The organism is Prochlorococcus marinus XMU1402 (genome assembly GCF_017696205.1).
Classification (GTDB): domain Bacteria; phylum Cyanobacteriota; class Cyanobacteriia; order PCC-6307; family Cyanobiaceae; genus Prochlorococcus_A; species Prochlorococcus_A marinus_AC.
On record NZ_JAAORD010000002.1, the window covers coordinates 1 to 52932 of the forward strand.

Genomic DNA, 52932 nt, shown 5'->3' on the forward strand with positions numbered 1-52932 from the left:
TTTAAAGCGATTCCGAAATCATAACCTGTTGTAAGGTTGTCATCGCGATCGTTACCACCGTCGTCGTCATAGAACATACCAGCGTAGAAGTTAGCGCTGAATGTTGCAGTTGTAGTTTCAGAAAAACTACCTGCTTCGATATTGTTCATTCTTGCTTCTAATCCGTCTACACGGCTGTTAGTAATAGCAAGTTGTTCAGCAGGCGTGAAGTCACTAATAGTAACTTCGTTAGCTGTAGCAGACATAGGAGCTAGAAGACCTAATGTCGCAGGAGCTACAAGTAAGCTTTTAAATAGCTTCATAAATTTCCTCACACGAAATTTAGAGTACACCTTAAGATAGTGCATTTAAGCAAGAAAAATCAAGTATTAAGTAGTACAGTTTTAGATAAATGTGACACTTTTTTAACCTAAACATTACTTTTTATTGGTAATTTCAAATATCTTGACTCAATAAATTAATAATTAATTTGAAAATTTAATTAGATTTTTTAGATATCTTAAATGCGACTTCCTTAGTTTTATAGTTTTTTTTCTTGTTAGATCCCACTGAATCAACGTACCAACCGGAGGCAAGTCTAGTATCTATTTCTTCGTATGAACCAGCAAGGTTCATTTTTTTAATAGACTTTTTTTTATAATCCATAACCTAATACTAATTAACCCTAATAAATATAGCATTAAAAAAAATTTTAACTTTTAAGATATTTGAGTTAGGAAGACTAAAAAAAGATTATGTCTTTAAGAATTACTTATGCCCAATTCTTTAGAAAAAAGAAAAAAAAGATGATTTTTACCTCAACAAAAAAAATATTTAGTTATATTTTTTAAAACTTAAATACCTGAGGAGCACAAGGTTAAATGACTCAAATTAACTTTCTTGTAAATTCACTGCCTAGAGACTTAACTGAATTTGCCTTTTTCTTAATAGTTGGTTTCACTGCCGGATCTATTGGTTTAATTTAAACTAAACAATTTTTTTAATACGAAGTCAAAATTTAGTTTTTGATTAATTTTTGGAATCTAACTACATAAAATATTTAAAATCCTTCCAAACTATATCGTTATTATGAATTTTCACATTTTTAATAATGATTCAATAGGAAAATTAAATTTCGATCTTCCTCCCAAATTTATCAATTCAATTACTGTTAAAAATCCTTTAATTTGTTTATCATTTTTTGATAGTAGACTTGCAACACACCCAACCGTTCCTCCAGTAGCAAGAATATCATCAATAATTGCGAAATTATTGAATTTATCTAGAGAACTTTTTTGAATCGAAAGAGAATCCTCTCCATATTCTAAATTGTAGTTTTGTTTTACTATTTCTCCTGGAAGTTTTCCAGGTTTTCTAGCGACAATCATTGGTTTTGAAGATATTAGAGAAACTGCAGAACCAAAAATAAAACCTCTAGCATCAATAGAAATTATTGCTTCAGAATTTTGAATAATTTTACTTGCACTCATACTCATAATTATTTCATTGAAAACTTTAGGCTCATGAAGAATTCCAAGAACATCTTTAAAATCGATTCCTTTTTCAGGAAAATCTTTATAGGTATTAATTAAATCTTCGAATTTTTTCATTCTTTAAATCTAATGATGAAGGTTAAAAATTAATTGCTTAAAGTAATAATATTATGAAAAAACTACATAAATTTATTATTTTCAAAATAAAGATGTTTTATTTTATTTTCAAATGATCTTTTTTGTAAAAAGATAGATTTAATAAATGTGAGGAAATAAGATTTTTATAAAAATTTGAAGTGTTAAAGAATGGTTCAGTCTCTCCTCGAGACAAATCAATGAATTCATTAAGAAGATGAAAGATAGGACAAAAGACAAAAATCAAAAAAATCGAGCTCTTTAAAAAAATATCAATCCTTAGATAATTAAATCTTTAATATGTTTCTGGAATAATTTATAAAAAAAGTTTTTTAGCTGCAAAAGTTAGCGGCGGTTAGCAAAACTAAATAAGATAATTAATCATTCATAATATTTTATAAAAGGTCTTTTATAAAAGCTGCTTATGAATTAATATCTTATGAGCGGGGCGTGGCGCAGCTTGGTAGCGCGGGTGCTTTGGGAGCACTAGGTCGCAGGTTCGAATCCTGTCGCCCCGACTCTTAGAATCCAAGTTATAGACAGGTTTCCCAGCCTGTCTTTTTTATTGGCTAAATTATGTCCGCAGAAAAAACGGACAAATAGCGGACAAAAACCCTTTAAAGCGCATAAAAGATTAGATATTAATATCTTTTTTATTAGAAATGAGTTTACTTTTTGAGTTATTTTTAAAACCTTTATTAGGTTTTTAATCAATAAAAGTATGATTATTTCTATCATTAAAAGAATCATTATCATTAACTTCTTTCTGAAAATCATCTGAATCAGCTAAATCAAATATCTGTTCTTCAATTTCACCGGATTCAGATTTCAAGGACATTTGCTCTTCTACCTCTTGAGCAATTTCTCTAAGAGACTCCTCGTTAATATAATTAGCTCTATCTTCCGCAGCATCTACAGCATTTTGATAAGCGTCTTCATCAGAAATATCAAAATAATTATTTTCTTTATCGTCTACTTCATCAATAGGAGAAAAAGGATTTTCATAATATTTCTTACTTAAATCATATTTGTTGTTTTCATCTTCAAATTCGATTTGTTGTATATCTAATTCATTCTTAGACGCTTGATCAAATTCAGGTATTTCAAGACTTCCCTCAGAAATATTCTCAGATTCTTCCAACCATTTTTTATGTTTAATGAGACTTTTATAATCTTCAAAAGATTCATCAGATTCAATTGTCAAAGCTTTATTCATAGATTTAACAATTACTTTCAAGCAACATTTAATATCCAAGTCTTTCCAAAAAGATTTTGCATCTTTGTATTCATAAGTTTTTGATCCTGAAGTCCCAAAAATCTCATTAAGATTGCTAAAAGATGATTCATATTCTTCAAATGCTTTCTGATATTCTTCTTTATTTATTGAATCACTTAAATAGTTTCTTAATAGTAATTCGCTTTCAATTTTTCTATAAAAATCTAAGATATGATTTAAGTGAGGTTTTTTATTATCAAAATTAAGAAGAGGATCAACTTCAAAGCTGATTTTCTTTAATACATATTGTGTCGCTGGAGAATTATCAGATTCATAAGAAAAATTTCTCAAGAAATTAGAAAAAGCAATTTCAGATTTCAATTTCATAACTGATCAACAATCTTTATTTACTATTAAAAAGATAAAAAAATCTTAATTTATCCTACCTCAATAAAAAAATTTGTTTTTAATTACGGACAAATTGCGGACAAATATATCAAACTTTATCTGGAGAAACAACGCAACATCACGCAAGAAATAAGTTATAGCTTAAAAACCTAGTGATGCTAATGGGGTGTGCGGTGCTTTGGGAGCACTAGGTCGCAGGTTCGAATCCTGTCGCCCCGATTGACTTCTCACGATTCTTAAATAGTCCTTGGGCGATCCCTGGGCGATCATTTGCTATACCTTGCATAGCTTTGCATACTGCAACGCCCGCTAAAACAACTAAATAAGCAATATTAAACAGACCATTGCTCCAATACTAAAAATTAAGATCTACCCTTGCGAGTTAATAGTCTTTCAAAATAATCATTTTTTCATTTTAAATAGGTTTTTATTTATTAAATTTAAAACCCGAACCACAAGAACTTTTTGTCGCGCCTTTTGGAGTACTAATCAAGAATCCTCCTCCGGATAAATCCTGATAATGATCAAGTGATAGTTCATCTAGTAAACTTTTTTGAGATTCTGGAGCGTAGACAGTTAAGCCATCAGTTCTTGCAATCGGAATTCCTGATTTTTCCCAGATATTAACTCTCAGAAACATCCATCCATCATCAAGAATATCAGGTTGCAAATATAGGAATATTTCTCCAGGTGTACCACGATAAATTGATTGCCTGAGCAATTCATTTGAAGCAGCCTTGGTAATAGTTAAAGAACTCAATTTTTAAATACACTTAGTACATAGATTAATTATTTTTTAATTCAATAACAAGCATTCCATAATGTTCTCACTTTATTAGCTGCGTAATTTCTCTGAATTTTTTTATTTCCTCTCATAAGAAATATCTAAAAACACAAACAAAAATGATTTTCATTTTCATTTTGGTGTAAATTTTATACATCAGGTAGTTTTTTATGAGTCAAACTTGGATAATATCAGGGCCTCCAGGATGCGGTAAGACAAGTTGGATACTAAATACTTTTAAGAATCACTCTGGAAATTGTGGTTATGTACGTCTTGGCGGATATTCAGAAATTAATTTAGAGCAAGCAATAAATTCAAAAATTGATTTTGCTTTTTTGAAAGATCAAATTCCTAATTTATTAGATTTGTCAAGTTCAAAATTGCCCTTAGAGGTAGAGAAAGAGAATATTTTGATTATTATTGAATTTCCTCAATTTTTCATACCTAAATTTCAGGGTATTAGTGGTATTGATTTGAGAGTTATAAAAGAGCTTGAAATAAATAATCTTCAACCAAATAAATATTTGCATTTTGGCAGAGATCTAGAATTACCAATAAAGGATACTTTAGATTTTAAAGCAATTGAATCATGTAGTATTGACCTCAAAAAAAATATTTGGGATCCTGCAAGTTTAAATACTTTTTGGTTCGAATTAGTGAACGGTGCTTATGGAGACGTATATAGAGCAAAAGCATTAATGAACTTACCAGATGGTCGTTATATCTTGTTTAACTGGATATTGACTCAGAAAGGTTCTCAATATCAAACCTTAAATCAAGTTGCTCCTCTTAATGGAAGACCAGAAAGACACTCTGAAATTGTCATACAGGGGAAAAACTTAAACTTCCAATTAATAAAATCAACTATCAATAATTGCCTTCTTAGTGATGCTGTTCTAGAGCATCATCAAGCCACACTTAGAAATTCACAATTACAAACTTCTCGAAATTAATTAAAAATGAATCAAGCTGTTATTTCATGTTTACATGCAAATCTACCTGCAGTAGAAGCCGTATTAAAAGATATTGAATTACAAGGGATTACGAATATTACCTGCCTTGGAGATTTAGTAGGTTATGGTCCTCAACCTAATGAGGTTATTGAGTTAATCAAAGAGAAAAAAATTGCCACTTGTCAGGGTTGTTGGGACGAAGATGTAGTTGATGGATTAGATGCCTGCGATTGTAGTTACCCTTCTCAGATCGCTGAAAGGAGAGGTCATTTCGCTCATCAATGGACTACGGAAAAATTAACAAAAGAAAATAAGGATTTTTTAGCTAATTTACCCTACTCAATTCGTAAAGATAAATGTCTTTTTGTTCATGGTAGTCCTAATAGTCAACATGAATATCTGCTGCCCGATATGGATGCATTCGCAGCTCTTGAGAGAGTTGAAAATGCCAAAGCCGAGATTCTATTTTGTGGACATACTCATCAACCTTATATACGTGAACTAGCAAATGGTTCAATTGCCGTAAAGGTCAAAAACAGTGGTTCGAAAGATATTCAAAAGAAAGAAATGAATTTGCCGATGCGAAGAATAGTAAATGCAGGTTCAGTGGGAGAGCCACGGCATGGAGGAACTAAAGCTACTTATGTGGTTTATAACGACATCACTAATGACGTAAAAATTAGAGAAGTTGAATATGATATCGAACTTACCTGCAAAGCAATAATAAATGCTGGTCTTCCTCCGATTTTTGCATGGCGTTTAAAAAACGGATTTGAATTTGCCGAACGAGCTGAAGATGCTTCTCATGTTTGTGAAAGATGATAGAACGCTGGGCACTTATAAGTGGGTTAAAAGGGGATCTAGATACTTATGAACTTATTCAAAAAGATTTAAAAAAAACTCCTGGGAACATAACCCTCTTTGTTTTGGGGGATATGATAGGCCCTGAAAAAAACTGTAATAAACTTCTACACAGATTAATTAATCCAAAAAGTAATGATTTACAACCATGGTGCATATATGGTTGGTGGGAAGAACAAATCCTCTTAGAAAGTGGTTACCGTGGCAATCAAAGAGCTGAAGCTTTGAGAATAAATAAAGGTGAAGAAGTGGTCAAATCTCTAATAAATGCTGTTGATAAATCATTTCTTGATTGGATAGCAGCACTTCAATTTGGATTTGTTGAACTTGATTGTGGTTTAATTCACGGGAGCTCAAAAGATGTTGGCGACGATTTAACATTAGATACCCCGCCATTAACACTCCTGGATAGACTTACACGTCTTCAAGTAAACAGATTATTTACTGCGAGAAGTACACAACAATTTCATTTGGAATTAACAGAGGGGATTCTTAATTCGGAAGTACACGATTTAACCGGAAATCATAAGAAGGAGCAGAAGGTTCCTCAAAAAGCTGTCATTGGTGTTGGAGCAGGCAAAAATTATACTCTCTATGATGTAGGGACTGATAATACTCAATTCGTAAGGGCTGGATATCAATCAGTAAAGAAAAAAAATGGATTTGGATTACATTTTTAAACACTAGGTCGCAAGCGGGCGATCCTCGGGCGATCAAATGCTTAACTTTGCAACACTTTGCTGCATATAAGACAATTCTTGAGACTCATTTTGATAACAAATATTTCAAACTAAAGTCATAGCCTCACTTCGTTCTCATGGGTGCTGTCGCATTTTGCTGATCGAGTGCTTTGGGAGCACTAGGTCGCAGGTTCGAATCCTGTCGCCCCGACTCTTAAAAACCAAGTCATCCTAGCGAGTTACCCAGACTCGCTTTTTTATTGGAAATTATGTCGGTTACTTCAGCCGACAAAAAGCCGACAAATGCCTGATTTTTCTTAGTTATTCATAGATATTCTGAGTTATTCAATACGACAATTACGAAATTAGAAAAACATTTTGAAGTTTTGGTGCAGATTTATCCTCTTTTTTTATCTATTAATCTTTTGATCTAGTGCCAATTATTAATTGCACAAATAGATTTGAGGTGCTTCTTAGTTCTCCAAAGACAGTGAACCAATCTGCCACTTGGATTTTGGTATGGTTTTAGTCCTTGGTGCAGTCCATTTTCAATTCGTTCTAAATAAAAAGATGATCTTTCTTTTTGGTAAGGATAAACAGTAAGACTTTTGACGAATCCTTTATTACGAGGATCTATTTCTACATCACATGCTCCTAAAATTTCCCACTTAATACCCTCTCCAAGTCCACCTACTGCATATTGATTTGATGTCATTTGAAGACATGTAGTTTCTATAGGTTTTGAGAAATCAAATGGGTGAGCAACAACTGGTACTAAAAATTGAGAAATGATATGGCTAAGAAATAAGAAGCGTTTCATTTAATACTTAAATCTTTTTTTAATTTTGGTTGCACTTGGATCTTTAATTTTGTAAAAATCTGAATATTTATAAATAATAGGTTTTATATTTATGTATTCAAATCCAAGAACTTGACTTGTTTCTTCCTCTTTACGACAATATCTAAATTTAAAGCTACTATTGCCTATTGCATAATTAGGAACTTTATTAGACCATTCATTGCAAGCCTCTTTTGCTTCGTAATAAGATCCATATTTACAGCCTGTTAGCATTATCAGGGAAAGAGGTAATAAATAAAATCTTTTCATAAAAAAAGAGGGTTTTATCCCTCTAAGTTTAGATCGACTGTCAATCAATTAAATATTACATGGAATCGTTCCGAATATATAAATTGCCGACAAATTGCCGACAAATAATGCCCAATTTTTCAGGAGAAAATACGCAATACCCCGCAACTATTTAGACATGGTCTGTAGACATAGTGCCCAACTGGGCTTGTTAAGTGCTTTGGGAGCACTAGGTCGCAGGTTCGAATCCTGTCGCCCCGACTCTCTAAAACCAAGTCATAGAAAGCATTCTTAAGCTGTCTTTTTTATTTTGTAAGTAGTCTCATATTTAGATTTGCCCCTCTAGTAGCCCCTCCTGAGCTATAGCTTGCTATTACTTGCACCTATTGGTGCTCCTTTTGCCCCTCTAGTCATATACTTTTTCCTGGTCTAATATCTCCCTCTTATAACCCTCAGCAAGCTCATCATTATATCTGCACTCTTCAATTATTTTTACTATCTCGGAGATAGCTATAGTTTTTCGATCTTGCATGTTAAAAACTTCTCTATATATATAGAAACGAATTTCGAATAAAAATCAAATATCATTTATAGAATTAAAGAGAAGAAAAATAATCTTTGATATTTAATGTTGCGACTTCTTCCTTTACCGATTTTTATTTGCATTTATCTATTCTCTTGGTGGAGATGTAAAAAAAATATTATCGCTAGTGATAAGCAACTAAAACCTTGCATTGATTGGGCATATATAAAAAATTTACCTCTTCCTCCCAAACCTTCATTCGTAGAGTTTTATATTGTTTATGTTTCTTCTTTTTTAAAATTTCCCTTTGGGATAATTATTCAAGCACTACCTTTCGCAAAGAAGGTAAGATACTACGAAAGAGAAATGAAATTAATATTTGATAAATGGAATTTAGAAAAAATTAAAAAAATAATCAACTGAATATCTATCAGCCCTCTAATAATTACTCCTTATTTCCAGAGTCTATATTTTAAATAAATGTAGATAGGAAAAACCACTAAGCTAACTGTAGTGACAAAAGCAAGAATATCCTGCAACATATAAATAGACCCCCAATAAGGAAAATCATCACGGAAAAGCCTAAAAGGTAGGTATTGAACCTGGAAGAAATAAAACCTCATCAATATAAAATTAAAAACTTCCTCAAACAGGTTCTGAACAATAGGAAAAATAAAAGCTCCACCCATTATTAATAAAAAGCTCTTAAATACTTTTTTATCTTTATTCATTTCGAAATTATTCCTTATATATAGTATTAATAGCTCCACTGGTTAGCTTCTGCCCTGGCTTTCATATAGCACTCGTGAAGTTGAAGAGCCCCTCCTGACTAATATCATTTAATGTCATGCAATAGCAGTTTGCAATACTCTGTCTCAAATTGGTTACTATAACTACTATTTATTCAAGCCATAACAAAAGTCTCAAGAATATTAGAGAAATAGTCACGAGTGCTTTGGGAGCACTAGGTCGCAGGTTCGAATCCTGTCGCTTATACTCTTAAAAACAAAGTCATACTAGCGAGTCTCCCAACTCGCTTTTTTATTTCTTACTGTCTCATCTTGCGAAAGGGGCACTCTAGGGGGCACTCGTTTGAAGTACTTTGATCTAAAATGTGCCTACTAATAACTAGAAATAACTCCTGAAGATACTTGTTTTCTTCCATCCCTCATCCAGTAGTTGTTTATATTCCTTCCTAGCTGCTTCGATAGTTTCAACTCTGCTTCCCTTCATAACTGGTTTACTACTCCTTTTATATACGCATCCATAACTAATCATCATTGCATCAATACTGGGACTAGGCTTCGATACATCCTCAAATGGTTCAAATACTTTTATCCTATTTCTTTCATTATTTATAAGAATAAATCTCTCCATTACTTGCCTTTAGATAAAAGATAATTTAAAAAAATACCTCCCGAAACTAATAAACATCCCATAGCAACAAATCCAAGTAAATCTATTAATGATTTATCAGTATTTATTTTTAGAAAAGTTAAAGCAAAAGCTATTGGAGGGAATAATAATATTGTTTTTGGAATTAGCGCCTGATTCCATTTCTTTATATTTGTATCTTCTTCGTTTAACTCTTGATACATCTTTTCCAGTTTTTTTCTTTCTTCTTCCATTAGATAAGCAATAAGCAAATAATTGCTCCCATACTAAAAATTAAGCTCCACCCTTGCGAGTTAATTTTCATTGATAAATATCGAGTAATTTTATATAAATTCCTAACAATACTAATGTTGCTAAACCTCCTCCAATAAATATATTTGGTTGATTATTCCAAAGATTAGTTAAATATTCCATAAAAAAATTACTCATTGTAGATTTGTTTATTTTTTCCATTTTAATTACGTATCTATCATTAATAGATCAATAAAATCTTCCCAAAAAATTTTTTAAAAAAAAAGGGATTTATAAAAGAATACTAAACATCTTTTCTTTTTTTAACTTTTTAAAAAAAGTTATTTTTCCAATGAATCGTAGAAATCCTTAGTAGAAAGATTGCCAGGCCAATCAAATATTTTACGGTCAGCAGAATCTAAAAGTATGAAATATAGATCACAGCCTTTTAGTTTATCGATTAGTTCTATAATCTCTTCTGCAGCCTCTTTCAATGAAGTTTTCAGAACTTTTCTCCTTATAGCTATTTCATTTAGATATTCTAGTTTAAAACCATAGGCTTCTAACTCATTCCTTTTCTCATATAGAAATGATTTTTGGTTGGGTATGTTTCTAATATCAATTCTAAAAAGATTTGGAATAACTTTTCTTTTGTATGGAAATTTAGCCCATTTTTCTGTTGGAATTATTTTTTCATCTTTAATAAATTCAGAAATAGAATTATCTTTTTCAGACAAAAAAATCAGTTTTTCCTTCGCTCGAGAACAGGCAACATAAAAAAGTTTCCTTTCATCTTCAATTAGAACTTCAGGATAATCACCAAATATTCTCATAAATTGAGAACTTGGATGAATTTTACCAAAATTGTGAGGATTGATAATTATTACAGTGTCAGCTTCACCGCCTTTAGCACTATGTGCAGTTGATGCCTTTACTGCATAAGAATAAAGATGTTTTTGATAAACCTTAGCTAGAAACTCTTCAAGAAGTTTTATACCATTATCTTTTTTCTCTTCTATAAATTTTAGATTATTATCATCTCTCCTTAACCTTAGCGATAGATTTTTAACACGTGATAAGACATAAGAGAATTTAATTTTTTCTTCTATACGTTTTTCAACTTGACTTCTAAATCTTGATTCAAAATTTGTAATTTTGATTAGGAAAGGTATAACTCTTAACAATGAGGAGATGATAATGTCGGAATTAAATAAGAAACTTTCAGATTCAACCATCTCTAATTCATTTAATTTAAAGTTAAAAATCTCACCCTTTAATTTATGGTTTGAATCACTATATTTTGAAATTACCCCATTATTTTCCATTATTGAATTACAAAAATCTACTATGGGCTTTGCGCTTCTGAAGTTTGTCGTTAAAAAAAGTTCTTTTGGGTTTTTAAAATAATTTGCGAAATTATTAAAATATTTCAAATCTGAACCCATAAACCTATAAATCATTTGCCAATCATCACCTACAGCATTTATTAATAAGTTATTTGAAACTTTTAGGATAGTTTTTATCAATTCCTGATAAATGAAAGAAAAGTCTTGAAATTCATCAATAAAAAGGAATTTTAATTTTTTGAAATTTACTTTAATATTCCCCTTTTCAGTTTCAAAATTTGTTTCCCCACTTTCTATCTTTGAAATACAATTCCACATAATTTCAGGGAAATTAGTCATTTTTTGTTCTTTCAAATAGTGTTTATATTTTTTATAAATGCTTGGTAAAAGATCAATAAAGTCTTTTTCTTCATCAGTAATAGGTTCGTAGTTAAATATAAAGTCATCAATTTCATTTAGATCATTCGAAATTGTATTTAATCTATTTACAGATTGTTCAACAAGTTCTTCAAAAGCTAATTCTATTTTTCTCCTAATTTTTTCAATAATTTCTTCATCAGATAGTCTCTTAATTTTAAGATTTAAATTATTTTCTTCGCAAATATTCTTGAGCTTCTTCGTGAGCATAAAGTAATCCTCTTCTCGTCCTTCCATGAAATCAGCTCCAAAAGTTTGGAAGTCTTCTTTTGTAAGCTCAAGTATCAAATATTTATTTCTTCCGTAAAATTCTTGTTTATATTCAACTTCCTCTTCATACTCTTTATTTCCTAATAGTCCATAATATTCAATTATTAATTTCTCTTTAGGCAGATAAAAATCAGGATAAATTTTCTTTCCTTTAAAACTAAAAGGTCTCTCATAGATAAAATCTATATCATGTTCAAATAAGAAATCGCCAATTCTTTTCTCTCCCCTTGATTTAATAACAACTCCATTAATCGTTTCATTTTTTAATTTATACCTGAGTTGATTTAACTCTTTTTGAGTATATTTTTCAGTGGCATTAATCCATTTCTCCCAATCTGATCTAAATGATTTTAATAATAAACTTTTTAACTTTGAAGAATTTACATTTTCTTTATTAAGAAATTCCTTAACGATCCTTTTTATTATTTGATTTTGCTCAAGATCCCTAGCTATTTTTTTATCCCTTTTAGAAAATGAATTTGATAATCTGTCAAAATTCATAATTGGGAAATATTGTTTATTTTTTAATTCAGCCTTATTTATAAGTTTTAAAACTCTATTTTTTAAATCTTCCCTAGCTGAAACATTGAATGTTAATGCAAGTAATTCATCATGAGAATACCCAAGATAGTAAATTAAGAAAATAATTTTTGTTGCTACCATTTCGGTTTTACCACTACCCGCTCTTGCGGTCATTCTTATAGAAGAATCAGTATCAATAATGAATTTAATTTGTTCTTCAGTTGGCGCTCTTAATCCAATTTCTTTAATCCATTCAGTAGCTATTTCTTTTTTGATCTCAATCAAGTCGCTTAATTCCAAATTCTGACCAATTTCTTCTGCAATTTTTTTGATATTCAAGTTCCAATTTATCCTTATCCCATTTCTAGTTGTATTTAAAATTTTCCTTATTTTTAATTTTGCTTCTTTCTCTTTTTCTATCTTTATCTGTCTTTCTCGTTTCTCTCTTAACTCTTTTTCTTCTTTTTCTTTAAGAAGTTTTTGATTAGCCTTTTCATAAATAACACTCAATATTTGTGTTAATTGAAACCCAGTAATTTCTGAACCTTTAAGTTTTATTGATTTGAGAGCCTCTGGATTAAGTCTTCTTTGAGAGATGTCATTTAATAATTGAATGAAATGTTTAAGAGCAGAATTTCCTACGAGATTAATTTGGCCATTTTTATATTGATTATGTAACTCATAAACCAATTCTTTGTATGCTAATTGGGCCTCTTCAAATTTTTGATTAAATATACAAAGAATTGTCTTATTAAAAAGAACTATTGAATTTGATGAGAGACTATTTAAACCTATATTATTTGCTTTTTTATATAAATATTTAGAAAGGTTATTTTTCATACATTTTTAGCTTCAGTACTAAAAGTATTTTCTTATCTAAGACTATTATGAACTTACAGCAGTTCTTTGGAAACTTAATTATGTTTTGGAGGGGGAGCTAGAGGGTAAATACATGTAATAACAAGTATGAATAATGAGACTGATTACATATCAAAATTACCAAAATTATTGTTTTTATTAAAGCTATAAGTAAAGTCTCAGTACTTTCTTAAAAATAACGCCCAGTGCTTTGGGAGCACTAGGTCGCAAGTTCGAATCCTGTCGCTCCGACTCTTAAAAACCAAGTCATACTAGAGAGTTTCCCAGACTCTCTTTCTTATCGGAAAAATACGACGGCAGCTAGAGCCGTCAAATTACCGTCAAAACAATTTTTTATTAGAACTATTTTTAAGAAAGGTGGAAAACATATGACAATCACATTATTATTTAGCAACGATGCTTTTGTTAATGCGTTTAAAAAAATCAATAATCTCAATAATTTCTTTTGGGAGCTTCTTTGGTCTATCCACCTTCTCCTCTTTATCAGAAAGTTCAATTGCAGCGAAAATTAATTGTGAATCTCCAGTTCACAGAGGTAAACATAAGGATTGTGTTGATAAAGATGGCCGACCTAAGAGAAAAGAACTAATTGATCCTGATACTGGCCTTTCTGTTGTTGAAATGGAAAGTGACATATTGTGGAACAGAATCCCAAGAAGAAATAAAGTTCCTTATGAGCAGATAGTTAAATCCACATCTAGTTTTGATGGGAGTACTGAGTATGTTGTTTATGATCGGAATTATAAATTTAGTTATCCATATGAATCCACCGTTTTTACAAAGTGGTCATCAGATTATGTAAGAGGCATTTGGACTTTAAAAGCAGGTTGCGGTCTTATAGCTTGCACTGCAGGATATGAAACAGATGGTGGAGATTTACCTTCCCCTCTAGAAGTAAAATTCGCTGGGAGAACTTATTCTTTGTACGGAGATGATGGCAAATTTATGCTTCCTAATAGATTTGTAAACGATATCAAAAACGCAAAAACCTATGATGGATTATCAATAAGAGTACGACGTACTGTAGTTCCTATAGGAGAAAAAACTGTTGAAAAACTATCTCTTCTTTATAAAAAATCAATTAAAAAATGGGATTTACCAAAGATTGCTATAAACATAAAAAACATAAAAAAGAATCCCTCAATTAAAGAAATTGCAGGAAGCTCACTTCCCAGTGTAGTTACTGTAAGAGCTGGAAGTGGGCAAGGGACTGGTTTTTTTATTACTGACGGAGGTACTATACTTACCAATAGGCATGTTGTTAGTGGAGCATCCAATAAAGAAATCCTTATTGATACTGTTTCCGGAAGACAATATAAAGGTAAAGTTACTTTTATAAGTAGAGAAGATGATTTTGCAATCATTGATGTAAAGGGCACTGATCTTCCAAAAGCATTGCCTATCTGCTATTCAAATTATCCAATGGCAGGAGAAGATGTGGTTGCATTAGGCTCTCCTCTTGGTTTGTCAAACACAGTTACTAGGGGGATTGTAAGCGCTTTGAGAAGATCAGGAAGTGACTTTGATTCAATTGTTATGAGTGGCTCTTCATTAATTCAAACTGATGCTGCAATAAATCCCGGTAATAGTGGAGGGCCTCTTTTAAACGAGAATGGAGAAGTTATTGGAGTAAATACATTTGGTAAAACCTCCAGCGAAGGTTTGAATTTTGCTGTTTCAATAGTTGATATAATGCAACAACTTAAAGTGAGAAGACCTGGTGGGCTAGAAGCCTTAGAAATGAAGTTAAACTCTTGTGGCAACAAGTTCAATTAACAAATTCAAATGGCCGTCAATATGCCGTCAAATATATGCAAGTTTGTCATGTCAAATTAAGCAAACCCCGCATCTATTTAGTCATTGCGTGTAGACAAAGTGTCCTAATAGATTTGTTAAATGCTTTAGGAGCACTAGGTTGCAGGATCTAATCCTATTGCTCCGACTCTATCAAATCAAGTTCATACTAGCGAGTTACCCAGACCTGCTTTTTTATTGCTTTTACTTGTTGGCTCATCGCTACCAACAAATAGCCAACAAATTTAATAATTTCAAGAATTTCAAGGATATTCTTTTCTTGCTTTCGCAACAGCTAATTTCCCGCCACTTTTTTTAGATTGCGCAGTAACTGTCCACTCATAGGTATGTGTTCCGCTTGGTGGGCAAGGAGATTTGTATATAAATGCACCTGGCTCTATTACATTTTCTCCAAAGTATTCAATTTTTCCTCCGCCATGATTAAAACTTGGAGCATTCTTGTCTTTCATTTTAAATTTGATAAATTTTGTGCCTTTAGGTACATTATTGAGAGTAAAAATTGGATTTGATACTTTGTTTGGATAACCAGTTGTACATTTTTTTATATCTCCCCATTCAAAAGAAATGGAAAATTCTTCTGCCAAGCATGATACTGGAGTAGCCAAAATGGTACCAAAAATCAAAAATGATTTTATGTTCATTAAATTTCAAGTAAGTATTTATTTTAAATTTAGCATTTTCAAAGTTTTTTTTTCCTTTAAAACTTTTTTCGAAATAAGTAATCAAATATTCGCCAACAAATAACCAACAAATTGTGTTTATTAACTTAATTAATAACTTTAGTTAATTCTTCAAAGAATAGGAATGATCTGTAGAATAAGTGCTCTATTTTCCTATTAAGTGCTTTGGGAGCACTAGGTCGAAGGTTAAAATCCTGCAGCCCCCGACTATAATAATCCAATTCTTAGAGAGTTTTTCCAGTCTGTCTTTTTAATTTCTTATATTCTGTCCTCAATGATTGCGGACAAAATATGCTTAATTGAAAGGGAAAGTATTCTTAGTAGGAGATATAAAAAGTACTTCAAAAACAATTCCAGTCAAACCAATAGGCAATACCCAAATACCAATAAATCTATGATCAAAAAATCTTAAATGATCTTCACCCCTGAAAACACTTCGTAAAGAAGTAAATAGAGTTTCAGGTTGTTTATAAGATGGCCCATTTACAGAAGGAGAATATGGCTTGACAAAGGCTGAAGAAGCAGAAAACTTTGCGATTTTTCTTAAAAAATAAATAGGTAAAACCCATATAGCAACGAATCTTCCACCAAGCCACTGTCTCGCATTAGGGAGAGCATACTCTTTAATAGATTTATTCTCTGGCATTCCAGATTCCAAATTCTTATAAATTTTTTCTAATGTAGACTCATTACTTGATTTATTGATCATTTGATTTTCAGAAAAAATTACTTTAAAAGGTGTAATAAATAAAAATATTCCTAACTACTAAAATAACTAAAACGTAGTTAGGAATATTTTCGTTGGCTAGGTTCATAGAGACGGAATCTATACCGTTGCAGATTCGCCAAATATCTACATATTCTTTATAAAGAAAAAACTCTTTTTTAAAAAGTAAATAATATACATAAGAAGGAATAATATTTAATAATTTAGAGTTTTAATTAAGAATTTAATTTAATATTCATGACTATTAAAAAATATTTAAACCTCATTTTCTAAGATTGCGAAAAAGAAAATGAGGTCAAAGGGAGGTTCTCATTACGAACCGCTTTATCAAAGCTAGCGGTTAGTAGATTGCCCTAATATCTACTTATATATTTATATAATGAGTTTTAAAATACAGGAAGATTAATTTTATACAAGTAAGTGTTTAATATTTTATGTGATTATTGCTTAGGAAAAACTAATTAATGTACTTACTATAGTTATTGAAAGATAAAAAAATGCATAAAGAGAAACTGCAAAAAACAAATACTGTTCTATTGGAATCATGAGAATGTATTAATTAAAAGGGTAAGTAAATTTGATTAATTTTTTGTTAAAAAGATATTCTCAAAAATATAACTTTCTTCTATTGATTCATTTTTAATAGAAATATTTTTTGGCAAATTATTATTCGCAGAATTAAAAGCACCCCATTTTTTTAGCCAAAACAAGGTATAAAAAAATGCGATTAAAAATGGTGCTCCAACAATTAAAAATCTAATGTCCATCAAATTTTTATTAATAAGTTTTAAACTGCATTGCCAATATTGCTCCAAGGAAGAAAACAGTTGGAATCCCTAGTGCATTGACTGCTGCGGTTCTTACAGTAAATACTGGATAACCTTCTGCTGGTCTACCAGTGTCAGGAATTAATGCTGAATCTTTCCATACTTGATAATTTTTAAAAGGAGCTACTCCCTTCTTTGGTAATCCTAGTGGTGTTAATCTAAATACATCCCACCTACCTAACCAAAAGACTGTGAATATCCATGAGAATATTATTGGAGTAATAACAAGTAAAATCCTAAAATCCATTTCTAAAAAGTAATAATAAATGTGATTATTATTTTGTCTTTTTTAGTAAAATAAATTATTCGATCATTAACTTATATTTAAAGAAAAACTTTTAATAACATAGTCTCTAATCATTAGTAACATCATGAAATGATTAATTGATTTATTTAAAGTATATTTTTTTTGATTGCGATATTTAGATATTTTTTTTGATGTAGATTTTAGTTAATTAAAGAACAAATATGGAAACCTTTAGATTCTTACTTTTTGGTTTAGCAGGAGTTAGTGTAGTTTTTTGGGTGGCAATAATAGCTTTATGGCATGCATATATGTTTCCAAGATTTTTCAATGAAGATAAAGGTTTAAATGCTGTTGTCAATCAAGAAATAAAAGTTTCAACAGATCCAATATTAGGCAGTTTGGTTAACAGCAATAATTTCAAAAATAGAGACAAATATTCAATGAAAAATTTTGTTATTGCAGACTTTTCATCAGCAAGTAATAATTTCAAACTAAACAAACTCTACACAACAGTAATGATTGGAGTTACTTTTGCAAGTTTTATTTTTCTCACTTATGGATTCAGCAGTTCAATAACAAAGATAAGTTAAATGGAATCTATATATGTAATTGTTTTTATTACTTGCTTTGTTTATATAATTTTTGACTCCTTAAAAAATATAAATATAAAATAGATTGCTAATGTTTTTTGCCAGCTAATAAAATCTTTCTTCTTATATAGAAAAATACCAATGAAGTTATTAGCATAACAGGTGGATGAAATGAAATTGAATTTAGATATTCGAAGTAATCAAATGATTCCAAAATTTTTGTTCTTAATTTCCTAAAACTATATTTCATCTCTAAAATTTTTATTGATTTAAATAATTCAATATCTTGTATAAAAAGCTAGCTAAATTTTTCTTAACTAATATTTTCATGAAAAATATTACTTTATTTGTCACAAAAATCCTCACAGAACTCAACAAAAGATCAGATATAGTTTGAAAACCTAGTGCTGAACTATGGCTGTTGAGTGCTTTGGGAGCACTAGGTCGCATGTTCTAATCCTGTCGCCCCGACTCTTTAAAATCAATTCATAACAGTTGGTCCTTATTATTTGTATTTTCAAAAAACCTTTTTACCCTTGATCTATTTGAGTTAACCAACCATAAAGACTTAGCCATCTTAATCTTTAAAAGTAATTTTTAATATTTTTGCTATAAATTAATTGAGGCCAAACCTCGTCAGCACACTTTACGTTTGCTGCAAGACATAAATTGACTTTATATAGTTGCGAGTCGATTTAATAACCCTTTCAGTAGTTGGAATTTCTGGGAGGGTTTCTTGTTACTGATATTTATTAAGTAATCGATTATAGATTACCAACAATACTATTACCCCAACTATTCCATAAATAGCATGGGAAGGGTCGTGATGATTCTGCCAAAGCTCTTTTAAAAAATCCTTCAATACTTAATAGCCATTGCCCAATGAGGATAACATCCATAAGATTTTTCTCTAATTTATTGTAATTTTCTGCTATTTATTTTTAATCTTTAGGCCATTGCATTTGCATAATTTCTTTCCTCTGTTAATTTTAGTGGAATTGAATAAGTTCAAATGCAAGATCAAAGAATTGAGAACATATCGGCTGTTGCGATAAATATAACTAAGGTGCTTGTAATAATTTATCTAGGCTTCGAAGAAGTATTTAAAATAGGCAAATCACTTAGAGAGAAATTAGATTTTGAACTTGATATTTCTCGAAAATGGGCTACACAAACTTATTCGATTCTAAAAAAACGACTAGCGGAAGAAAAAGTAGCGGGTGGTTAGAAAATTAGTTATTAATCTTTAGGCCATTTATGAGAAACTAGCACTTCTAATCCAGCTTTGCCCCTCTTTTTTTTTGTTCAGTGAATAGTCTTTATCTATGTAAAAGTTCTTGATCTGTATGGGTAATATTGTAATTAATTTCGAAATATTGGCCGCCAAGTTTTTTTATATCTTCTGAATCTTTCTTAGAGGGAATGAATTGAAGCTTTAATTGCTTAAGCTACTTTTGCTCATATTATTTTTTGGTGGAAACTTTTATAAACAAATTCTGAGATTAATGCAAATTAAATTTCAATCCATTCATTATTATCCAGTTTATAGCTCTTCGTTTTTTGTTCTAAGTCACTTATCCATAGGGATCCTAGTTCTAAAGTTAGAGGGTTTATTTTGAATACAAAATCTTTCTGCCAAGCAATTTGAAGATCAACAATTTTCATATTCATATTTTTTTCTTTGCGACATACTTGATTTATGTAATCGAATAAATTTTTATATTCAATAAAATCTCCAAATTCGGGAGTGAAGCTGAAAGTTTCACTGAGATTTTTAATATCTTTACCTATTTGGACTTCCCAATTGATTAGAACAAAAGCACCTTTATTCTTGTGAAATATCAATTCTTTCCGTTTCTTATACAATGTTGAGCAAGCATAATATCTAACTCCATCTCCATCTTGATTTGTATGATATTTAATATTGCGAAAATCTTTTGTCAAGGATTTAAAATTTAAATCTATATTAATTCGAGATTGAATAGATTTCATTCATTAAATTTGAGGAGATTTTACTTCCTAAATTCCATTTGACACTAGGTCGATGAGGAGACCCTATGAGAATACCTCTTGACTAAGATCATGCTATTACAATTAATATCAAGAGTCTGTATTAAAAGAAAAGTTATTTATCGTTTGCACTTTTGATTACTCTTTTGAACCTATTTAGCCTTTTTTGTTTTTAAAATGTAGAAAGTTCCAATTTCTAAAAAAATGATTGAAAAAAAAGAAGATAATATTAGAAGCGAAAGTTACTACCCCGATTCTAATTTCTACATTGATAATAAAGAAAATGATATTTCTGATAAGGCCAATACTTCTCAAAAGAATTCTCTATTAAGAGATCAAATACTTAATATGGGGGAAAATTTTGAATGGCCAAATACTTATTGGTTCATTGCGGAAAGAACAAATGGAAGGCTTGCAATGATAGGCTTCATGGCTGTAATTATTAACTACACATTATTTGGATGGATAGCATATCCAATCCTTTAAATGAGTATTCTAATTTTGATAAAAATGGTACATATAACTCAAGAACGCATTGGTTTCAATATGCTGCCTTTGTTGTAACAGTACTTTCTATTTATTTTAGTTGAGCATTTTTCATTGATGCGAATTTTATCTTTTAGCTGTAAAAATTTTCAAATTATGGAATTGCAATGGATATAACCCTCTAAGTTATTGCTTAATGCGTTAGAAAGTAGACTTTTATCCTTAAAAAGTAATGGCTAGATCTTACAGATTCGTTAACTCAAATAGATTAAAGATAAAAAGTTTTAAACAGGCTTATTTTGAGGTCCTAAAACGCCAAACCAGACTTGCATCCAAGGTATTGGCATCCAAATTCCCATCATTAGAAATCACTTTTCCTATGCCAGTTTGAAAGCTGAAGTCATTATTTAGAATGTACTCTAACCCGACACTCGGTTTATATAATAAGGCGTTACCACTATCAACGCCCCCTCCCCCTCCGGCACCTATAAGCATTTCGCCATAGATTTTCCAGTTCATCCATTTTGGGCTAAAAACACCTACACCCCAGTGCCCCTCCGAATAGCCACCAGCCCCTCCTGCATACGCGCTTAATCCTTGTCCTGTAAGATACCACCAATCTCCTTTCATCCAGTCAATTTTACCTCCCAACAGTTGCATATCGCGTGAAAGGGTATCCCTACGTTGCGCATTAAAATACCATTGATGTGCTGGACGAAAACGCCATTTGGTAGTTTCTATACGGTCTTTTCTTGTCAGAGGTGCTCCTTTTTGATCCTGAGCAAAAGTTTTCATTACGTGCGTCAAATTTAAACCAAAATAAGGGGTATCAAAATTGCCATCTGGGGCGGTGAGATAGCCGCCGTCAGTAATTAGGCTGAGATCAGGAGAAAGTCGGTATTCCAATCCTATATTTGCTCGAGCAACAAATCCTCCTCCGGTCTCGACGGCACCGCCACCCGCGCCACCAATGGTTAAGGCAGGGAGTAAAGCCAGACGATCACTCTTTGTTAGTGGTATCCGATAGCCTAACCCCGCCAAAAGTTCAGCGTACCCACCAACACCTCCTGATACGGCACCTGCAGTTTCAAAAGTTGCAAACCAGTTTTCATCAAGAAAATAAGAGTACTCAACGCCGACCAGCCCCAATGATTCATCAAGGGGGCCACCAGAGGTGGTTCTGCTGCCGCTGGAGGGAGAATAGGCGCGAGTGCGTACAGCTAGGTGAGATCGGTGGCTGCTAACATTTCTGTATTCTGACCCGAAATGATTGGCCACGGTCAGCTCATCATCTTCCAAATTGAATATCGGTGAACTGAAGGGAAATTCCAGTGAAAGAGCAATTGCATCGCTGGAAATATCTCCGTTAGGAAAATCTACGTAAGTATAATTCAGGCCTACTGTGCTCCAGCTAAAGTCGTACTTGAGACCGATATGAGGGCGAATCATCAACCCTCCTCCTTGCGCGGCGGAACCTCCGCCACCGGCACCAACATAACCTCCAGTATCTAGGCTCCAGTTTTCGGTTAATTTACGTTCTATACCTAAGGTATAGCCTCCAGTAAAGAACCCACCTCGGCGTCCTCTCGCGGCACCAAAAAGTGTTATACCGCCGTACATCCAAGGATTAAACAGATTGTAAGCCCCTATACTATACAAACCCATATTTTCACCCTCATCTGGCATATCAATTTCCTCAAAAGAAAACCGCAGGGAGCGATTGCGCCAAATTAGAGGCTCCCTTAATGCGTTTTTTCCACCCTCAAGCTGGTTTATTGAAGAACCTTCTTCATTTGCATTTTTAAAATAATTTTCTTCGCCTTTGTAAAATTTCCAAATAATCTTTTTCAATGGTTTAGATTTATTTTCTTCAACCTTTTCCCAAATAATATTATTTATTTCAGATGAATCTTCTTTTACTTTTTCTGCAAAGACTCCTAGAAAATTTAATGACTGACTAATCAAAAATATATAAACTATCAACCTCATTTTAAAAATTTATTTTAATTTCTAAATAATCATCTTAAGTATATCCAATAAATCAATACTAATTAATATGAAATTCCCCAAAGCAATAATTATCTTTGTCTCCTAAAAAAAAGAATAATGTAATTTGTTCTAACACTTATAGTTATTCTAAAAAAAACTTAATCTTAAATTCAAAAAATAAAGTGAAATTATTGCCAAAAAATTTCCAAAATAGGTCAATAAATTTTCTCAAATTAAATAGTCAAATGTAATTACTAAAGAAAAAAAGAGATTTTTGACTAGTCAATTGTTTTTGAAGAGTTTTCAAGTAGTTTATTTAGTTGTATGAGTTCTTTTTTGGTAAATTCACGATATTTACCTAGAGGCACGTCTAATTTAATATTCATAATCCTTACACGCTTTAATGATTGAACTTTGTAACCTAAGGACTCACACATTCTCCTAATCTGACGGTTAAGTCCTTGAGTAAGTATGATTTTAAATTTTTTTGGTCCCAATTGTTTTACGAAACAATTCTTAGTTTTGGTTTCTAATATTTCAACTCCATTACTCATGGTTTGAATAAATTCTCTATTAATCGGAAGATTTACACTTACGATGTATTCTTTTTCATGATTATTTCTTGCTCTAAGTATTTTATTTACGATATCTCCATCATTGGTTAAAAAAATCAATCCCTCACTTGGTTTGTCCAATCTTCCAATAGGAAATATTCTTTTAGGATATTTAATGAAATCTATAATATTGTCAGTTTCTACTCCTCTATCAGTTGTGCAAACAATTCCAACAGGTTTATTAAAGGCTAAATATATCTTTTTTTGTCTCTTTGATTTTTCTATTATTTGACCTTGAACTTCTACTTGATCCCCTTCCTCTATCTTGGTTCCTATTTCGGGAATTTTGCCATTAATGGTTATTTTTCCTTCTTCAATTAGTTTATCTGCTCTTCTTCTAGAACAGTAACCTAATTCACTTAAGTATTTATTTATTCTGGTAGCCATTTTTGTCGAAGTTACCTTATTATTTATTTTAAATATCCGGACAAATTTCGGACAGATAATGGACAATTTTTTCAAATATTTAAACTACAAATCTTAAACAATTCCATAAGTCAAGAAATAACTAATTTAATTAATATCCATAATATTTCTTTATGCCACAGTTTATTGAATTATCTATAAACTCAAAATTACCTATTACACAAGTCGTGGCTATTATTTGTTTAACTTTAGTATTTGGAAATATTATTAGTTTTTAGGAAAATTTTAAAAAAACGTATAATCATCTAAACCCTTAAAAAGAGGTTTTTGAACCTATTTTTCACTTAGGTGAATATTCTTATTTATTTATAATGGTATATTTAAAATCAATACAAAAGACCTTGAAAAGTGCTTGAATTGTCCGCTATAAAATTTAAATTTAGCAAGTTTGGTTTTACTAGTATCTCCCCAAAGATTAAAAACAAGAGAGTTTTTTTTGAGAAGATATCCTTTAAGAAAAATAAAGATTTGCTTATTAAAGATAAAAAAGATGCTGGAGCATTAAAAGTAAAAAAAGAAGATCTTCAGAAGAACTATAATTTTTATGCTGATTTACTTTTGAGGTCCGGATACATAAAAATTGCAGAGGAACTTGTTAAAGATAAAATCTATCCCTATGTTGTAATGCATATGTTAAATGATAAAAATACTAAGGAACTTATATGGCATAGAGACCAATATTTTCATGGTAAAGATTTTATAGGGCCAAAATTTAAACTATATAAGTTAGCAATTTATTTGCAGGATACGGATAAAAATAATGGAGTAACTGGCTTTATCCCAAAATTCATATCTCCCAGATTTAAAAATAGATATATCGACACTATTTTTGCATACTTATCTTCTTTCTTATCTATTCATCCAAGATTATCTATTGGAGACGCGGTAATCTTTAGTGGTAAAGTTATGCATCATCGCCCAAGACAAAGAAATAATAATTTAAGAGAGGCAATAATTTTTTCATGTACAAATAATCCTAATAATCTTCCAAATCTTAAAGATGATGAAAAAGAATTTTTAAATGTTTTCCTAAAGAGTAAAATTAATCTTGGAATTAAATAATAAATGAATCTAAATACCTTCCTTCTAATTCTGCTTGTTATTGCAGCTTATACAAATTTGTATTTAACTCTGAAAAAAAGTAGAAAGAAATAATTTTTATAAATTAACTGGTATTTATTGGTTGAGTTTATATCTAAAGCTAATGATAAAAACCTATATCGTAGTTCTGAGATCCCCTAATTTCTTAGATATCTAAAATAATAGGCTTTAAACATTTGTTTTAACTTCTTTCTCAAATTCGAGGGTAACTTTGGAACTTGCTAGATTGCATCTTCAGATACTTTCGGGCCATCTAGTAATAGCAGTAAATCCTAGATAATAATATTTTTTACAGGAAAAATTTCCCTCAAAAGTTCCTCAAATAATTTTTCTTTAGGCTTATTTTGTAATTTAAAATATAAATAAAATTTTAGTATTCTTTATAGCTAAATTTTTGTCCTCCTATGCTTGCTTCATACATAAGTCCTCCTTTTGAAAATGTAAGAACTGCAACTCCGTCACTATAATCCGCAGATGCATTAGCTCCCTCTGAGATTAACGCTGCACTAGCCGATGCTCCAAATTCAAAATTACCTTGAGTAAACCTATCGAGGGATTTCTTGTCTTTAAAAAAGATAATCTGGCTAAATGCTTGTCCTCCTAACTGGAGACCGATAGAAACCTGAGTTAAAGTGGTTGATCCAATAACATTCCCTTTTTCAAACACCTCACCCTTACCTCTAGCGCCTCCAATACCAATTCCTCCTTTTCCAACATTTGGGAAAACAGCATAGCCTCTTGCTTTTTTAAAGTAAGTTTTTAAAGAAGAGGTATTTTTAAATTTATTTAATGCCTTCATCGTTTTATCGCTAGCTTTTATATCTTTATTTTTTTTATCTGATGATGGTCTCCAACCAGATATTAAATATTCATCTGAAAGTTTTTTGAATTGAGATTCATTAAGATGAGATGACCTAACAATAGCTAAAGATTGCGGAAAAACTAGCAATGAAACCAAAAAAGGCTTCCAAAGTGATCTCAAATACATAATTATCTTCTATGACTAATATCTAAAAATATACTCTATTAATAATTGAATTAAAAATTTATTTCACAATTACTATTTCTTTTAAATCAAAAGGGTGCAGTTTGGAATACTGATTTCAAAATCCTTGCAATTAGCAGAGGAATTTCGAGATTGTTTTTATGGGAAATCATTTCCTTTTGTGAAAATAGATTTTCGAGGATCCTCATAAATCATAAAGATTTTAAAACGGTCTTAGCTTAAAGTCCTTTAAAGCAGAAAAAATCTAGCTGATTAGTGAATGAAATGTTTTGAAAAATTCCTGACAACGTTAATTTATGAAAATGCTAAATATTTTATTTAAAACAAACTCATTTGATTAGTTTTTTTTACGTTAACATTTTCTACTATCCAACCATCAGAAGGCCAACCCATCATTATTGGAAGTAATCCTTTTAATTTACTAGAGTCTTTAACTTGCTCTGTCCATTCCACCTCGTATCCATCGGGGATAATTACAGGCATGCGGTTATGTAAAGGCTTAACTAATTCATTCGGTTTAGTTGTCAAAATGCAGCAACTCTCAAGTTCGGCTCCATCTAGTGAGGTCCACTTACTCCAAATTCCTCCCAACCAAAAAGTTTCATAATTCGCTTTTCGAACACGATACTTTTTTTCAAAAAAACCACTCGCAGGTATTAGGCACCTTTTATGTTTCCAACTTCCACTAAATAATTTTTTTTCTTCTACGGTTTCTGATCTTGCATTAAATGGTCTTGGCCTCTTTTTATCAAATGGGGTTGTAGCCCAAGGGGAAATAAAGCCCCATGTCATAAAAGTAGTTTTAATTCTTCCTTCGTTTTTAATTACAATCACAGGATCATTAGGTTTTATTAGATTTTGAGTCTCGTATTTAGATTCAAGTCCACTTGGATAATCTTGTTTCAAAATCTTTGGCAACTTCTCAAATTTAGTTTTCAGCTCAAATCTTCCGCACATTGATTTCTAAAATATTTTTTAAACTCACTTAAACAAAGCAGCTAATTTTCCTTATTTTAAATCTAATTTCAGTTTTCTCAAATAAAAAAACAATTTTTTGATCGCAGAAAGTTTTCATCTTAATAATTAAAAGAAAATATAGATATTGAAAAGTTTCCTCAAATTTAATTTACATATTTCAAACTGAGTATATGACAGATCCAATTCTCTATTTATCTATGATACTAGGACTAGGAGGAGTTTATGTATTAATCTCTTCCTTTCATGATGACGACGATGGTGACGATGATGGGGAAAAATATATTTTTAATTTTGAATACACTAATATAAGGGGATAATTGATGTGTTCATTAAGCAATATTTTTAAAAGAAAGCTTCCTGCTGAACAATAATGTAATTAAATTTTTTTAAAGTGAAATATTATCTAACTTCAAATAATTCCATTTTCTATTATATTGATTTTTAAATTTAGTTGTTGGTCCTCTTTCCGTATATGTTTGTACCTTAAACCGTACATTTTAATTAGTCGATTGATTAGCATGCATAGTTAGAACATAGTGGTAACAGAAATAAATTAAATGCCTTCAACACCGATCAAATCTTGTAATAAATATGTATTGAGTTACAAAGATTCATCAAATAACACACACGAAGTTGGTTTCTACGCACGTGATGCATACGATTGCCTAATGCTTGCGAGAGAATTCAACTCTTATGTACATGACAATCCAGGATCTGTAGTCAGAATTCAACAAAAATTTTGAGGAAATTAATTATGAATTTTAAAAAATCACCATTCGCAATTCAAGATAAAAATGCAAGAGATCTTGATAATGCAAAAGATTACCCAACAATTGCAGATTTAATGAGAGAACAGAATCTTCCACAAGATGAGGGAAATACAGTTCACCATCGTAGAGATTTAGACTCTCTAGGTTAGTTTACGAGAATGGCTATTTACTAATTTTATTAATTAATGATAATGATGAATGCCATTTTCGTTTCATTCATAAGATAAAATTTTCTTCCTCAAGTTTTTTAGCTCCACAGGCATATATGCAATATCTTTCTTTATTGCATTAATCTCATCTCTATACTTTCCAAGTTCCGCCAAAAGCATTTTTTTGAATTGTATTGACTTTCAATTTCTTCAGAAGAGAATCTTCCCATAAAAATATGTACTAACCTTTTATTTTAGATCAAAATTCAAGCACTCCAAAGATTAACTATTAGTTAGAGGTTGCTGCAAGTTCTTTATGGACGGAAAGAAATTCTTTATCTGTTAGAACTGGTGTAACTTCAATTTCTACTCCAAAATTATCGACCCAAATACTACTCCATTTCCAAATGTTCTGATGATTTGAAGATTCAACTATTGCCCAACCATTAGCCCCCTCAGGATTTACTACTCGATTAAGAACTTTAAACCCATCAAATTCATCACCTTCGCAACCTCCTTCCACAAAACCAGCAAAAGCTTCAGCCCCCTGCATGTGACTTTCTTGATCTGGAAATTGCCAATGTACGATGTAAGTTTGCATGATTTAATTTTTTTTTATTATTAATTATCTAATTTAAAAATAAAATAAAAAGTCTTTAAACACTAATTAAAAAGATATAAGCCTAAAAGGCAAAAGAACAAAAAAAAAGACTCTTACGAGCCTAGGTGATGGGGACTCCTATAATGACAAATTAAATAAAAACAAACAACCCCATCAATAGGTAATTTTTATTACTTACAAACACCATATGTAGTGCTAGGATTTACAAAAGGCTGGGTGATGGGGATTGTCCCGCTTTTTTAATTGGGGCGAAGCTAACGCCCTTTTTTTATGGAAAAATTTACTTTAATCAATAAAACGAGATCGTGGATTAAAGTATTTGAACCTTTTGAAGATAGTTCAAAGAACTCTTCTATAGTTAATGAAATTTTAATCTCTTATTATTGTGTTTTTAAGCGATCAGGTAAGCCAGTCATGAAAGGCTCTAGGGTTTAATATATAGAAGAAGCGAGAAACGAATATAAAAAAATGGTTAGTAGGTACTTTACCTAAAATTTGACATTATTAAAAATTAATTACTAGAAAAGCCTCAAAATGGAAGATTGAACATGAAAAAAGACATTTTTTCAAATATTAAAGATACAGATGCTTTGGAAAGTTTTTTCGAATGTTTAACTTCTTATAGCATCAATAGTGAGGGATTAGATTGCACAACAGCTTGTTATGTAAAACATTTAGAACCAAACAATATCGATTACCCTTTAAAATTTTCATAAGCAAAGCTTATTGATAATTGTTGTACTTCGCTGATGTTATTCCCACCTCCTCAAGTTATTTTTGGGCTATTGCTCTTATCTATATCAGTAATTCTCATCTGGGATATTAGATACAATCCTTTTGGAGAAGACGAAGACTGAATTTTATATTCAACTAGGAAGCTGATTTGTAGGTGGTGCGTGAAATTGCCGTTTCTTTCTTTTGAGTCTTTTGTAAGCGACTAAAGTGCCTATAAATAACAATGTAATAACTATTGAGTTAATCATATAAAGTAGTTTTATATATATAAAAACAAATATGTTCTAAATATCAATGAATAAAGTTTTTTTTTCAAAAAGTGACTAATTATGTACTGACTTTTAATTTTTTGCTTTGACATTAGATACCCAAACAAAAAAGAGAAAATGCATATTTGACCAAAAGTAATTTCTACTTAATTAGAATAAGTCACTTTTTCTTATTTCTCATTTGATATTGCAGAACAGCTTTTAGATGTTGTACTTCTTTTTCTAAAGTTTCAATTCTTTTTTCTAGTTCTTCATTAGTTGCCATTTTTTTAAAAGATAAATTCTTAGATATTTATACTATTCAAAAAGTGACTTGTTACCCATGGCAACCGTCAAATAAGTATTAGAGCCTATTGATGGGCATAATTTCTCTAGATAAATTATGCAGAGTATAAATTTTGGGGGAATTTATGAGTGGAGATTATGAGACACTAGAAATCAATCAACCTAAAATTAAATATTTTCAGAAAAGATCCGAAAATAATACAAAATGGTTAGATGAATTAATCAACCAAATTGAAGATATGAAAAACAATATATCCAAATCTGCTGAATGACAGAAAAAGATTTGCAGGAATTAGAGAAATTTGCAAAAGAAAATGGATACAAAGACGAGCTAAAAGATATATATTTAAGGGAAGTTATTGACCGAAATAAAGAATACGAATGAGATCTAATTTTCGACCAAACATTCGACTAGCTACAAACATTCTTCTAGTTATTGGTACTTTTGCAATTGCTTTAAAGATTACTCCAATAGCAGCGATATATAAGGAAAAAAATTTATGTATTAAATACTTAAAACATCAAATAGATCGAGATAAACTTATCAAAAAACTAAAAATAGTTAAACAAGCAAATCCATCTAGTATTTGTAGCTCTATCCTAAAAAGTTAAAAATGCGAATTATTCTTAGAAATTTTAAATTTTTTATTTTTTTATTTTTCTTATCTCTAAATTTCAATAATTATTCTCTTTCACATATGAGGGGTACATTTCTTTCTGAAGAGGAAGCTGAAAAAAGGTCTTTAGAACTTGGTTGTGAAGGAATTCATAAAAACCAGGATAAATGGATGCCATGCAAAAACGAAAAAGAATTACATATTTATTTGAGGAAATAGATGGAAAGATTAAAAACCAATAAAAGAAAAATTCACAGAAAAATAACCGCAATTTCAGCAATACCATTATTAATTACTATTGTATCAGGGACTATTTATAGTATTCTTCAACCATTAGGAGTAGATGCTTTTTGGTTAATAAAATGGCATACGGGTAATTTTGGCATTATTAATTTGAAACCTTTTTACTCGATATTTCTTGGTGTAGCTTCAATAATCTCAATAATATCTGGCATTAAAATATTACAAGAAAAACCTTAGATAAATTCAAAGCTAGGCCAAAATCTAACTAATTAATACTATTTGCTCCTCCACTTACTAAGAAAATTATCGTTCCTAGAACCATTGTTGCTACACCCATATAAGGATATTTCTTAATTCTTGATTTGGTAATTGGAAGCCATGAAAGGTATCTATCAGATTTATTCAATTCAACTTTTTTTTGTCTAGGTGGCAATCCTAATTCTTCTCTTCTTTTTGCTTCACCCATAATAATAAATTTATCTATATACAAATACTAAAAATTATGTTCTAAACCTGCGAGTCAATTTTATAAAAAATTAGTTCTTTAAATATGGGTAAATTATTTAAAATTTATTTGGCCTTTTTTAAATATAGATTCTTTGTATTTGCCTGATCTGATGTAAATAACAAAATTAATATAGTCCCAACTAAAAATGAAAAAATCATGGTTAAACCAACAACTTCAACCATTTCACTAGGCAGATAATTTAGAAACATAATCAATAGATCTCTTATTTTAAATTTAGCAATTTTACTTTTTATGTAAAGTAAGTATCCTCCTTAAATTTCGAAAAGAAATTTCTGAGACTCTATAATCTTTATATATTTTTATTTGAGGGATAAATCTAGTTCTAGCCGATCACAATTTTCCTACTTAGCTATTCCTATTTTCTTAAGCAATTTTAGGTAAGGCAAGGCCCACTTACCAAAGGTAAAAGAGATTGTCGTATTTTTTGTAGTTGGTAGTAATGTTTTAGAACGCATAGAGGCTAATTTAGAAAAATTCTTAATAGCCTCTGCTTCTAGATTATCCATATACAAATTTTTTTGAACACCTCGATTTTTCTTCTGTGGTAAAAAATTTTCTATAAACCATAAAACTTGATCTAAATTTGATTTATTGGTTGAAGTTTTAATTTGTTTATATTTCTTTGAAAACATATTTATTTACTTCTTAATTACTGAATTAAATTTGCCATTTATATAATTTAAATCAATAGTAAAAGCATCAAAATCATGTTCTTTTTAATAATCGATAATTGAAAAAACAAATTAATAATTACCTTTTTTTTATAAAAACAAAAAAAGAGGGTTCAATCCCTCTCTTTTTGATAAGTTCCAAAAAAGAAATTTAAGATTTTAGTCTTTCAATTTCATACCTTTTTGTGTTTGCCTGATTCTTTCTTCAAAAACGGATCTTCTGTATGGAATTACTTCTCCATTTTTAGTTGCCAAAAGTTGGGCTTGGTGCAGCCTATTGGCCTTTTTGATTTTTTCTCTTATTTGTAAGAGGTTATACATGGTTTTGTGCAGTTAATGAGAATCCCGTTCCCTATTCCCATGTCATGCGTCCAGAATTATAAACTTGGATGAACGTAAATGAACAATAACACCTCCTAAAAAATAACGCGAGAGTAATTTTTACTAATTATTTTTCCCAAAAATAAAGATTATATAAATTGAAAAAAAAACTTTAATATTGAGTACATTAGGATAAGAAAATAGTCTGAGAACCATCATTTTTATTTTGAATAACTATTTTTTTATTTGGGAATATATCTGATAATATTTTCTTCAAATTTGAATTATCTGAGGCAATTTTATTATCCATAATTTTTGAATTAATTTTCCAATTTTCATCTACAAATAGTTCTTCATCATCTCTTTTTTTTGTATCTACTGAAATCTTATTTAGGATCTTAAGTAACAATTCGGAATCATAATCTCTAAATTCTTTAGCACTCTCTTTGAAATTTTTAGTCATTATTTAGAAATCTTATATTTCTAAATCTTGCTTGAAAAATGTGAAGAATACAAGGTATTAATTACCTAAAATTTCTTCCAAAATAAAAATTTCGGATGAAATTAAAATATTTTTCTTTAGAAAATTTAATTTCAAAATACCAAAAGAATAATATTTAAAAAGATTAATTAATTATTTACACAATTTATTTACTTGTTAAGTTGCAAAGAAGAGATTCAGGAAAAATGCCAAGAGTAATTAACAAAAAAATTAGACTTTTAAGGTGGTTAAATTCAGGCATGATATTACCATTTATATTTATGGCTGCATCCTCATCTATCGTTCTTTATGGTATTTTATTTATTCTTATAAAATAGTTACCTAATTTAAGCAGCTAAGTTTTCATCAGATTCAGAAATAATCATTGCAGCTTTTTTTAATAAACTAACTACTTCTTTTCTTCCAACTGCATTATCAGCTTGACGCATAATTTCAGCATATTTTTTATTTATTTTTTTCATAAAAAGTTTTAATTTAATCCAAAATTACAACACTATAAGATGATGTCAATCGTAAATAATTCCCTTATATTATTTGTTTGATAATTTATTGAAAAACTAAAATTGTTCATTTATTGTCCTTAAAGTGTTTTTAATTGGATGCTTTAAAAGAATTTGAAATAAAAAAAAACCATAGAGAAATTATTATAAAAATTATTAATCCTCGTAATTAGGCAATATTAAAGAATTTAAAAACAAAAAATAATCCTCCAACTAGGATCAATATTGCAGCTCCATAAAAAAGAAAAGGTATTATTGGATATCTATATAATGTGGACCTAACTTTTTGTTGTATAGCTTTTTTGTCGAGTTGAGGCAAATTTATATCTTTATTTTTATCTCTAGGTGGAATACCTAAATTTTTTCTTCTCTTTGCTTCTCCCATAATTAATACTGATTTTTTCCCATGCATTTAAAATAATTTTTATCGGCTAAATCTAAGATTTGATCCCATTCTTCTCTAGATGTATCCAAAGGATTTTTAAAATCTTTTTCAAACTTTAACATACATCTTTTTTCTATATTTTCTGGGGAATTATAATTTTTTAAAAAAGTAACACCCAAATATGATAATGATGAAATAAATACAACTAGCTTAGCAATTCTAAAACTCTCCATATTTTAGATGATATTCCCTGATAACAAAATAATTTACTTTTTAGTTTTATAATTTATTTAAATTATTATAAACAATTTTAAAATGATAAATTCCGTAAATTTTAATCATTTGCCTATTAAGGATTTGTTTTTTTCAGGATTAATAATCTTAATTATGTCAACAATTATTGCCAATATTTATGACCCATTATTAGGAATAATTTATGCATTTGGTAATGTACTCGCTCTCACTTTTTTGAGTTGGTTATACAAAGAAACTTGGAGTGATCCAAGTAAATAAAATCAATTAAAAAAAGATAAATATAAAAAATCTACTTTTGTATTTTTAACTTTGAAGAATATTTTAAATTCACAATGTAAGTTGCAACAAGAGAAAGTATTAAAAAAAATAATAAGCTCTCCAAAGTAGATTGAGGCATAACCATAATTAGTACCAAAAATAATACATTTCTAGAGAAACGAATTCTGAAGAAAAATCAACCCTTTTATTATTTTTTATTTTCAAATTAATAAATTTAAGAGAGTAAAATCATAATATATAAAAATTTTTTAATAATTAAAAATTAACCAATCCCAAAAAATGAATTTGCAATAAACAATAAACTAAATAAAGTTAAGAAAATTAATCCTATCCAACTTATTGTTTTTAGAAAAAATCCATATCTATACTTAATTGGTACTAATTTGCTATTTATAGTATCCATTGCCATCCATGCAAATAAAGGTGCAGTTAAAAAACTTCCAGTCATTGCAGCAAATACAAAATCTTTTACTCCTATACCTCCAGACCTTGCAATCAGCAAAGCTATTAATGATGCAAAGATATGTACAATCATCCAAAGTTGAAATCTATTTCGCTCTCCTTTGGAATCCATATGTCCTAAATCAGTACCACTCAATAAACCTTGAATAGCAGAGATACTTCTTGGATATGCATCTATACAAGTAATTGTAGTACTAAACATTGCGGCAAACGCTGCAGGTATTATGATCCATTGAGCCCAATTGCCAATAGATTTTGTATAAAGGAGTATTAATTTTTGAGCGAAGGAAACTCCACTTCCGGAAAGCATTCCATCGCCAGTACCATACATTGTTATTGCGCCAAGAGTAAGGAAGAAAATTGCCGTAACAACAGTTATTACGTAACCGAGATTAAAATCAAATTCTGCTTCACTGATATTTGGTTTATAGTTTGAATCATTTGCTCGAGAAAACATCCATAAAGAAGGCCAAACGCATAACTCTACTGGGCAAGGCATCCATCCCATTAAAGGGATCAAAAAAGCTAAATTTGTTAACTTCCATGGGCTGATTTCTGGTTCAAAAAAACTTATATTTAGAGACTGACTTATTGAAACTTTGAATAACAGTGATAAAACTGCGAACAATGTTAAAAAAGTTAGAAGAGATACTAAAAATTTTGAAATTCTATCAAGGGCTTTATATTTACCAAGAATTAATATCATTCCAGAAAAAATCAGAATTCCTATAGACAAATCCATAGCTGGAAAAACTGAAAAAAAGGGGATATTAGTTAAAAGAACACCAGAAACAAAACTTACAGCCGCTATTGTAAAAGTACCTGTAATTAGACTAACTATTAGAAATACAGGAAGATATAAAGAATTCCTTTCTTTGAAACCTTCTAATAATGATTTACCAGTTGATGCTGTAAATCTAGTCCCAACCAATAAGAATGGATATTTTAAAAGATTAGTAAGAAGGATTAGGCCAACTAATGAAAATCCAAACCTCGCACCCGCGGTAGTTGATGACAATAAATGAGAACCTCCAATTGCAGCTCCAGCTAGCAAAATTCCTGGACCCAAACTTTTTTGTATTCCTTTTGATAAATTCATGTTTTTAATCAGATGATTTAATTTATTTTTTGAGCCCTCATAAACTTATTTTTTAATACTCCTTTTTTCAATACATTATTAGATAATGAGTGAAAAATAATAAGTATAATTAGGAATCCTATTCGAACTTTCATGAGATAATTCTTTCAAATATGCTTTATCAGAGATTTATTTTGTATTCAACCTCTTTTCTCCATAAAATCCTCAAAAACCTATCTAAAATATCTACTTCCTTTTTATCTACCTTTTTTAGTTTCTTATTATTTTTTTTTTGCATAAATTATCACTTAAGTATTTCAACTTTAAAATGAATTAAAAAAAACACAATGAGCAAAACTTCTTAAAATTTATTGAAGTTTAGATTGTTTTTAAATTGATATGTATTTTTCTGCTCTTCTTAAGGCTTTTATTGCTCCTCTATAATCAAGATTTTTTAATTTTTCCTTACTTTTACGTTCCAACATTTTTACTATTTCATTTATCTTAATTTCATCGATTTTCAACTTATGATCGAATATAAGATCGAATTTCGAGGAATACAAAATAGATAATTCTTCTCTATATTTTTCAATAATTTTTTTATCACAAGATTTAGATTTCAATATTTCATTAGCCTTCATTTTGTCTTCTAAAGCGTCTTTATAATTTCCTAGTTTAAATTTCTTTTCGCTTGATCTGGTTAGCTTAATAATATTCCCCAATATCAATTCACCAGACTCATCCATTTTTTTTTTTGCTATGGAATAATCCTACCAGAATAAAGAAAAAACAACTTATTTTTTTTAATAATCAAATAGTTAAATAATTAACCAATAACTAGTCCTTTTTCAAGAAGCAAATCAAAAACTTCTGCGCTTTTTGTTTTCCCTAATTTAGTTGGCTTATGTAAATCTAATATTTCAGCAAGACACATAATCCAATAAGTACCTTTTTTTAAATTAAGCCTTTCACAAATATGAGAGGGAGCCGATTTAAAACAACCAAATTCTGTTGAAATATTAATATTCATTATTTGAGTTTGTAGTTCTAGAATCAATAGTTGTATTTCTTGCTCAGAGAGGGATGTCCCAAAAGAATATGATTCAATTAAAAGTTGGTAATTCATAAAAACATCATATAAAACATTTTCCGGTCCTTGAAAAATTACAGTTGCTCTATGGGGATTATCTAATTAATTACCAATATAAAAAGTTGTGACTCCCATTTCTTTAAACATCCTCTACTATTCCTTTGCGTTAATATGTGATTCATATTGTTCAAAAGTATTACTTAGTTGAAAATCTAGAATAGTTATTTCAGTCGCCATAACAATTTAAGAGATGTTATTTGATTCTAAATCTTTTTTTTCAAAATAATTATTGAACAAAGATTAGTTTTTATTAAGCAAAGTATTAACTAATTTTTATTTATAGGTTATAAATCAACTATAAAAAACAGATTTTAATTTTGGACTCAAAAATTTCTCAAAGAGAACAGTGGACTAGTAAGTTAGGATTCATTCTTGCTGCTGCTGGTAGCGCAGTAGGTCTTGGCAACCTTTGGGGTTTTGCCTACAGAGCATCTCAAGGGGGAGGTGCTGCTTTTGTACTTTTATATATACTAATCGTTTTGATTGTATGTCTTCCCGTATTTGTTGCTGAAATGGCTTTAGGAAGAAACACTACTGCCAGTACATTGCTTGCACCAGTAAAGTTAGCAGGAAAGAATTGGTATCCATTAGGAATTCTTTTCTTCATAGCTCCCTTGGGAATTGCATCATATTATTCGGTAATAATGGGATGGACAGCAGACACCTTATTCCATTCATTATTTTTTGGATTACCAAAAAATTTGACTGAAGCAGAAACTTTCTTTGGATCAATTAGTAGTGGTAGCAGTGTTTTGTTGGGGCACCTATTAAGTCTTGTTCTTACAGCAATAATTGTTTCATCAGGAATAAAAAAAGGAATCGAAAAGGTAACACGATTCTTTATGCCTATACTTTTTATAATTCTTCTATTTCTAGCAATATGGGCAACTTCACTTTCTGGTGCATGGGAAGGATATAAAACATTTTTGTTCAAGTTTGACTTTGATGAATTAAGGAATCCTCAAACAATTAGAAATGCTTTTACACAAGCATTCTTTTCATTAAGTTTAGGAATTGGAGTTATGGTGACGTATGCTTCATATCTAAATAAAAAGAGTAATCTTCCAAAACTTAGTGTAGGGGTCGCATCATTAGATACTCTGGTGGGTCTTATGGCAGGACTTATTACTTTCCCAATTGTTCTAACGTTTGGTTTAAGTGATGCTATTTCTGAGTCAACAGTTGGTGCATTATTTATATCAATACCTACGGGATTGGGTTCATATGGAGCGGTCGGAAGAATTGTAGCTGTTGCATTTTTCGCGCTAGCTTATATTGCAGCAATAACTTCCTCTGTTTCATTATTGGAAGTTCCAGTTTCCTCTTTAATGGACAAATTTGGTTTTAAAAGAGAAAAATCTGTTTGGCTGATAACTCTTTTCTTATTCTTAGCAGGCATTCCTTCTGCATTAAACTTAAACATTCTTGGAACTATTGATTCGATTTTTGGAGGTGTATTACTTATCTTTGGTGGATTCTTGGTTACTTTCTTTATGGGATGGGTAGTACCTGGAAAGTTTAATGAAGAACTTAGTGATTCAAAAGTTGGAATCAAAACGACACGTTATTTGAAATTCATGACAAGATGGGTTGCGCCCCCAATTATTGGTTTTGGACTATTTATTAGTGTGTTTGATTTGCTTAAAGGCTGGGTAAGTTAGAAAATTTTTACAAGTAATATAGTGCGGAAATAAGGGGGGGTGGTATAAGTCGATTAACAAATTAAATCGTGAACCTTTTTTCGCATTATTTGAAAGCAAGCTTAAAAAAAACTTGTCAAAATATTAGTATTTGCAGTCGTTCTTGTTTAAAAAGTTGATGTGTTGGAGAAGTTCTTTTTTATTTTTTAAAAGCCAAAAAATTTTTTCCAAAAAAATGTTTTACCGCGGATCCTTTTTTTTAATTAAGTATTAACTTTTAACTTATATTTAATCTCAAATGTATCGCCAAAAACCATCCCTAATAGAATCTATATAAGATACATTTAGGTGTTTAATTTAAAGAAATTAGAGCGCCTAAAAGAATAGATAACAAATTTGATGTCAACCAAATCTGATTCATTAAAAGGAAAGCTTACAGAAAATTTTTCTGAATTTTCTCAACTATCTGACTATTCTTTTATGAATTCTCTTAAAGCAGATCCTCAATCAACAAAAGATGGAAATGATCACAAGCCGCGTTCAATATATTCAGGTCATTATGTACCAGTTGTGCCAACTGCTATTCCAGAACCAGAATATATTTCCCATAGCAACAAACTTTTTAAAGAACTAAGGCTAAGCTCAGATCTTACTAAAGACGAGAATTTTTGTCGTTTTTTCTCAGGTGATATTTCTGTTGCTAATTATCCAATGAGTCCTGTTGGTTGGGCAACAGGTTATGCATTATCAATTTACGGAACTGAATATACCCAACAATGTCCCTTTGGCACCGGCAATGGTTATGGCGATGGCAGAGCAATTTCTGTTTTTGAAGGTTTATTCAATGGGAAAAGAATGGAAATGCAACTTAAAGGAGGAGGTCCAACTCCCTACTGTCGTGGAGCAGATGGCAGAACTGTCTTAAGGTCTAGCGTACGAGAATTTCTCGCACAGGAATTAATGGATGCATTGGGAATCCCTACCTCAAGATCTTTAACACTTTATGTCTCACGTTCAGAAATAGTTAGAAGACCGTGGTATTCCAAAGGGTCCAGATATTTTGAACCTGATATCATGATTGATAATCAAGCGGCAATTACTACGAGAGTCGCTCCATCTTTTTTACGTGTAGGCCAGATTGAACTTTTTGCAAGACGAGTTCGTAATAATGCGCATGATGAGGCCCTCAATGAACTAAAAATGATAGTTCAACATCTAATTGATAGAAATTATAAAGATGAAATTGAATATGAGATTTCAATTGAAAGTAAAGTAATAAAACTGGCTTCTTTATACAGATCAAGACTTATATCACTTATAGCCAACTGGATGAGAGTTGGTTATTGCCAGGGTAATTTCAATAGTGATAATTGTGCTGCTGGTGGTTATACCTTGGATTATGGCCCCTTTGGATTCTGTGAATTATTTGATCCAAGATTTCAACCATGGACAGGTGGAGGTGAACATTTCTCATTTTTTAACCAGCCTTCTGCAGCCGCAATCAACTTTAAAACATTCTGTTCATCTCTTAGCCCGTTACTTTCACGAAGCAAACAAGATCAAGAAAAGTTAGATCAAATCGAAAAGGATTTTTCTGAATTAATGAATAAGGAATTGATGAAAATGTGGGCAAACAAGCTTGGTTTAGAACATTACAACGAAGCTCTAATAAATGATTTTTTTAATCTCATGGTCATTTCAAAAGCAGACTATACAATTTTGTTCCGCAAACTATCTGAAATCCCTGATAACTTAGATTCTTTAAAAGACTGTTTCTATCTACCAATTAATGACGAGCTCAATAATAGGTGGGAAGTATGGCTTCAAAACTGGCAATCAATCTTGAAGAAAGAGGGAAATATTAAAGCGAAATCAGCATCAATGAAATCCCTTAATCCAGTCTATACTTGGCGCGAATGGATGGTTGTTCCTGCATATGAAGAAGCTGAAAAGGGAAATTACAAGAAAATAAAAGAGTTACAGGATATCTTTAGCAATCCATATGTAGAACAACCCCCAGAAATAGATCAAAAATATAATCGACTAAAGCCAAGCCAGTATTTTAACTATGGAGGAGTATCTCATTACAGTTGTTCTTCGTAAAAGGTAAATCCTAAAAATGCAGATTGAATAACTTAGAGAAAATTTTATTCATTTATGGCCGTAGGCATTCCAACTACTGATACAACTCCCACATGAAGTATGGCCGGCTTCTTTCCAACATTTTTCACATAGTGAGGGGCCCCATTATTACTCTCTATAAATGCATCACCCGCTTTAAAGAAATTAATTTCTTCACCCCTAACATGTTTTAATCTTCCTCTGGTGACATGAATCAACATTGGGGAAGGATGAGTATGAATTGGAGTTTTCAAGCCAACTGGAATCTTGACTTTTAAGAGTCTTAATTCAGGCTTACCCTCGAGATAATTAAAATTTTTACCACTAAGTCCTTTTGAACTTTGAATAATAGGTATAACTTCAATCTTTTCTTCAGCAAGAGAAGGTTGTGGTGAAGCTAAAGTCCCAATAAAAAGTAAACAAAATGGAATAAATGTTTTTATTTTCATTAGATATTTAAGTTTCACTAATAATAGGTAGTTTGCAAAAAATAATAAACTAATTTATTTCTTATATAACTTTTCTAATTGCTTAATTTCCTCTCTTAAATCTTTACCTCTCTTATTTAATTTATTATTTTTAATAACTATTGGGATAATCCACCAGGCTTGAAGACCTAAAAAGATAAATACTAGGATCAATAATTCAAAAGTACCAGGCTGCATTTGATAAATAACCCTTCTTTGTTAATAACATTATTCTAAAAGTTATTAAACATTCATGAGATTTGGAATTTTTCTAGGCTGCCTCTAATTCAATATTAAGTTCAATTCCCTTTGAAATGATTGCTTCTTTAAATTCAATAAGTTTGGAAATTATTCTTTGCTTCTCAGGATCAGTTTTATGGATATCATCTAAAACTTCCTGCATTGCAAGTGTTACTTTTTGTAGTTTGATTTCTAGATCTTCCCTGTAATTCATAAACTTAAAGAAATTATCATATTTATTAAAAAACAAAATAATTATTAGTAAATAAGTACTTAACCTTAAAAGGATTGACAGCAAAACAAGGAGGATATAATTTATAGTACAAACGTATCAATAATTCACCGGCCGATTAAAGGTAAAGTATGGATCCTAAGTACTCATTTGGTTGTAGCACTAGCAAACCCAACGGATGCCTACTAAATCCCGAAGGCAGCAGAATGATCTTTTTCGAAGAATGCAAAAATTCTCCTAAACCTAATTTTAAAATTCATACTCATCTTTTCTACACAAATCACCTTGGAGAACCTGGAGGGTACAAATCCTCTGAGAAACTCAACATAGATTCAGCTTGGGAAAAGTGGCACGAACTTCACCAAAAAGGATGGACAGAAGTATCTCATAATTACGGATAAATGGTCCGGCCAAGAAAAAGCCTTTATGTTTTATGAGCTTAAGAGTTTCCTAAAGTATGGAATTCGGTGTTAAAAATAAATAATCAATATTTATTGACATTTGTATATGAGGAAACATTAAATTGTCTAAAATCTCATAAGAATAAAAGAATAAAAATTAATATGCAATATTATTTAAATGATAAAAAATTAAATAAGATTGAAAAGCAAAAGGCGGAGAAAGATGGTCTGAAAATTTTCAATCCAATTCATGGATAACTATAAATTAAATCAGGGTTTGAAAACAATGTAATCGTAGATACCAACAGCTTTTTTATTAATTGATTATAAATTAAAAACACGAGTTAACCCGTTCCAATTTGTTGACTCTGAGGTTTTAACCGTTGACTCCTTATCTACTTCTAGTTGTGACTCGCTAGTTTCAAGATTCAAAAACGGTATTTATATATCTTAAATTATGGAAAAAAAAATCGCAAAGAAATACGCCGATCTTATAGTCCAGGCTAATAATTCAACAGGCAGAAAAGAAGCTTTGTCATTGATTAAACAAGCAACAAAATTAAAAACCAAACTTGATCAATACGAAATGATGTAGTCTCTTAAAATCTACAGGATATTCAAGATGAGGTAGAAACTAGTTCCTTTTTTTTTTATCCTGCTATAAAAATACTAAGAGATTATTTAACTTATCTGCTTTAATAAAATATCGTGGAATTAACTGAGCTAATTAAGGATTACGTTGCTACAGAATTATTATCAAGTATTGAAATTGATTTTCTTGAAGGAGAATTATGGGAAACCACTCAACATATTGCAGAAATAAATACAGTTATTAAAGCTCCAAAAAATATATGCAAGAAATTGGGACTAGATGAAAAATCTTGCTGGCAATTATGTTGTGCAGCCGTTCTTGACTCCTCAAGACCATTAAAAAATGGACAAAAGAGAGTAGATGATTTTAAAAAATTAATTAATCGATATGAAATCAGCTACATATAAACTAAAGACTCAATGATACGTTTACTTATTGCATCAATTCTTTTTTTTACTCCAATAGGAGGTTTTGCTGATGAAAAGCAAAGAGAAATTGAGAATGAAGCTATAAATCTTGTTATTAAAAAATATGGAAAAGGCTTAGAAAATAGATTAAAAGGAACAGGAGTAACTCCCAGTTATCGAAGTTGGTATGAAAATGATTGTTTTGTAAGTATTGCAGCAGGTACATATCAAGAAGATACTTGGTCGGCAATGAAGTGGTTTAGCGTTAATGTCTGTTCTGAATCAGCTGAAATGATGGAAAGTGAATGAAGGAAATAAAACGCCTATTAGTTTTGCAGCATTTAGAAATAGAGGGGCCAGGTCTTTTTGAACAATTTGCTAAAGAAAGAGATTTGAAAATCGAAATTATTCGTTTAGATAATAAAAATGCTCTGCCGCAAACAAAAAAAGGTGACTTAATTCTAATTATGGGTGGGCCAATGGGAGTTAAAGATATTGGAAGCGAAAGATATCCCTGGCTTAAGTTAGAAAGAGATTTTATAAAAAAAGAATTAGAAAATAAAAGACCTATAATCGGTGTTTGCTTGGGTGCTCAGTTGCTTGCGAGTGCTGCTGGAGGAGATGTAGAAATTCTTAAATATGGATCACCTCCAAAAGCATTACCGGAAATTGGATGGTCTCAAATTTTTATTAATAAATCAAATAAAGACTTTAAAGCACTGTTTGAAGACCCTTTTCATGTACTGCATTGGCATGGAGATAGGATTTTATTACCTAATAAAGCAGTACTTATTGCTAGTAGTTCACGTTGTAAGGAACAGTTTTTTAGGATTGGTAATTTTGCTTACGGATTACAATTCCATATAGAGACGACGGGGGGAATGATAAATAACTGGATTAAAGAAGATAAAGAGTTTGTCCTTAAAGGATTAGGCTTAAATGGTCAGGAAACTTTAAAAGAAGAGAATAAAAAATATATTGATAAAACTTTTTTAAAAAGAAAGCTTCTAATAAATAAATTATTTGAATTATTAGATAATTAAAAAGAGCATAATAATCCAGTAAAAAAGGGCTTGATAAAGCCCCTGAAAAAATTTAAAAAGGATTTTTACTAGAAAATACCTGGAAGAATTTGACCAGTAAAATAGTAGGCTCCTACAAGAGCAAACATTCCAAGCATTGCTGCTTTACCATTAAGCTTTTCAGCTTTTTCGGTCATGATTTTTTTTGCGAATTCCATAATAAAGTGAAATATATTATATCTAAAAAATAACTATTCAAATTTCAGAGTGATGTAGTTTTTTCTACCAAATTGATATCTTTCTAAGGATTAAAAACACTTAAACAACGAATTGAACTCTTAATAGAGTGCCAGCCAATCTGTAAAGCGTGGCAAGTCTAAAAACAACTATTTAACAAAATATGTAACGTTTATGCTACATTTATGTAGTAAATATCTTGAATATAACTTAATTTCGGCTTAATACTTTACATTTGTTAATAGTAGTGTTACATTAGTTAACAATTACACAACTTCAATGGCTAATTCAAACGTTACTACTGAATCAGGCGGCAGACAGAATATGTTTCCTACTGAGACACGTCCTTACATAGATGAGTCTGTTTCTTACGACAGCTACCCACAAAATGCGGAAAAAGTTAATGGTCGTTGGGCAATGATTGGTCTTGTTGCACTAGTAGGTGCTTACGTTTCAACTGGACAAATTATTCCTGGCATTTTTTAATGAGTCCACTTTCAGGTTTTTTAGCCGTAATTGTATTCTTTACAGCCACCCTCGTTGCTTATCTAACCAAGCAATTTCAAAATGAAAATTTAAACTATTCATCTTCTAATCAAATGAAAAACACAAACACAAAAGTCAAAACAATCGAAAAAGAAAAAGTTGTTGCTGAAACTCTTAACGGCAGATTCGCAATGCTTGGACTAATTGCTGCTGTTGGAGCATACCTAACAACAGGTCAAATAATTCCTGGTTTCGTTTAAAAACCTACTATTTAACATTTCTACAAATCAGAAAAATGGAAAATTCAAAAACAACTTATTGGCAAAACGCCGAGAGAACTAATGGAAGAATGGCAATGATGGGCTTATTTGCATTAGTTGTAAATTATGGCTTATTCGGATGGATAATTCCAGGAATTTTTTAAAATGAATTTAGGCTTACTTTTTCTTAAAGTAAATACTTTGGGAGTTATAACTCTTTCTGAACTTGATTGGATAACTAACCATCAATCTGAATTTTCAAGGCTAGATATGGCTTTAGTTATTAAAATCGGCCGTCTTATGGATTCTGGAGTAGTCGAAATTGATAATAGATTGCCTGTTTAATTTTTAAAAATTGATCGTCATGAGTGTTTGTCAATAGGGATACTGACAAGCACTTTTTTATGAGAAAAAATATTTGTAAAAAAAAGAGATTGTTTCTTAGCTAAAAACAATCTCTCAATTACCTAATTCTTACATGAAAATTTCAAGTAAGCTTTCAGATCTTAACTCATTTGTTTTCATAGTAAATCCGTAAAAATGCTTTTGTAATTTATCTTTTTAAGCCACCTCTTTTGATCCAAAGGAACCATGTAACCCAAATAGGAGGAAGGAATCTGATTAAAAAAGAAATTTTATATATATAAAATGGGGCATTTTCACTTTGAAATAAATGCATCAAAAAGGAAGATATAGTTACCCAAAGTAAAATTATTAATATATTTGCTCCCAACAAAGCGAACTTATTTTGTTTGAATATTTTTGGCATAAGGTAATTTTTTATATTCTTAATTTTAAATAATCTCGGGAAATAAATTATACATTTTTCAAAAAAACTTCAAATTTAAAATCCATATCCAAATAAAAAAAGTACTAAATTTCAATCCCTCGCCAAATAACAATCCAAAAGCGATAGGAGGAGAAAATATTAAAAAAAGAATAGAGAATAAACTAAATAATGCAAATGATCCTCTTAGAAAGAAATTCTTTCTTTTTGTTCTTCTTAGATTTTTTAAAGTATTCCACTCCCATTTGATAAACCTATAGAACTTTTCTGATAATAAAAAAAAATACTTCATTAATATTATTAATTTCTATCGGCTTTTCTTATTTATAAAATTAATTTCACCAGTTAGCAATAAACCTTATCCCCTTCTTCCGAAAGATAGTAAATTTTATTTTCTGAACTTACGAAGAAAGTTAATCCCTTATATTGTGATCTTTTAAATTTATCTAATCTAAGTTTGTGTAAATCCCAATTATCAGTAGTTATGTCAGGATTAAATTCTTGTTCTTTTAAGAAAGGTACATAAGTTGGACTAATTGTTGTTTTTTGGGCTAATCCTCTATTTCGTTTTGAATAAAAAAGTAATAAAAATAAAAGTACAAAAAAAAGAATTAATAATATATTTGTCATTGTCAATTTTTCTAATTTGAAAACACTTTATTTGGAGAATCAAGAACTTTTCACAATAAATTTCTTAGTAAGTAAAAAATCCTATTTTTATATTCTTGTATTTTTGAATACTTATCAAGGGGTTACCTAAATCAGATTATAAAATTAGTCGCATTTTCAACATGACTCAAAATTCCATGAATACTCCTTATGCAAAAAGAGTAGCTGAAAAATTTAGAGAGGCTCAAAACTATTTAAAAACTAATGGTTTTAGTAGATCAACTAAACATTTACTGGAAGATATTGAAAATTCTGTTGAAAAATAATGCCAATACCTCCTCACTTACCACAACTACAATATGGCTACGATGATGGCTTTACAACCATTGTTTTTGGTTTAATAGGAAGTTGCTTAGGATGTATCTTAATTTTATTAATTTCATTTTTTGAATTTAAATTCAAAAAGCAAAATAGTAAGCCTTAAGAGACTTACTAAACGTTAAATAAGAACTCCATTACATCACCTTCGTTAACAATATATTCCTTACCTTCACTTCTTAAAAGACCTTTAGTTTTTGCATTGGCAATTGAACCTGAATCAATTAAATTTTGATACGAAATAGTCTGAGCTCTTATAAATCCTTTTTCAAAATCAGTATGAATTACTCCTGCTGCCTGTGGAGCAGTCATCCCATCTTTTATTGTCCAAGCTTTTGTCTCCTTTTCTCCGGTAGTGAAATAAGTTTTTAACCCCAATAATTTATATGTTGATCTAATTAATGAACTTAATCCCCCTTCTTCTACTCCTAAGCCAATAAGGTAGTCTTTTTTATCTTCTGGTTCTAACTCTATTAATTCAGATTCGACTTGCGCTGATATTTTTATACATTCTGTATTTTCATTGCTTGCAAAACTCTGAACTGTTGATGAAAAATCATTACCTTCAGCTAAATCATTTTCATTCAAATTAGTTGCGTAAATAATTGGTTTAGCAGTAAGGAAGCCTAATTGCTTAATTATTAAATTTTCTTCTTCATTCAAAGATATTGATCTAACTGAAAGGCCTTTCTCTAGCTCTTGTTCAATTTTTTCTAGTAAGGTATCTTCTTTAGCTGCCTCTTTACTAGTTCTAACCTGTTTTTTAATTCTTTCTCTTCTTTTTTGGAGTTGAGATAAATCAGCTAAATTCAATTCCAGATTAATTATCTCAATGTCATCCAGGGGATCTACCTTTCCAGAAACATGAATTACATCACTATCTTCAAAGCACCTTACAACATGAACTATTGCATCAACCTCCCTAATATTTGATAAAAATTTATTTCCCAAACCTTCGCCTTTACTAGCTCCTTTTACTAGTCCTGCGATATCTACAAATTCAATTTTTGTTGGGATAATATTTTGGCTAGAACTTAAATCACCTAACTCTTGCAACCTTTGATCAGGGACTGAAACTATGCCTTTATTAGGTTCTATAGTACAAAAGGGAAAATTAGCCGCTTGGGCCTTAGCATTTTCTACAAGTGCATTAAATAGAGTTGATTTTCCAACATTTGGTAATCCAATAATACCTGCTTTTAACATTTGAAAAAACTTATGGAAAAATTATCAAGAAAACATCTTCTAGTAATATAGTATTTACTTAACCAATCTTGGATAAGTTAATTATAATCGTCTTGATTATTTATTTAGTTCCTAAATATTCTCTACTTCTGCTTTTAAAAAGAAATGTTTGATTTAATAAAAAAAAATATAAATCTAAGAAGTGGAATTATATTGCTTTCTCTAGCTATATTTTTCGTTTTTATAACCAATTCCTTCAAGAAAAATAAGTCAAAAGATATTTCTGATTTTGTAGTTCAAGTTGAAAAAGGAATCCTCTCAGATTCAATTAATACTAGTGGTGAAGTAAAAGCAATAAGGGCAAGCAATATTGGGCCTCGGAAGCAAGGCGTAATAAAAGAAATCAAAGTAGATGAGGGCGATCTTGTAAAAAAAGATCAGGTTTTAGCTTCTCTTGATGATGAAGACTTTATCTATAAAATTAAAGAACTTGAATTAAATGTAGAAAAACAAAAATCTGAATTTTTAAGAAGGGAATATTTATATCAAGAAGGCGCAGTAAGTAAAGAAGACTATGAAAGTTATAAAAATAACTACAACATTAGTAGCGCAAAACTTAATGATGCAAAAGCTGAAAAAAGTTTCTATCTAATTAAAGCTCCTTATGGAGGAAAGATAACTGCAAAATATGCTGAGATAGGATCTTATGTCACACCAAGTACAAACTTAAGTTCAGACCCTAAAACCAAAAACTTTATTTTTGAACTATCAGAGGGCCTAGAAATTGTGGCTAAAGTTCCTGAGAGTGACATTGGCAGAATAAAAATAGGTCAAGAAGCCTCAGTAAGAATTGAGGCTTATCCCTCAAAAAAATATAGTGCCATAGTTAAAAAAATAGCTACAAGAGCTGTAAAAGATAATAATGTAACCTCATTCGAAGTAACTTTAAATTTTAAAGATATTTCTGAAGAAATTAAAATTGGAATGACTGCAGATCTTGAATTTAGAGTCGAAGGTAATGAAGAGAAAATCTTAGTGCCAACAGTTTCTATTGTCACTGAAAAAGGTGAAAAGGGAATTTTGAAAGTTGATAAAAACAATTCTCCCAAATTTGAAAAAATTGAAATTGGTATTAGTAGTGGAAATCAAACTTCAGTAATTGATGGATTAGAACCGGGAGAGCAAATCTTTATTGATATTCCACCTTGGGCTAAGAAGAGAAAATGAGTTTCCAATCAGAAAACTCTAAAAAACCAATTTTACTTTTAGTCGATGGTCACTCTCTAGCTTTTAGAAGTTATTACGCTTACAGTAGAAGTTTTGAAATTCTTGTAACAGCGAATTTAAAATTAAAAAGTGAAATCAAGGAAGGCCTTGCCGGAGAATTAATAATTGAGAATCCGGATGAAAAGAAATTTAACGTTCAAATAAATAAAATATACTCAAGAGTTTTAAACTATGAAGATATAAGTTATTTCTATCCAGAAAATTCAAGCGAAAAAGATAAATTCTTTCAATTTACCCTTAAGTTTTCACCTTCCTTATCAAAAGATGATGAAAAAGAATTAAGAAAAGCAATAACTATAAGTTTAGATTTACAAAATAATAATTTTGAATTTTTTGCTGAACTTGTTCCTGCCAATAGATTAACCACCAATTCTGGAATCCCTACAAATATTACCTACGGATTCCTGAAAAGCCTTTTAGAAAATTGCAAAAAACATTCTCCTCAAGGAGTTTGTATAGCATTTGATACTAAAGAACTTACATTCAGACAGGAGCTTGACCCATCATATAAAGCAAATAGGGGAGCACCTCCAAGTATTTTTTTAGAGGATATAAAGAGGTTAGAAAATATTCTTAAAAATCAATTAAACCTGCCTATATTTAAAGTTCCAGGTTTTGAGGCTGATGACATTCTTGGAACAATATCTCAAAAAGCATCAAAAGATAACTGGTACATCAAAATTCTTTCAGGAGATAAGGATCTATTTCAATTGGTTGATTCAAAAAAAGATATTTATGTCTTATATATGGGAAGTGGCGGTCCCTTTGCAAAAAGTTCTGAGCCAATTCTTATGAATGAAGACGGTGTTTTAGATAAATTAGGAGTTTTACCTGAGAAAGTTGTTGATCTAAAAGCATTAATGGGAGATAGTTCTGATAATATTCCAGGAGTTAAGGGTATTGGTCCAAAAACAGCCATTAATTTACTAAGTGAAAATAATGATTTGGAGTGTATATTTGAAACCCTTGATGAAATAAATTCAGGTATAAAAACCAATTATGATGGTTTCATAAAAGGTTCAGTCTTAAAGAAATTGGAGAATGGTAGAGATTCTGCTTATAAATCTCAGTTTCTAGCGACTATCAAAACTAACCTGAAAATAGAAAATGATAATTATTCTTTATCTGAAGTAGATTCGGATAATTTGTATGAAAAACTTAAGAAATTAGAGCTTAATTCTCTTTTAAAACAAATAGATATATTCAATTCAACCTTTAGTGAAGGTGGTTTTCAAAAAAATGATCATAATAAAGAAGAGGGAAAAGAATCCAAAATCTCAAAAAAAGTTGAATTAGAAAATAGTGAAAATAAAATTCCTAAAATCAAAGTAAATGTTATTAATGATCATAAATTACTTGATAAATTAGTTCAAAGACTAGACAAGACGAATTCGATAGTTTCTCTAGATACAGAGACTAATAGTTTAAATCCAATCGATGCGGAACTTGTTGGGATAGGATTATGTCTTGGAGAAGAAATTGATGATTTATTTTATATACCTCTTGGTCATCAAACAAAAAAAGAGACTCCCAATCAATTATCAATTGAAGATGTTTTCTCAAAACTAAGAACTTGGATAGAAGATCCAAAAAAAGAAAAGGCTCTCCAGAATTCTAAATTTGATAGGCAAATATTTTTTAATCATGGACTCGATCTTAAAGGGGTAACCTTTGACACCCTACTAGCAGACTACCTTCTCAATAATCAGGAGAAGCATGGGTTAAGTGAAATTAGTTATAGATTATTTGGATTTAAACCTCCTTCATTTAAGGAAACTGTTGGAAAGGATAAAGACTTTTCATTTGTTGATATTAATGAAGCAAGTATTTACTGCGGTTATGATGTATTTCTAACTTTTAAGATTGTCAAAATTTTCAAAGAAAGATTTTCAACAGAAAAAGATAAATTAATCAAATTGTTCGAAGAAATCGAGCTTCCTTTAGAGCCAGTGTTGTCCCAAATGGAGATGAATGGAATCATAATTGATGTCTCTTATTTAGAGGAACTTTCAAAAGAGTTGAAAAGTACATTAGAAAATATTGAAGCTAAAGTTTATGAAATGGCAGAAGAAATTTTTAATTTGTCCTCACCCAAACAACTTGGTGAAATTTTATTTGAGAAGTTATCTTTAGACAAAAGGAAATCAAGAAAAACAAAGACCGGATGGAGTACAGATGCAGTGGTTCTTGAAAAATTAGTCGACGAACACGAAATAATCCAACATTTAATAAAACATAGAACTCTCAGCAAATTACTTAGTACTTATATTGATGCACTTCCAAATCTTATTAACGAAAAGACTGGAAGAGTTCATACAAACTTTAATCAGGCAGCCACTGCTACTGGAAGACTAAGCAGTAGCAATCCTAATCTTCAAAATATTCCAGTCAGAACTGAGTTTAGTAGGAGGATAAGGAAAGCCTTCTTGCCGGAAAAAGGCTGGAAACTATTATCAGCTGATTATTCACAAATAGAGTTAAGAATACTTGCTCACTTAGCAAAAGAAGAAATACTAATTAATGCATTCCAACAAAATGATGATATTCATTCTTTAACTGCAAGACTAATTTTTGAGAAAGAAGAAATATCTCCTGAGGAGAGGAGGGTTGGTAAAACCATAAATTTCGGAATTATTTATGGAATGGGACCTAGAAAACTAGCTCGTTCAACAGGAGTAAGTACGGAAGAAGCAAAAGATTTCCTAATAAAATATAAAAAAAGATACGCAAAAGTTTTTACATTTTTAGAACTTCAACAACGTCTTTCTCTTTCCAAAGGTTATGTAGAAACAATTTTTGGAAGGAAAAGAGAATTCAAATTTGATAAAAATGGATTAGGTAGATTATTAGGGAAAGATCCAAATGAAATAGATTTACAAAGTGCTAGGAAAGCTGGAATGGAAGCCCTATCGTTATTAGCCGCCGCAAATGCCCCAATTCAGGGTTCAAGTGCAGACATTATTAAGGTAGCCATGGTTCAACTCAATAGAAAATTTATAGAAATGAGCGTCCCAGCAAAAATGCTTTTACAAGTACATGATGAATTATTATTTGAGGTTGAACCAAATTCTTTAGAAAAAACAACCAAATTAATTAAGGAAACAATGGAAGGTTGTGTAAAATTGAGTGTACCTCTTTTAGTTGATATTGGAATTGGAGACAATTGGATGGAGACAAAATAAACCTTATGAAATACTTAATTTAAGATGATCAAACTTTTTAATACTTTAAGCAAAAGAGTTGAGGTTTTTAAGCCTATTGATGATGTGGTAAAAATTTATTGTTGTGGAGTAACTGTATATGATTTATGTCATCTTGGTCATGCCAGAAGTTATATAGCTTGGGATGTATTGAGAAGATTTTTTATTTACAGTGATTTCAAAGTTAAGTATGTTCAAAATTTTACAGATATTGATGACAAGATCTTAAAAAGAGCTAAAGAAGAAAGCAGTTCAATGAAGGAAGTATCTGAAAAAAATATTATTGAATTTCATAAAGATATGGATTCGTTAGGAATAATGCGTCCAGATAGTATGCCAAGAGCAACGAATCATATATGCAATATCTGCTCCTTCATAAAAATCCTTGAGGACAAAGGTTATGCATACTCTAGGGATGGAGATGTTTATTATTCTGTTTTTAAAAATAGAAATTATGGAAAGCTTAGTAACCAAAACATACAAGAACAAAATATCAATCAGCAAGGAAGAATGGCTAATGATGAAAATAGTAAAAAACTTAATCCGCAAGACTTTGCACTATGGAAAAAAGCCAAAGATGATGAACCATTTTTTGATTCACCATGGGGTAAAGGTAGGCCAGGATGGCATATTGAATGTTCGGCGATGGTTAAAGATGAATTAGGAGATACTATTGATATCCATTTAGGTGGTTCTGATTTGATTTTTCCACATCATGAGAATGAAATCGCCCAGTCAGAAGCAGCCAATGGCAAAAAGCTAGCGAACTATTGGTTACACAATGGGATGGTCAATGTAAATGGACAAAAGATGAGTAAATCTCTTAAAAATTTTAAAACTATCAGAGAGCTAATTAAGTCAGGTATAAGCCCTATGACTTTGCG

At 30.5% G+C, this 52932-nt stretch carries 72 protein-coding genes, 2 tRNA genes and 2 pseudogenes (1 of these 76 only partly in view); 37 read left to right on the forward strand and 39 right to left on the reverse strand.

What is annotated here, in order from left to right; genetic code table 11:
- The 3 genes and pseudogenes from HA141_RS06095 to HA141_RS06105 form a co-directional block, all read right to left on the reverse strand.
- Positions 1–302: pseudogene (locus HA141_RS06095) on the reverse strand (porin); the annotation flags it as partial.
- A 175-nt stretch (positions 303–477) separates the two neighbouring features.
- The gene (locus tag HA141_RS06100) at positions 478–645 is read right to left on the reverse strand and encodes a hypothetical protein (protein WP_209117963.1); all 168 of its coding nucleotides are present in this window, start codon (positions 643–645) and stop codon (positions 478–480) included.
- Between the two features lie 431 nt (positions 646–1076).
- Positions 1077–1589, reverse strand: coding sequence for an adenine phosphoribosyltransferase (locus tag HA141_RS06105; RefSeq protein ID WP_209117965.1), 513 nt, complete (start codon positions 1587–1589; stop codon positions 1077–1079).
- 462 nt (positions 1590–2051) lie between these two features.
- Here HA141_RS06105 and HA141_RS06110 point away from each other — a divergent pair.
- Positions 2052–2125, forward strand: a tRNA-Pro gene (locus HA141_RS06110).
- 188 nt (positions 2126–2313) lie between these two features.
- Here HA141_RS06110 and HA141_RS06115 read toward each other — a convergent pair.
- Positions 2314–3210, reverse strand: coding sequence for a hypothetical protein (locus HA141_RS06115; protein WP_209117967.1), 897 nt, complete (start codon positions 3208–3210; stop codon positions 2314–2316).
- 183 nt (positions 3211–3393) lie between these two features.
- On the opposite strand from HA141_RS06115, the gene HA141_RS06120 reads away from it, so the two are divergent.
- Positions 3394–3450: transfer RNA gene (locus HA141_RS06120), tRNA-OTHER, on the forward strand.
- Between the two features lie 208 nt (positions 3451–3658).
- On the opposite strand, the gene HA141_RS06125 is transcribed toward HA141_RS06120, so the two are convergent.
- On the reverse strand, positions 3659–3991 hold the full coding sequence (locus HA141_RS06125) for an AIR synthase (protein WP_079293443.1): 333 nt from the start codon (positions 3989–3991) through the stop codon (positions 3659–3661).
- 194 nt (positions 3992–4185) lie between these two features.
- Here HA141_RS06125 and HA141_RS06130 point away from each other — a divergent pair, with 194 nt between their 5' ends.
- From HA141_RS06130 to HA141_RS06140, 3 genes are read left to right on the forward strand one after another with little or no spacing between them, the layout of a single operon-like run.
- Positions 4186–4968: a GTP-binding protein gene (locus tag HA141_RS06130; protein ID WP_209117969.1), complete on the forward strand. Its 783-nt coding sequence runs from the start codon at positions 4186–4188 to the stop codon at positions 4966–4968.
- A gap of 6 nt (positions 4969–4974) precedes the next feature.
- Positions 4975–5790, forward strand: a complete 816-nt coding sequence (locus HA141_RS06135; RefSeq protein WP_079293447.1) for a metallophosphoesterase family protein — start codon at positions 4975–4977, stop codon at positions 5788–5790.
- Entirely contained in the window at positions 5787–6509 is a 723-nt protein-coding gene (locus HA141_RS06140; protein WP_209117971.1) for a phosphoesterase, read from the forward strand. Before HA141_RS06135 ends, HA141_RS06140 begins: the two co-directional genes overlap by 4 nt.
- A gap of 430 nt (positions 6510–6939) precedes the next feature.
- On the opposite strand, the gene HA141_RS06145 is transcribed toward HA141_RS06140, so the two are convergent.
- Together HA141_RS06145 and HA141_RS06150 are read right to left on the reverse strand one after the other, a co-directional pair.
- Positions 6940–7329, reverse strand: a complete 390-nt coding sequence (locus tag HA141_RS06145) for a hypothetical protein (protein WP_209117973.1) — start codon at positions 7327–7329, stop codon at positions 6940–6942.
- On the reverse strand, positions 7330–7617 hold the full coding sequence (locus HA141_RS06150; RefSeq protein WP_209117975.1) for a hypothetical protein: 288 nt from the start codon (positions 7615–7617) through the stop codon (positions 7330–7332).
- A 607-nt stretch (positions 7618–8224) separates the two neighbouring features.
- Between HA141_RS06150 and HA141_RS06155 the strand changes: the two genes are divergently transcribed.
- A complete protein-coding gene (locus HA141_RS06155; protein WP_209117977.1) occupies positions 8225–8542 on the forward strand; it encodes a hypothetical protein in 318 nt (105 codons plus the stop codon).
- 705 nt (positions 8543–9247) lie between these two features.
- Here the strand turns inward: HA141_RS06155 and HA141_RS06160 are convergent.
- From HA141_RS06160 to HA141_RS06175, 4 genes are all read right to left on the reverse strand, one after another.
- Positions 9248–9496, reverse strand: a complete 249-nt coding sequence (locus HA141_RS06160) for a DUF1651 domain-containing protein (protein WP_032520425.1) — start codon at positions 9494–9496, stop codon at positions 9248–9250.
- The gene (locus tag HA141_RS06165) at positions 9496–9747 is read right to left on the reverse strand and encodes a hypothetical protein (RefSeq protein ID WP_209117980.1); all 252 of its coding nucleotides are present in this window, start codon (positions 9745–9747) and stop codon (positions 9496–9498) included. Before HA141_RS06165 ends, HA141_RS06160 begins: the two co-directional genes overlap by 1 nt.
- A 67-nt stretch (positions 9748–9814) precedes the next feature.
- Positions 9815–9967 (reverse strand): hypothetical protein, encoded by a 153-nt coding sequence (locus tag HA141_RS06170; protein ID WP_209117982.1) that lies wholly within the window; start codon positions 9965–9967, stop codon positions 9815–9817.
- Positions 9968–10086: 119 nt separating this feature from the next.
- A complete protein-coding gene (locus tag HA141_RS06175; RefSeq protein WP_209117984.1) occupies positions 10087–13140 on the reverse strand; it encodes a UvrD-helicase domain-containing protein in 3054 nt (1017 codons plus the stop codon).
- Positions 13141–13587: 447 nt separating this feature from the next.
- Here HA141_RS06175 and HA141_RS06180 point away from each other — a divergent pair, with 447 nt between their 5' ends.
- Entirely contained in the window at positions 13588–14955 is a 1368-nt protein-coding gene (locus HA141_RS06180) for a S1C family serine protease (protein WP_209117986.1), read from the forward strand.
- A 281-nt stretch (positions 14956–15236) separates the two neighbouring features.
- On the opposite strand, the gene HA141_RS06185 is transcribed toward HA141_RS06180, so the two are convergent.
- From HA141_RS06185 to psbF, 4 genes are all read right to left on the reverse strand, one after another.
- Entirely contained in the window at positions 15237–15635 is a 399-nt protein-coding gene (locus HA141_RS06185; RefSeq protein WP_209117988.1) for a YbhB/YbcL family Raf kinase inhibitor-like protein, read from the reverse strand.
- 334 nt (positions 15636–15969) lie between these two features.
- The gene (locus HA141_RS06190) at positions 15970–16383 is read right to left on the reverse strand and encodes a hypothetical protein (protein WP_209117990.1); all 414 of its coding nucleotides are present in this window, start codon (positions 16381–16383) and stop codon (positions 15970–15972) included.
- Positions 16384–16982: 599 nt separating this feature from the next.
- Positions 16983–17168, reverse strand: coding sequence for a hypothetical protein (locus HA141_RS06195; protein WP_209117992.1), 186 nt, complete (start codon positions 17166–17168; stop codon positions 16983–16985).
- 10 nt (positions 17169–17178) lie between these two features.
- Positions 17179–17475, reverse strand: a complete 297-nt coding sequence (psbF, locus tag HA141_RS06200; RefSeq protein ID WP_209117994.1) for a cytochrome b559 subunit beta, long form — start codon at positions 17473–17475, stop codon at positions 17179–17181.
- Positions 17476–17696: 221 nt separating this feature from the next.
- Between psbF and HA141_RS06205 the strand changes: the two genes are divergently transcribed.
- Positions 17697–18065 (forward strand): hypothetical protein, encoded by a 369-nt coding sequence (locus HA141_RS06205; RefSeq protein WP_209117996.1) that lies wholly within the window; start codon positions 17697–17699, stop codon positions 18063–18065.
- 764 nt (positions 18066–18829) lie between these two features.
- Here HA141_RS06205 and HA141_RS09710 read toward each other — a convergent pair.
- A complete protein-coding gene (locus HA141_RS09710; protein WP_257473155.1) occupies positions 18830–18964 on the reverse strand; it encodes a hypothetical protein in 135 nt (44 codons plus the stop codon).
- A gap of 113 nt (positions 18965–19077) precedes the next feature.
- Here HA141_RS09710 and HA141_RS06210 point away from each other — a divergent pair, with 113 nt between their 5' ends.
- Positions 19078–19293 carry a hypothetical protein gene (locus HA141_RS06210; protein ID WP_209117998.1) on the forward strand — a complete coding sequence of 72 codons (216 nt, stop codon included), beginning with the start codon at positions 19078–19080 and terminating at the stop codon, positions 19291–19293.
- Positions 19294–19577: 284 nt separating this feature from the next.
- On the opposite strand, the gene HA141_RS06215 is transcribed toward HA141_RS06210, so the two are convergent.
- Complete coding sequence (locus tag HA141_RS06215; protein ID WP_209118000.1) at positions 19578–20057, reverse strand: hypothetical protein; 480 nt, start codon at positions 20055–20057, stop codon at positions 19578–19580.
- A 225-nt stretch (positions 20058–20282) separates the two neighbouring features.
- Here HA141_RS06215 and HA141_RS06220 point away from each other — a divergent pair, with 225 nt between their 5' ends.
- Positions 20283–20561, forward strand: coding sequence for a high light inducible protein (locus HA141_RS06220; protein ID WP_373921815.1), 279 nt, complete (start codon positions 20283–20285; stop codon positions 20559–20561).
- A gap of 294 nt (positions 20562–20855) precedes the next feature.
- On the opposite strand, the gene HA141_RS06225 is transcribed toward HA141_RS06220, so the two are convergent.
- Both HA141_RS06225 and rluF read right to left on the reverse strand, forming a co-directional pair.
- Complete coding sequence (locus HA141_RS06225) at positions 20856–22550, reverse strand: hypothetical protein (protein WP_209118005.1); 1695 nt, start codon at positions 22548–22550, stop codon at positions 20856–20858.
- Between the two features lie 278 nt (positions 22551–22828).
- Positions 22829–23551: a 23S rRNA pseudouridine(2604) synthase RluF gene (gene rluF, locus HA141_RS06230; RefSeq protein ID WP_209118007.1), complete on the reverse strand. Its 723-nt coding sequence runs from the start codon at positions 23549–23551 to the stop codon at positions 22829–22831.
- Positions 23552–24058: 507 nt separating this feature from the next.
- On the opposite strand from rluF, the gene HA141_RS06235 reads away from it, so the two are divergent.
- The gene (locus HA141_RS06235; protein WP_209118009.1) at positions 24059–24652 is read left to right on the forward strand and encodes a phytanoyl-CoA dioxygenase family protein; all 594 of its coding nucleotides are present in this window, start codon (positions 24059–24061) and stop codon (positions 24650–24652) included.
- A gap of 409 nt (positions 24653–25061) precedes the next feature.
- On the opposite strand, the gene HA141_RS06240 is transcribed toward HA141_RS06235, so the two are convergent.
- Both HA141_RS06240 and HA141_RS06245 read right to left on the reverse strand, forming a co-directional pair.
- Positions 25062–25679, reverse strand: a complete 618-nt coding sequence (locus HA141_RS06240; protein WP_209118011.1) for a YSC84-related protein — start codon at positions 25677–25679, stop codon at positions 25062–25064.
- Positions 25680–26015: 336 nt separating this feature from the next.
- Positions 26016–26654 (reverse strand): SOS response-associated peptidase, encoded by a 639-nt coding sequence (locus tag HA141_RS06245; protein WP_209118013.1) that lies wholly within the window; start codon positions 26652–26654, stop codon positions 26016–26018.
- Positions 26655–26845: 191 nt separating this feature from the next.
- Between HA141_RS06245 and HA141_RS06250 the strand changes: the two genes are divergently transcribed.
- The 3 genes from HA141_RS06250 (at position 26846) to HA141_RS06260 (ending at position 27594) form a co-directional block, all read left to right on the forward strand.
- The gene (locus HA141_RS06250; RefSeq protein WP_209118015.1) at positions 26846–26992 is read left to right on the forward strand and encodes a hypothetical protein; all 147 of its coding nucleotides are present in this window, start codon (positions 26846–26848) and stop codon (positions 26990–26992) included.
- A 240-nt stretch (positions 26993–27232) separates the two neighbouring features.
- Positions 27233–27418, forward strand: coding sequence for a hypothetical protein (locus HA141_RS06255; RefSeq protein ID WP_209118017.1), 186 nt, complete (start codon positions 27233–27235; stop codon positions 27416–27418).
- A gap of 11 nt (positions 27419–27429) precedes the next feature.
- Positions 27430–27594 (forward strand): hypothetical protein, encoded by a 165-nt coding sequence (locus HA141_RS06260; RefSeq protein ID WP_209118020.1) that lies wholly within the window; start codon positions 27430–27432, stop codon positions 27592–27594.
- Positions 27595–27883: 289 nt separating this feature from the next.
- On the opposite strand, the gene HA141_RS06270 is transcribed toward HA141_RS06260, so the two are convergent.
- Complete coding sequence (locus HA141_RS06270) at positions 27884–28195, reverse strand: DUF3303 domain-containing protein (protein ID WP_209118022.1); 312 nt, start codon at positions 28193–28195, stop codon at positions 27884–27886.
- Positions 28196–28486: 291 nt separating this feature from the next.
- Between HA141_RS06270 and HA141_RS06275 the strand changes: the two genes are divergently transcribed.
- The 6 genes from HA141_RS06275 (at position 28487) to HA141_RS06300 (ending at position 30602) form a co-directional block, all read left to right on the forward strand.
- Entirely contained in the window at positions 28487–28651 is a 165-nt protein-coding gene (locus HA141_RS06275; protein WP_209118024.1) for a DUF1651 domain-containing protein, read from the forward strand.
- Positions 28652–28764: 113 nt separating this feature from the next.
- Positions 28765–28932 (forward strand): hypothetical protein, encoded by a 168-nt coding sequence (locus HA141_RS06280; protein WP_209118026.1) that lies wholly within the window; start codon positions 28765–28767, stop codon positions 28930–28932.
- Positions 28933–29630: 698 nt separating this feature from the next.
- A complete protein-coding gene (locus tag HA141_RS06285) occupies positions 29631–29777 on the forward strand; it encodes a hypothetical protein (protein ID WP_209118029.1) in 147 nt (48 codons plus the stop codon).
- Positions 29778–29886: 109 nt separating this feature from the next.
- Positions 29887–30117 (forward strand): hypothetical protein, encoded by a 231-nt coding sequence (locus tag HA141_RS06290; RefSeq protein ID WP_209118031.1) that lies wholly within the window; start codon positions 29887–29889, stop codon positions 30115–30117.
- 86 nt (positions 30118–30203) lie between these two features.
- Positions 30204–30341 (forward strand): DUF3721 domain-containing protein, encoded by a 138-nt coding sequence (locus HA141_RS06295; RefSeq protein WP_025970316.1) that lies wholly within the window; start codon positions 30204–30206, stop codon positions 30339–30341.
- Positions 30342–30602: a hypothetical protein gene (locus HA141_RS06300; RefSeq protein ID WP_209118033.1), complete on the forward strand. Its 261-nt coding sequence runs from the start codon at positions 30342–30344 to the stop codon at positions 30600–30602. It begins immediately after the preceding gene.
- Between the two features lie 28 nt (positions 30603–30630).
- Here HA141_RS06300 and HA141_RS06305 read toward each other — a convergent pair whose 3' ends face one another.
- The 7 genes from HA141_RS06305 to HA141_RS06330 all read right to left on the reverse strand — a co-directional run bounded on the left by HA141_RS06305 (position 30631) and on the right by HA141_RS06330 (position 33506).
- Positions 30631–30831, reverse strand: a complete 201-nt coding sequence (locus HA141_RS06305; RefSeq protein WP_209118035.1) for a DUF2839 family protein — start codon at positions 30829–30831, stop codon at positions 30631–30633.
- A 404-nt stretch (positions 30832–31235) separates the two neighbouring features.
- Positions 31236–31526 carry a hypothetical protein gene (locus tag HA141_RS06310; protein WP_209118037.1) on the reverse strand — a complete coding sequence of 97 codons (291 nt, stop codon included), beginning with the start codon at positions 31524–31526 and terminating at the stop codon, positions 31236–31238.
- Between the two features lie 198 nt (positions 31527–31724).
- Positions 31725–31886: a hypothetical protein gene (locus HA141_RS06315; protein ID WP_209118039.1), complete on the reverse strand. Its 162-nt coding sequence runs from the start codon at positions 31884–31886 to the stop codon at positions 31725–31727.
- Positions 31887–32073: 187 nt separating this feature from the next.
- Entirely contained in the window at positions 32074–32349 is a 276-nt protein-coding gene (locus tag HA141_RS06320) for a hypothetical protein (protein WP_209118041.1), read from the reverse strand.
- 365 nt (positions 32350–32714) lie between these two features.
- A complete protein-coding gene (locus HA141_RS09715) occupies positions 32715–32849 on the reverse strand; it encodes a hypothetical protein (RefSeq protein ID WP_257473156.1) in 135 nt (44 codons plus the stop codon).
- A 208-nt stretch (positions 32850–33057) separates the two neighbouring features.
- Positions 33058–33273 carry a DUF2839 family protein gene (locus HA141_RS06325; RefSeq protein ID WP_209118043.1) on the reverse strand — a complete coding sequence of 72 codons (216 nt, stop codon included), beginning with the start codon at positions 33271–33273 and terminating at the stop codon, positions 33058–33060.
- Positions 33274–33275: 2 nt separating this feature from the next.
- A complete protein-coding gene (locus HA141_RS06330) occupies positions 33276–33506 on the reverse strand; it encodes a hypothetical protein (protein ID WP_209118045.1) in 231 nt (76 codons plus the stop codon).
- Between the two features lie 154 nt (positions 33507–33660).
- On the opposite strand from HA141_RS06330, the gene HA141_RS09720 reads away from it, so the two are divergent.
- Positions 33661–33786, forward strand: a complete 126-nt coding sequence (locus tag HA141_RS09720; RefSeq protein WP_280634162.1) for a hypothetical protein — start codon at positions 33661–33663, stop codon at positions 33784–33786.
- 283 nt (positions 33787–34069) lie between these two features.
- On the opposite strand, the gene HA141_RS06340 is transcribed toward HA141_RS09720, so the two are convergent.
- The 4 genes from HA141_RS06340 to HA141_RS09775 all read right to left on the reverse strand — a co-directional run bounded on the left by HA141_RS06340 (position 34070) and on the right by HA141_RS09775 (position 36674).
- Positions 34070–35368, reverse strand: coding sequence for an NRAMP family divalent metal transporter (locus HA141_RS06340; RefSeq protein WP_209118049.1), 1299 nt, complete (start codon positions 35366–35368; stop codon positions 34070–34072).
- Between the two features lie 368 nt (positions 35369–35736).
- The gene (locus tag HA141_RS06345; protein ID WP_209118051.1) at positions 35737–36093 is read right to left on the reverse strand and encodes a hypothetical protein; all 357 of its coding nucleotides are present in this window, start codon (positions 36091–36093) and stop codon (positions 35737–35739) included.
- An 80-nt stretch (positions 36094–36173) separates the two neighbouring features.
- Complete coding sequence (locus HA141_RS06350) at positions 36174–36473, reverse strand: hypothetical protein (protein WP_209119194.1); 300 nt, start codon at positions 36471–36473, stop codon at positions 36174–36176.
- A 117-nt stretch (positions 36474–36590) separates the two neighbouring features.
- On the reverse strand, positions 36591–36674 hold the full coding sequence (locus HA141_RS09775; RefSeq protein ID WP_348535326.1) for a DUF3764 family protein: 84 nt from the start codon (positions 36672–36674) through the stop codon (positions 36591–36593).
- Positions 36675–36814: 140 nt separating this feature from the next.
- Here HA141_RS09775 and HA141_RS06360 point away from each other — a divergent pair, with 140 nt between their 5' ends.
- Positions 36815–38158: a sodium-dependent transporter gene (locus HA141_RS06360; protein ID WP_209118053.1), complete on the forward strand. Its 1344-nt coding sequence runs from the start codon at positions 36815–36817 to the stop codon at positions 38156–38158.
- A gap of 378 nt (positions 38159–38536) precedes the next feature.
- Positions 38537–40240 carry a protein adenylyltransferase SelO family protein gene (locus HA141_RS06365; protein WP_209118055.1) on the forward strand — a complete coding sequence of 568 codons (1704 nt, stop codon included), beginning with the start codon at positions 38537–38539 and terminating at the stop codon, positions 40238–40240.
- Between the two features lie 44 nt (positions 40241–40284).
- Here the strand turns inward: HA141_RS06365 and HA141_RS06370 are convergent, their stop codons facing one another.
- The 3 genes from HA141_RS06370 to HA141_RS06380 form a co-directional block, all read right to left on the reverse strand.
- Complete coding sequence (locus HA141_RS06370; RefSeq protein ID WP_209118057.1) at positions 40285–40707, reverse strand: cupin domain-containing protein; 423 nt, start codon at positions 40705–40707, stop codon at positions 40285–40287.
- 54 nt (positions 40708–40761) lie between these two features.
- Entirely contained in the window at positions 40762–40923 is a 162-nt protein-coding gene (locus HA141_RS06375; RefSeq protein ID WP_179852273.1) for a hypothetical protein, read from the reverse strand.
- Positions 40924–40996: 73 nt separating this feature from the next.
- Positions 40997–41179: a hypothetical protein gene (locus HA141_RS06380; protein ID WP_209118059.1), complete on the reverse strand. Its 183-nt coding sequence runs from the start codon at positions 41177–41179 to the stop codon at positions 40997–40999.
- A gap of 149 nt (positions 41180–41328) precedes the next feature.
- Here HA141_RS06380 and HA141_RS06385 point away from each other — a divergent pair, with 149 nt between their 5' ends.
- The 5 genes from HA141_RS06385 (at position 41329) to HA141_RS06405 (ending at position 43640) form a co-directional block, all read left to right on the forward strand.
- Positions 41329–41598, forward strand: a complete 270-nt coding sequence (locus tag HA141_RS06385; protein WP_209118060.1) for a DUF1651 domain-containing protein — start codon at positions 41329–41331, stop codon at positions 41596–41598.
- Positions 41599–42055: 457 nt separating this feature from the next.
- Complete coding sequence (locus tag HA141_RS06390; RefSeq protein WP_187149042.1) at positions 42056–42193, forward strand: hypothetical protein; 138 nt, start codon at positions 42056–42058, stop codon at positions 42191–42193.
- Positions 42194–42306: 113 nt separating this feature from the next.
- A complete protein-coding gene (locus HA141_RS06395) occupies positions 42307–42597 on the forward strand; it encodes a hypothetical protein (RefSeq protein WP_025928579.1) in 291 nt (96 codons plus the stop codon).
- Between the two features lie 12 nt (positions 42598–42609).
- A complete protein-coding gene (locus HA141_RS06400) occupies positions 42610–42906 on the forward strand; it encodes a heat-labile enterotoxin alpha chain (RefSeq protein ID WP_209118062.1) in 297 nt (98 codons plus the stop codon).
- The gene (locus HA141_RS06405) at positions 42903–43640 is read left to right on the forward strand and encodes a type 1 glutamine amidotransferase (protein WP_209118065.1); all 738 of its coding nucleotides are present in this window, start codon (positions 42903–42905) and stop codon (positions 43638–43640) included. The genes HA141_RS06400 and HA141_RS06405 overlap by 4 nt, the downstream gene beginning before the upstream one ends.
- A gap of 68 nt (positions 43641–43708) precedes the next feature.
- Here HA141_RS06405 and HA141_RS06410 read toward each other — a convergent pair whose 3' ends face one another.
- Positions 43709–43837, reverse strand: coding sequence for a high light inducible protein (locus tag HA141_RS06410; protein ID WP_011863249.1), 129 nt, complete (start codon positions 43835–43837; stop codon positions 43709–43711).
- A 298-nt stretch (positions 43838–44135) separates the two neighbouring features.
- Here HA141_RS06410 and HA141_RS06415 point away from each other — a divergent pair, with 298 nt between their 5' ends.
- From HA141_RS06415 to HA141_RS06430, 4 genes and pseudogenes are all read left to right on the forward strand, one after another.
- The gene (locus HA141_RS06415; RefSeq protein WP_011376777.1) at positions 44136–44342 is read left to right on the forward strand and encodes a high light inducible protein; all 207 of its coding nucleotides are present in this window, start codon (positions 44136–44138) and stop codon (positions 44340–44342) included.
- The gene (locus tag HA141_RS06420; protein ID WP_209118067.1) at positions 44342–44602 is read left to right on the forward strand and encodes a chlorophyll a/b-binding protein; all 261 of its coding nucleotides are present in this window, start codon (positions 44342–44344) and stop codon (positions 44600–44602) included. The genes HA141_RS06415 and HA141_RS06420 overlap by 1 nt, the downstream gene beginning before the upstream one ends.
- A 56-nt stretch (positions 44603–44658) precedes the next feature.
- A pseudogene (locus tag HA141_RS06425) lies at positions 44659–44766 on the forward strand (chlorophyll a/b-binding protein); the annotation flags it as partial.
- Position 44767: 1 nt separating this feature from the next.
- Positions 44768–44947: a hypothetical protein gene (locus HA141_RS06430; RefSeq protein ID WP_011818732.1), complete on the forward strand. Its 180-nt coding sequence runs from the start codon at positions 44768–44770 to the stop codon at positions 44945–44947.
- A 787-nt stretch (positions 44948–45734) separates the two neighbouring features.
- Here HA141_RS06430 and HA141_RS06435 read toward each other — a convergent pair.
- On the reverse strand, positions 45735–46019 hold the full coding sequence (locus HA141_RS06435) for a cytochrome B (protein WP_209118069.1): 285 nt from the start codon (positions 46017–46019) through the stop codon (positions 45735–45737).
- Positions 46020–46180: 161 nt separating this feature from the next.
- Between HA141_RS06435 and HA141_RS06440 the strand changes: the two genes are divergently transcribed.
- Entirely contained in the window at positions 46181–46324 is a 144-nt protein-coding gene (locus HA141_RS06440; protein ID WP_011863263.1) for a hypothetical protein, read from the forward strand.
- Positions 46324–46482: a hypothetical protein gene (locus HA141_RS06445; RefSeq protein WP_011818737.1), complete on the forward strand. Its 159-nt coding sequence runs from the start codon at positions 46324–46326 to the stop codon at positions 46480–46482. Before HA141_RS06440 ends, HA141_RS06445 begins: the two co-directional genes overlap by 1 nt.
- Before the next feature lie 8 nt (positions 46483–46490).
- On the opposite strand, the gene ychF is transcribed toward HA141_RS06445, so the two are convergent.
- Complete coding sequence (gene ychF / locus HA141_RS06450; RefSeq protein ID WP_209118071.1) at positions 46491–47582, reverse strand: redox-regulated ATPase YchF; 1092 nt, start codon at positions 47580–47582, stop codon at positions 46491–46493.
- Between the two features lie 144 nt (positions 47583–47726).
- On the opposite strand from ychF, the gene HA141_RS06455 reads away from it, so the two are divergent.
- The 3 genes in view from HA141_RS06455 to cysS are tightly spaced (at most 24 nt apart) and all read left to right on the forward strand, a layout consistent with a single transcriptional unit that may run on beyond the window.
- On the forward strand, positions 47727–48788 hold the full coding sequence (locus HA141_RS06455) for an efflux RND transporter periplasmic adaptor subunit (protein WP_209118073.1): 1062 nt from the start codon (positions 47727–47729) through the stop codon (positions 48786–48788).
- Positions 48785–52030 carry a DNA polymerase I gene (polA, locus tag HA141_RS06460; RefSeq protein WP_245157313.1) on the forward strand — a complete coding sequence of 1082 codons (3246 nt, stop codon included), beginning with the start codon at positions 48785–48787 and terminating at the stop codon, positions 52028–52030. Before HA141_RS06455 ends, polA begins: the two co-directional genes overlap by 4 nt.
- A gap of 24 nt (positions 52031–52054) precedes the next feature.
- Positions 52055–52932 carry the 5' portion of a cysteine--tRNA ligase gene (cysS, locus tag HA141_RS06465; protein ID WP_209118075.1) on the forward strand. 592 nt of this gene lie beyond the right edge of the window, so 878 of the gene's 1470 nt are visible here — the first part of the coding sequence; it begins with the start codon at positions 52055–52057; the stop codon falls past the right edge of the window.

What these genes read in the sequence shown, in the direction of transcription:
- HA141_RS06290 (WP_209118031.1), top strand. Translation starts at nt 29,887, where the DNA reads ATGAGATCTAATTTTCGACCAAACATTCGACTAGCTACAAACATTCTT.
- HA141_RS06100 (WP_209117963.1), bottom strand. Translation starts at nt 645, where the DNA reads ATGGATTATAAAAAAAAGTCTATTAAAAAAATGAACCTTGCTGGTTCA.
- polA (WP_245157313.1), top strand. Translation starts at nt 48,785, where the DNA reads ATGAGTTTCCAATCAGAAAACTCTAAAAAACCAATTTTACTTTTAGTC.
- HA141_RS09715 (WP_257473156.1), bottom strand. Translation starts at nt 32,849, where the DNA reads ATGAAAAAAATAAATAAAAAATATGCTGAAATTATGCGTCAAGCTGAT.
- HA141_RS06295 (WP_025970316.1), top strand. Translation starts at nt 30,204, where the DNA reads ATGAGGGGTACATTTCTTTCTGAAGAGGAAGCTGAAAAAAGGTCTTTA.
- HA141_RS06135 (WP_079293447.1), top strand. Translation starts at nt 4,975, where the DNA reads ATGAATCAAGCTGTTATTTCATGTTTACATGCAAATCTACCTGCAGTA.
- HA141_RS06375 (WP_179852273.1), bottom strand. Translation starts at nt 40,923, where the DNA reads ATGCAGCCTGGTACTTTTGAATTATTGATCCTAGTATTTATCTTTTTA.
- HA141_RS06280 (WP_209118026.1), top strand. Translation starts at nt 28,765, where the DNA reads ATGAAAAAAGACATTTTTTCAAATATTAAAGATACAGATGCTTTGGAA.
- HA141_RS06165 (WP_209117980.1), bottom strand. Translation starts at nt 9,747, where the DNA reads ATGGAAGAAGAAAGAAAAAAACTGGAAAAGATGTATCAAGAGTTAAAC.
- HA141_RS06310 (WP_209118037.1), bottom strand. Translation starts at nt 31,526, where the DNA reads ATGTTTTCAAAGAAATATAAACAAATTAAAACTTCAACCAATAAATCA.
- HA141_RS09720 (WP_280634162.1), top strand. Translation starts at nt 33,661, where the DNA reads ATGTCAACAATTATTGCCAATATTTATGACCCATTATTAGGAATAATT.
- HA141_RS06285 (WP_209118029.1), top strand. Translation starts at nt 29,631, where the DNA reads ATGAGTGGAGATTATGAGACACTAGAAATCAATCAACCTAAAATTAAA.
- HA141_RS06155 (WP_209117977.1), top strand. Translation starts at nt 8,225, where the DNA reads ATGTTGCGACTTCTTCCTTTACCGATTTTTATTTGCATTTATCTATTC.
- HA141_RS06210 (WP_209117998.1), top strand. Translation starts at nt 19,078, where the DNA reads ATGCAAGATCAAAGAATTGAGAACATATCGGCTGTTGCGATAAATATA.
- HA141_RS06365 (WP_209118055.1), top strand. Translation starts at nt 38,537, where the DNA reads ATGTCAACCAAATCTGATTCATTAAAAGGAAAGCTTACAGAAAATTTT.
- HA141_RS06315 (WP_209118039.1), bottom strand. Translation starts at nt 31,886, where the DNA reads ATGTATAACCTCTTACAAATAAGAGAAAAAATCAAAAAGGCCAATAGG.
- HA141_RS06400 (WP_209118062.1), top strand. Translation starts at nt 42,610, where the DNA reads ATGATACGTTTACTTATTGCATCAATTCTTTTTTTTACTCCAATAGGA.
- HA141_RS06160 (WP_032520425.1), bottom strand. Translation starts at nt 9,496, where the DNA reads ATGGAGAGATTTATTCTTATAAATAATGAAAGAAATAGGATAAAAGTA.
- HA141_RS06325 (WP_209118043.1), bottom strand. Translation starts at nt 33,273, where the DNA reads ATGGGAGAAGCAAAGAGAAGAAAAAATTTAGGTATTCCACCTAGAGAT.
- HA141_RS06300 (WP_209118033.1), top strand. Translation starts at nt 30,342, where the DNA reads ATGGAAAGATTAAAAACCAATAAAAGAAAAATTCACAGAAAAATAACC.
- HA141_RS06245 (WP_209118013.1), bottom strand. Translation starts at nt 26,654, where the DNA reads ATGTGCGGAAGATTTGAGCTGAAAACTAAATTTGAGAAGTTGCCAAAG.
- HA141_RS06410 (WP_011863249.1), bottom strand. Translation starts at nt 43,837, where the DNA reads ATGGAATTCGCAAAAAAAATCATGACCGAAAAAGCTGAAAAGCTTAAT.
- rluF (WP_209118007.1), bottom strand. Translation starts at nt 23,551, where the DNA reads ATGGCTACCAGAATAAATAAATACTTAAGTGAATTAGGTTACTGTTCT.
- HA141_RS06115 (WP_209117967.1), bottom strand. Translation starts at nt 3,210, where the DNA reads ATGAAATTGAAATCTGAAATTGCTTTTTCTAATTTCTTGAGAAATTTT.
- HA141_RS06255 (WP_209118017.1), top strand. Translation starts at nt 27,233, where the DNA reads ATGCCTTCAACACCGATCAAATCTTGTAATAAATATGTATTGAGTTAC.
- HA141_RS06195 (WP_209117992.1), bottom strand. Translation starts at nt 17,168, where the DNA reads ATGGACATTAGATTTTTAATTGTTGGAGCACCATTTTTAATCGCATTT.
- HA141_RS06260 (WP_209118020.1), top strand. Translation starts at nt 27,430, where the DNA reads ATGAATTTTAAAAAATCACCATTCGCAATTCAAGATAAAAATGCAAGA.
- HA141_RS06275 (WP_209118024.1), top strand. Translation starts at nt 28,487, where the DNA reads ATGGAAAAATTTACTTTAATCAATAAAACGAGATCGTGGATTAAAGTA.
- HA141_RS06250 (WP_209118015.1), top strand. Translation starts at nt 26,846, where the DNA reads ATGACAGATCCAATTCTCTATTTATCTATGATACTAGGACTAGGAGGA.
- HA141_RS06345 (WP_209118051.1), bottom strand. Translation starts at nt 36,093, where the DNA reads ATGGATGAGTCTGGTGAATTGATATTGGGGAATATTATTAAGCTAACC.
- HA141_RS06435 (WP_209118069.1), bottom strand. Translation starts at nt 46,019, where the DNA reads ATGACAAATATATTATTAATTCTTTTTTTTGTACTTTTATTTTTATTA.
- HA141_RS06205 (WP_209117996.1), top strand. Translation starts at nt 17,697, where the DNA reads ATGGAAACCTTTAGATTCTTACTTTTTGGTTTAGCAGGAGTTAGTGTA.
- HA141_RS06340 (WP_209118049.1), bottom strand. Translation starts at nt 35,368, where the DNA reads ATGAATTTATCAAAAGGAATACAAAAAAGTTTGGGTCCAGGAATTTTG.
- HA141_RS06385 (WP_209118060.1), top strand. Translation starts at nt 41,329, where the DNA reads ATGGATCCTAAGTACTCATTTGGTTGTAGCACTAGCAAACCCAACGGA.
- HA141_RS06455 (WP_209118073.1), top strand. Translation starts at nt 47,727, where the DNA reads ATGTTTGATTTAATAAAAAAAAATATAAATCTAAGAAGTGGAATTATA.
- psbF (WP_209117994.1), bottom strand. Translation starts at nt 17,475, where the DNA reads ATGGATTTTAGGATTTTACTTGTTATTACTCCAATAATATTCTCATGG.
- HA141_RS06330 (WP_209118045.1), bottom strand. Translation starts at nt 33,506, where the DNA reads ATGGAGAGTTTTAGAATTGCTAAGCTAGTTGTATTTATTTCATCATTA.
- HA141_RS06270 (WP_209118022.1), bottom strand. Translation starts at nt 28,195, where the DNA reads ATGCAAACTTACATCGTACATTGGCAATTTCCAGATCAAGAAAGTCAC.
- HA141_RS06350 (WP_209119194.1), bottom strand. Translation starts at nt 36,473, where the DNA reads ATGAATTACCAACTTTTAATTGAATCATATTCTTTTGGGACATCCCTC.
- HA141_RS06370 (WP_209118057.1), bottom strand. Translation starts at nt 40,707, where the DNA reads ATGAAAATAAAAACATTTATTCCATTTTGTTTACTTTTTATTGGGACT.
- HA141_RS06415 (WP_011376777.1), top strand. Translation starts at nt 44,136, where the DNA reads ATGGCTAATTCAAACGTTACTACTGAATCAGGCGGCAGACAGAATATG.
- HA141_RS06380 (WP_209118059.1), bottom strand. Translation starts at nt 41,179, where the DNA reads ATGAATTACAGGGAAGATCTAGAAATCAAACTACAAAAAGTAACACTT.
- HA141_RS06440 (WP_011863263.1), top strand. Translation starts at nt 46,181, where the DNA reads ATGACTCAAAATTCCATGAATACTCCTTATGCAAAAAGAGTAGCTGAA.
- HA141_RS09710 (WP_257473155.1), bottom strand. Translation starts at nt 18,964, where the DNA reads ATGGATGTTATCCTCATTGGGCAATGGCTATTAAGTATTGAAGGATTT.
- HA141_RS06215 (WP_209118000.1), bottom strand. Translation starts at nt 20,057, where the DNA reads ATGAAATCTATTCAATCTCGAATTAATATAGATTTAAATTTTAAATCC.
- HA141_RS06130 (WP_209117969.1), top strand. Translation starts at nt 4,186, where the DNA reads ATGAGTCAAACTTGGATAATATCAGGGCCTCCAGGATGCGGTAAGACA.
- HA141_RS06420 (WP_209118067.1), top strand. Translation starts at nt 44,342, where the DNA reads ATGAGTCCACTTTCAGGTTTTTTAGCCGTAATTGTATTCTTTACAGCC.
- ychF (WP_209118071.1), bottom strand. Translation starts at nt 47,582, where the DNA reads ATGTTAAAAGCAGGTATTATTGGATTACCAAATGTTGGAAAATCAACT.
- HA141_RS06305 (WP_209118035.1), bottom strand. Translation starts at nt 30,831, where the DNA reads ATGGGTGAAGCAAAAAGAAGAGAAGAATTAGGATTGCCACCTAGACAA.
- HA141_RS06240 (WP_209118011.1), bottom strand. Translation starts at nt 25,679, where the DNA reads ATGTATTTGAGATCACTTTGGAAGCCTTTTTTGGTTTCATTGCTAGTT.
- HA141_RS06225 (WP_209118005.1), bottom strand. Translation starts at nt 22,550, where the DNA reads ATGAGGTTGATAGTTTATATATTTTTGATTAGTCAGTCATTAAATTTT.
- HA141_RS06140 (WP_209117971.1), top strand. Translation starts at nt 5,787, where the DNA reads ATGATAGAACGCTGGGCACTTATAAGTGGGTTAAAAGGGGATCTAGAT.
- HA141_RS09775 (WP_348535326.1), bottom strand. Translation starts at nt 36,674, where the DNA reads ATGGCGACTGAAATAACTATTCTAGATTTTCAACTAAGTAATACTTTT.
- HA141_RS06185 (WP_209117988.1), bottom strand. Translation starts at nt 15,635, where the DNA reads ATGAACATAAAATCATTTTTGATTTTTGGTACCATTTTGGCTACTCCA.
- HA141_RS06175 (WP_209117984.1), bottom strand. Translation starts at nt 13,140, where the DNA reads ATGAAAAATAACCTTTCTAAATATTTATATAAAAAAGCAAATAATATA.
- HA141_RS06150 (WP_209117975.1), bottom strand. Translation starts at nt 7,617, where the DNA reads ATGAAAAGATTTTATTTATTACCTCTTTCCCTGATAATGCTAACAGGC.
- HA141_RS06190 (WP_209117990.1), bottom strand. Translation starts at nt 16,383, where the DNA reads ATGATCAATAAATCAAGTAATGAGTCTACATTAGAAAAAATTTATAAG.
- HA141_RS06320 (WP_209118041.1), bottom strand. Translation starts at nt 32,349, where the DNA reads ATGACTAAAAATTTCAAAGAGAGTGCTAAAGAATTTAGAGATTATGAT.
- HA141_RS06170 (WP_209117982.1), bottom strand. Translation starts at nt 9,967, where the DNA reads ATGGAAAAAATAAACAAATCTACAATGAGTAATTTTTTTATGGAATAT.
- HA141_RS06180 (WP_209117986.1), top strand. Translation starts at nt 13,588, where the DNA reads ATGCGTTTAAAAAAATCAATAATCTCAATAATTTCTTTTGGGAGCTTC.
- HA141_RS06430 (WP_011818732.1), top strand. Translation starts at nt 44,768, where the DNA reads ATGAATTTAGGCTTACTTTTTCTTAAAGTAAATACTTTGGGAGTTATA.
- HA141_RS06390 (WP_187149042.1), top strand. Translation starts at nt 42,056, where the DNA reads ATGGAAAAAAAAATCGCAAAGAAATACGCCGATCTTATAGTCCAGGCT.
- HA141_RS06445 (WP_011818737.1), top strand. Translation starts at nt 46,324, where the DNA reads ATGCCAATACCTCCTCACTTACCACAACTACAATATGGCTACGATGAT.
- HA141_RS06145 (WP_209117973.1), bottom strand. Translation starts at nt 7,329, where the DNA reads ATGAAACGCTTCTTATTTCTTAGCCATATCATTTCTCAATTTTTAGTA.
- HA141_RS06105 (WP_209117965.1), bottom strand. Translation starts at nt 1,589, where the DNA reads ATGAAAAAATTCGAAGATTTAATTAATACCTATAAAGATTTTCCTGAA.
- HA141_RS06405 (WP_209118065.1), top strand. Translation starts at nt 42,903, where the DNA reads ATGAAGGAAATAAAACGCCTATTAGTTTTGCAGCATTTAGAAATAGAG.